This is a genomic window from Corynebacterium kalidii, from assembly GCF_022869005.1.
GTDB lineage: Bacteria > Actinomycetota > Actinomycetes > Mycobacteriales > Mycobacteriaceae > Corynebacterium > Corynebacterium kalidii.
Genome location: NZ_JALIEA010000017.1, coordinates 107769 through 165439, shown reverse-complemented (window position 1 = coordinate 165439; position 57671 = coordinate 107769). Strand labels below are relative to the sequence as shown.

Annotated in this window: 47 protein-coding genes and 1 tRNA gene (2 of these 48 cut by a window edge); 15 read left to right on the top strand and 33 right to left on the bottom strand. The window is 68.6% G+C overall.

The annotated features are described in order from the left end of the window. The 12 genes from MUN33_RS11570 to rho form a co-directional block, all read right to left on the bottom strand. Window positions 1–858, bottom strand: the 5' portion of a protein-coding gene (locus tag MUN33_RS11570) for a F0F1 ATP synthase subunit gamma (RefSeq protein ID WP_244805065.1). 123 nt of this gene lie to the left of the window's left edge; only the first 858 of its 981 coding nucleotides appear in the window; its start codon is at window positions 856–858; its stop codon lies off the left edge, out of view. A gap of 62 nt (window positions 859–920) precedes the next feature. After that, window positions 921–2555, bottom strand: coding sequence for a F0F1 ATP synthase subunit alpha (gene atpA, locus MUN33_RS11565; RefSeq protein ID WP_244805514.1), 1635 nt, complete (start codon window positions 2553–2555; stop codon window positions 921–923). A 74-nt stretch (window positions 2556–2629) separates the two neighbouring features. Beyond that, window positions 2630–3448, bottom strand: a complete 819-nt coding sequence (locus MUN33_RS11560) for a F0F1 ATP synthase subunit delta (RefSeq protein ID WP_244805064.1) — start codon at window positions 3446–3448, stop codon at window positions 2630–2632. A gap of 5 nt (window positions 3449–3453) precedes the next feature. Further along, window positions 3454–4011 (bottom strand): F0F1 ATP synthase subunit B, encoded by a 558-nt coding sequence (locus MUN33_RS11555; protein WP_244805063.1) that lies wholly within the window; start codon window positions 4009–4011, stop codon window positions 3454–3456. 67 nt (window positions 4012–4078) lie between these two features. Next, entirely contained in the window at window positions 4079–4321 is a 243-nt protein-coding gene (locus MUN33_RS11550) for an ATP synthase F0 subunit C (protein ID WP_038547733.1), read from the bottom strand. Window positions 4322–4413: 92 nt separating this feature from the next. Beyond that, window positions 4414–5214 (bottom strand): F0F1 ATP synthase subunit A, encoded by an 801-nt coding sequence (gene atpB / locus MUN33_RS11545; RefSeq protein ID WP_244805062.1) that lies wholly within the window; start codon window positions 5212–5214, stop codon window positions 4414–4416. A 296-nt stretch (window positions 5215–5510) separates the two neighbouring features. Then, window positions 5511–5969, bottom strand: a complete 459-nt coding sequence (locus MUN33_RS11540) for a Cg1360 family ATP-synthase-associated protein (protein WP_244805061.1) — start codon at window positions 5967–5969, stop codon at window positions 5511–5513. Between the two features lie 34 nt (window positions 5970–6003). Beyond that, complete coding sequence (locus MUN33_RS11535; protein WP_244805060.1) at window positions 6004–7203, bottom strand: MraY family glycosyltransferase; 1200 nt, start codon at window positions 7201–7203, stop codon at window positions 6004–6006. 2 nt (window positions 7204–7205) lie between these two features. Then, entirely contained in the window at window positions 7206–7880 is a 675-nt protein-coding gene (locus MUN33_RS11530; protein ID WP_244805059.1) for an L-threonylcarbamoyladenylate synthase, read from the bottom strand. Between the two features lie 57 nt (window positions 7881–7937). After that, window positions 7938–8963 carry a N5-glutamine methyltransferase family protein gene (locus tag MUN33_RS11525; RefSeq protein ID WP_244805058.1) on the bottom strand — a complete coding sequence of 342 codons (1026 nt, stop codon included), beginning with the start codon at window positions 8961–8963 and terminating at the stop codon, window positions 7938–7940. An 8-nt stretch (window positions 8964–8971) separates the two neighbouring features. Beyond that, window positions 8972–10057 (bottom strand): peptide chain release factor 1, encoded by a 1086-nt coding sequence (gene prfA, locus MUN33_RS11520; protein ID WP_244805057.1) that lies wholly within the window; start codon window positions 10055–10057, stop codon window positions 8972–8974. Continuing rightward, window positions 10050–11891: a transcription termination factor Rho gene (rho, locus tag MUN33_RS11515; RefSeq protein WP_244805056.1), complete on the bottom strand. Its 1842-nt coding sequence runs from the start codon at window positions 11889–11891 to the stop codon at window positions 10050–10052. The genes prfA and rho overlap by 8 nt, the downstream gene beginning before the upstream one ends. 443 nt (window positions 11892–12334) lie before the next feature. Between rho and MUN33_RS11510 the strand changes: the two genes are divergently transcribed. Then, window positions 12335–14152, top strand: coding sequence for a long-chain fatty-acid--CoA ligase (locus tag MUN33_RS11510; RefSeq protein WP_255806784.1), 1818 nt, complete (start codon window positions 12335–12337; stop codon window positions 14150–14152). A 96-nt stretch (window positions 14153–14248) separates the two neighbouring features. On the opposite strand, the gene thrB is transcribed toward MUN33_RS11510, so the two are convergent. From thrB to argS, 5 genes are all read right to left on the bottom strand, one after another. Beyond that, window positions 14249–15190, bottom strand: a complete 942-nt coding sequence (gene thrB / locus MUN33_RS11505; RefSeq protein WP_244805512.1) for a homoserine kinase — start codon at window positions 15188–15190, stop codon at window positions 14249–14251. Continuing rightward, window positions 15190–16272 carry a threonine synthase gene (gene thrC / locus MUN33_RS11500; protein WP_244805055.1) on the bottom strand — a complete coding sequence of 361 codons (1083 nt, stop codon included), beginning with the start codon at window positions 16270–16272 and terminating at the stop codon, window positions 15190–15192. Before thrC ends, thrB begins: the two co-directional genes overlap by 1 nt. Next, complete coding sequence (locus tag MUN33_RS11495) at window positions 16272–17597, bottom strand: homoserine dehydrogenase (protein ID WP_244805054.1); 1326 nt, start codon at window positions 17595–17597, stop codon at window positions 16272–16274. The genes thrC and MUN33_RS11495 overlap by 1 nt, the downstream gene beginning before the upstream one ends. 65 nt (window positions 17598–17662) lie before the next feature. Further along, a complete protein-coding gene (gene lysA, locus MUN33_RS11490) occupies window positions 17663–19072 on the bottom strand; it encodes a diaminopimelate decarboxylase (RefSeq protein WP_244805053.1) in 1410 nt (469 codons plus the stop codon). A 9-nt stretch (window positions 19073–19081) separates the two neighbouring features. After that, window positions 19082–20758 carry an arginine--tRNA ligase gene (gene argS / locus MUN33_RS11485; protein ID WP_244805052.1) on the bottom strand — a complete coding sequence of 559 codons (1677 nt, stop codon included), beginning with the start codon at window positions 20756–20758 and terminating at the stop codon, window positions 19082–19084. A gap of 100 nt (window positions 20759–20858) precedes the next feature. Between argS and MUN33_RS11480 the strand changes: the two genes are divergently transcribed. Continuing rightward, window positions 20859–20931 (top strand) — tRNA-Arg (locus MUN33_RS11480). Between the two features lie 75 nt (window positions 20932–21006). Here MUN33_RS11480 and MUN33_RS11475 read toward each other — a convergent pair. The 4 genes from MUN33_RS11475 to MUN33_RS11460 are packed head-to-tail and all read right to left on the bottom strand — an operon-like array spanning window position 21007 to window position 29298. After that, window positions 21007–23769, bottom strand: a complete 2763-nt coding sequence (locus tag MUN33_RS11475) for an AAA family ATPase (RefSeq protein ID WP_244805051.1) — start codon at window positions 23767–23769, stop codon at window positions 21007–21009. Between the two features lie 7 nt (window positions 23770–23776). Beyond that, window positions 23777–25048 (bottom strand): metallophosphoesterase family protein, encoded by a 1272-nt coding sequence (locus MUN33_RS11470; protein ID WP_244805050.1) that lies wholly within the window; start codon window positions 25046–25048, stop codon window positions 23777–23779. Then, complete coding sequence (locus MUN33_RS11465) at window positions 25041–26081, bottom strand: SWIM zinc finger family protein (protein WP_244805049.1); 1041 nt, start codon at window positions 26079–26081, stop codon at window positions 25041–25043. The genes MUN33_RS11470 and MUN33_RS11465 overlap by 8 nt, the downstream gene beginning before the upstream one ends. Beyond that, on the bottom strand, window positions 26071–29298 hold the full coding sequence (locus MUN33_RS11460; protein WP_244805048.1) for an SNF2-related protein: 3228 nt from the start codon (window positions 29296–29298) through the stop codon (window positions 26071–26073). Before MUN33_RS11460 ends, MUN33_RS11465 begins: the two co-directional genes overlap by 11 nt. A gap of 250 nt (window positions 29299–29548) precedes the next feature. On the opposite strand from MUN33_RS11460, the gene putP reads away from it, so the two are divergent. Further along, a complete protein-coding gene (putP, locus tag MUN33_RS11455; RefSeq protein WP_244805047.1) occupies window positions 29549–31174 on the top strand; it encodes a sodium/proline symporter PutP in 1626 nt (541 codons plus the stop codon). Window positions 31175–31260: 86 nt separating this feature from the next. Continuing rightward, window positions 31261–31956: an HNH endonuclease family protein gene (locus MUN33_RS11450; protein WP_244805046.1), complete on the top strand. Its 696-nt coding sequence runs from the start codon at window positions 31261–31263 to the stop codon at window positions 31954–31956. Window positions 31957–31995: 39 nt separating this feature from the next. On the opposite strand, the gene MUN33_RS11445 is transcribed toward MUN33_RS11450, so the two are convergent. Continuing rightward, window positions 31996–34176 carry a DEAD/DEAH box helicase gene (locus MUN33_RS11445; RefSeq protein ID WP_244805045.1) on the bottom strand — a complete coding sequence of 727 codons (2181 nt, stop codon included), beginning with the start codon at window positions 34174–34176 and terminating at the stop codon, window positions 31996–31998. Window positions 34177–34266: 90 nt separating this feature from the next. Between MUN33_RS11445 and MUN33_RS11440 the strand changes: the two genes are divergently transcribed. From MUN33_RS11440 to MUN33_RS11430, 3 genes are all read left to right on the top strand, one after another. Continuing rightward, on the top strand, window positions 34267–35703 hold the full coding sequence (locus MUN33_RS11440) for an amino acid permease (RefSeq protein WP_244805044.1): 1437 nt from the start codon (window positions 34267–34269) through the stop codon (window positions 35701–35703). Window positions 35704–35807: 104 nt separating this feature from the next. Then, entirely contained in the window at window positions 35808–37289 is a 1482-nt protein-coding gene (locus tag MUN33_RS11435; protein ID WP_244805043.1) for a glyceraldehyde-3-phosphate dehydrogenase, read from the top strand. A gap of 86 nt (window positions 37290–37375) precedes the next feature. Next, window positions 37376–37984 carry a hypothetical protein gene (locus MUN33_RS11430; protein ID WP_244805042.1) on the top strand — a complete coding sequence of 203 codons (609 nt, stop codon included), beginning with the start codon at window positions 37376–37378 and terminating at the stop codon, window positions 37982–37984. 7 nt (window positions 37985–37991) lie between these two features. On the opposite strand, the gene MUN33_RS11425 is transcribed toward MUN33_RS11430, so the two are convergent. Beyond that, window positions 37992–38810 carry a hypothetical protein gene (locus MUN33_RS11425; protein WP_244805041.1) on the bottom strand — a complete coding sequence of 273 codons (819 nt, stop codon included), beginning with the start codon at window positions 38808–38810 and terminating at the stop codon, window positions 37992–37994. Window positions 38811–39104: 294 nt separating this feature from the next. Here MUN33_RS11425 and MUN33_RS11420 point away from each other — a divergent pair, with 294 nt between their 5' ends. Then, entirely contained in the window at window positions 39105–42842 is a 3738-nt protein-coding gene (locus MUN33_RS11420) for a multifunctional oxoglutarate decarboxylase/oxoglutarate dehydrogenase thiamine pyrophosphate-binding subunit/dihydrolipoyllysine-residue succinyltransferase subunit (protein ID WP_244805040.1), read from the top strand. A 150-nt stretch (window positions 42843–42992) separates the two neighbouring features. On the opposite strand, the gene MUN33_RS11415 is transcribed toward MUN33_RS11420, so the two are convergent. After that, a complete protein-coding gene (locus MUN33_RS11415) occupies window positions 42993–43673 on the bottom strand; it encodes a hypothetical protein (RefSeq protein ID WP_244805039.1) in 681 nt (226 codons plus the stop codon). Between the two features lie 39 nt (window positions 43674–43712). Continuing rightward, entirely contained in the window at window positions 43713–43907 is a 195-nt protein-coding gene (locus MUN33_RS11410; protein WP_244805038.1) for a hypothetical protein, read from the bottom strand. A 140-nt stretch (window positions 43908–44047) separates the two neighbouring features. Between MUN33_RS11410 and MUN33_RS11405 the strand changes: the two genes are divergently transcribed. From MUN33_RS11405 to MUN33_RS11395, 3 genes are read left to right on the top strand one after another with little or no spacing between them, the layout of a single operon-like run. Further along, complete coding sequence (locus MUN33_RS11405; protein ID WP_244805037.1) at window positions 44048–45352, top strand: magnesium transporter MgtE N-terminal domain-containing protein; 1305 nt, start codon at window positions 44048–44050, stop codon at window positions 45350–45352. 7 nt (window positions 45353–45359) lie between these two features. Next, complete coding sequence (locus MUN33_RS11400; protein WP_244805036.1) at window positions 45360–45917, top strand: DUF1003 domain-containing protein; 558 nt, start codon at window positions 45360–45362, stop codon at window positions 45915–45917. Window positions 45918–45966: 49 nt separating this feature from the next. After that, the gene (locus MUN33_RS11395; RefSeq protein ID WP_244805035.1) at window positions 45967–47097 is read left to right on the top strand and encodes an Mrp/NBP35 family ATP-binding protein; all 1131 of its coding nucleotides are present in this window, start codon (window positions 45967–45969) and stop codon (window positions 47095–47097) included. Between the two features lie 112 nt (window positions 47098–47209). Here the strand turns inward: MUN33_RS11395 and MUN33_RS14255 are convergent, their stop codons facing one another. The 3 genes from MUN33_RS14255 to sigE all read right to left on the bottom strand — a co-directional run bounded on the left by MUN33_RS14255 (window position 47210) and on the right by sigE (window position 48903). After that, complete coding sequence (locus tag MUN33_RS14255) at window positions 47210–47776, bottom strand: twin-arginine translocase TatA/TatE family subunit (RefSeq protein ID WP_369414963.1); 567 nt, start codon at window positions 47774–47776, stop codon at window positions 47210–47212. 39 nt (window positions 47777–47815) lie between these two features. Next, complete coding sequence (locus MUN33_RS11385; protein ID WP_244805034.1) at window positions 47816–48247, bottom strand: anti-sigma factor family protein; 432 nt, start codon at window positions 48245–48247, stop codon at window positions 47816–47818. 68 nt (window positions 48248–48315) lie between these two features. Next, a complete protein-coding gene (gene sigE, locus MUN33_RS11380) occupies window positions 48316–48903 on the bottom strand; it encodes an RNA polymerase sigma factor SigE (RefSeq protein ID WP_244805033.1) in 588 nt (195 codons plus the stop codon). A gap of 255 nt (window positions 48904–49158) precedes the next feature. On the opposite strand from sigE, the gene MUN33_RS11375 reads away from it, so the two are divergent. Together MUN33_RS11375 and MUN33_RS11370 are read left to right on the top strand one after the other, a co-directional pair. Continuing rightward, window positions 49159–49815, top strand: coding sequence for an O-methyltransferase (locus MUN33_RS11375; RefSeq protein ID WP_244805032.1), 657 nt, complete (start codon window positions 49159–49161; stop codon window positions 49813–49815). Between the two features lie 63 nt (window positions 49816–49878). Further along, window positions 49879–51384 (top strand): glycoside hydrolase family 32 protein, encoded by a 1506-nt coding sequence (locus MUN33_RS11370; protein WP_244805031.1) that lies wholly within the window; start codon window positions 49879–49881, stop codon window positions 51382–51384. Between the two features lie 29 nt (window positions 51385–51413). On the opposite strand, the gene MUN33_RS11365 is transcribed toward MUN33_RS11370, so the two are convergent. The 5 genes from MUN33_RS11365 to dapE are packed head-to-tail and all read right to left on the bottom strand — an operon-like array spanning window position 51414 to window position 56083. After that, the gene (locus tag MUN33_RS11365; protein ID WP_244805030.1) at window positions 51414–52295 is read right to left on the bottom strand and encodes a methyltransferase domain-containing protein; all 882 of its coding nucleotides are present in this window, start codon (window positions 52293–52295) and stop codon (window positions 51414–51416) included. A 49-nt stretch (window positions 52296–52344) separates the two neighbouring features. Next, on the bottom strand, window positions 52345–53781 hold the full coding sequence (locus MUN33_RS11360; RefSeq protein WP_244805029.1) for an aminopeptidase: 1437 nt from the start codon (window positions 53779–53781) through the stop codon (window positions 52345–52347). Window positions 53782–53834: 53 nt separating this feature from the next. Then, window positions 53835–54014: a hypothetical protein gene (locus tag MUN33_RS11355; RefSeq protein ID WP_244805028.1), complete on the bottom strand. Its 180-nt coding sequence runs from the start codon at window positions 54012–54014 to the stop codon at window positions 53835–53837. A 20-nt stretch (window positions 54015–54034) separates the two neighbouring features. Further along, window positions 54035–54901 carry an LOG family protein gene (locus MUN33_RS11350; RefSeq protein ID WP_439647857.1) on the bottom strand — a complete coding sequence of 289 codons (867 nt, stop codon included), beginning with the start codon at window positions 54899–54901 and terminating at the stop codon, window positions 54035–54037. A 6-nt stretch (window positions 54902–54907) separates the two neighbouring features. Then, complete coding sequence (gene dapE / locus MUN33_RS11345; RefSeq protein ID WP_244805027.1) at window positions 54908–56083, bottom strand: succinyl-diaminopimelate desuccinylase; 1176 nt, start codon at window positions 56081–56083, stop codon at window positions 54908–54910. Between the two features lie 64 nt (window positions 56084–56147). On the opposite strand from dapE, the gene MUN33_RS11340 reads away from it, so the two are divergent. Both MUN33_RS11340 and dapD read left to right on the top strand, forming a co-directional pair. Next, a complete protein-coding gene (locus tag MUN33_RS11340; RefSeq protein WP_305037388.1) occupies window positions 56148–57611 on the top strand; it encodes an amino acid permease in 1464 nt (487 codons plus the stop codon). Window positions 57612–57660: 49 nt separating this feature from the next. Next, window positions 57661–57671 carry the start of a 2,3,4,5-tetrahydropyridine-2,6-dicarboxylate N-succinyltransferase gene (gene dapD / locus MUN33_RS11335; protein ID WP_244805026.1) on the top strand. It continues 934 nt past the right edge of the window, so only the first 11 of its 945 coding nucleotides appear in the window; it begins with the start codon at window positions 57661–57663; the stop codon falls past the right edge of the window.

The window sequence follows — 57671 nt, the reverse complement described above, 5'->3', positions numbered from 1 at the left end:
GGCATTGTCCGTCGCCGCGGACATCGCAGTACGACGCGCAGCGGACTCACTGGCGGCGGCTTCCAGCATCAGGGCGAAGATGCTCCGGGAGACGTACTGCGGCAGCAGCGCCTCCAGGAGGGTGTCCGGGTCCGGTTCGAAGTCGACCTCGGCCGACACGCTCTCCGAGCCGTCGGACAGCATGTCCTCACCGACGCGCAGCGGCTCGTCGTCGAGCTGGGTCGCGATCGGCAGCATGCGGATGGCACGCGGCGTCTGCGTCAGCATCGACTCGAACTTCGTGTACACGACGTGCAGTTCGCTGAAGCCGGGCACCTCGGTGTTCTCCGGGGCGGTCAGCCCGTCGCGCCACTTGGCGGTGCCCTCGTCGCCGGCGGTGAAGCCGTCGATGAGGTGGCGGCGGAGGTCGTGTGTCGACGCGTAGACGGGGTCCTGCGAGAACCCGGTCCACGAACCGGCGACGTCCTCCCCACGGAAGCTGTAGAAGGTGACGCCCTTGGAGCCGGCGACGTACAGGACGACGTCCTTGCCCTCGTCCTCGAGCCGCTTGCGCAGCTCGGCGGTCTTCTTCAGCACGTTGTGGTTGTAGCCACCGCACATGCCGCGGTCACTCGTGATGACGAGGATAGCCGCACGCTTGGCGTCCGCCTCCATGTCGAGCATCGGGTGGTCCAGTGAGGACGCCGAGGCCAGACGCTGGATGACCCGAGTGATCTCGTCGGCGTAGGGCTGGGACGCGTCCACGCGAGCCTGCGCCTTGGTGATCTTGGAGGTCGCGATGAGCTCCTGGGCCTTCGTGATCTTCTTCGTCGAGTTGACGGACTTGATCCGACCCCTCAGTTCGCGAAGTGTTGCCATCGCTGCTACCTCCCTTCTTCTGTGTACTCGGTCTGTGCAGTCATCGTCTCAGTTACCCGCGCCTACTTCTTGCGGGAGACGGTGATCTGGGACTGATCGAGATCTTCGTCGGCCAGTGCCCGGGCCTCCGGCTCGTTGATGACCGGGGTGCCGTCGGTGGTCTGGAAGCTGCGCTTGAACTCACCGGTGGCGGACACGAGGGTCTTCTTCGAGTCGTCGGACAGCGGGGTGCCACCCTTGATCTGCTCGTAGACGCCGGCGTAGTTGGCGTGCAGGTACTCCCACAGCTCAGCCTCGAAGCGGCGGACGTCCTCGACCGGGACCGAGTCGAACTCGCCCTCGCCGGCCAGGTAGATGGAGACCATCTGGTCTTCCACGGCCTGCGGCTCGGTCTCGCGCTGCTTCAGCAGCTCGACGAGACGCTCACCACGCTCCAGCTGGGCCTTGGAGAACTCGTCCAGGTCGGACGCGAAGGCTGCGAAAGCCTCCAGGTCACGGTATGCGGCGAGGTCCAGTCGCAGGTTACCGGCGACCTTCTTCATGCCCTTGGTCTGTGCGTCGCCACCCACACGGGAGACGGAGACACCGACGTTGATGGCCGGACGGACACCCTGGTTGAACAGGTCGGACTCCAGGAAGACCTGGCCGTCGGTGATCGAGATGACGTTGGTGGGGATGAACGCTCCGACGTCGTTGGCCTTGGTCTCGATGATCGGCAGTGCGGTCATCGAGCCGGCGCCCTCTTCGTCGGACAGCTTCGCCGCACGCTCCAGCAGACGGGAGTGCAGGTAGAAGACGTCACCCGGGTACGCTTCACGTCCCGGCGGACGGCGCAGCAGCAGGGAGATGGCACGGTAGGCCTCGGCCTGCTTGGTCAGGTCGTCGAAGATGATGAGGACGTGCTTGCCCTCGTACATCCACTGCTGACCCAGGGCTGCGCCGGCGAACGGTGCGAGCCACTTGAACCCGGCGGAGTCGGATGCCGGAGCTGCCACGATGGTCGTGTAGTCCAGGGCACCCTGCTCTTCCAGGGTCTGACGCAGCGCGGCGATGGTGGAACCCTTCTGGCCGATCGCGACGTAGATGCAACGCACCTGCTTCGTCGGGTCGCCGGACTCCCAGTTCGCACGCTGGTTCAGGATGGTGTCGACGCAGACGGAGGTCTTGCCCGTCTTGCGGTCGCCGATGATCAGCTGACGCTGACCGCGGCCGATCGGGGTCATGGCATCGATGGCCTTGATGCCGGTCTGCATCGGCTCGTGCACCGGCTGGCGCTGCAGCACCGACGGTGCCTGCAGTTCCAGGGCGCGGGTCTCGGTGGACTCGATGTCCCCGCGACCGTCGATGGGCTGCCCCAGGGGGTTGATGACCCGGCCGAGGAAGTTCTCGCCGACCGGCACGGACAGGACGTCGCCGGTCCGCTTGACTTCGTCGCCTTCCCTCAGCGCCTCGTAGTTACCCAGGACCACGACGCCGATCGAATCGGTCTCGAGGTTCTGTGCGACTCCGATGATGCCGCCGGGGAACTCAAGCAGCTCATTGGTCATCACGGAGGGCATACCCGAAACCTGGGCAATGCCGTCCGCTGCCATGGTGACCACGCCGACCTCCTCACGGGAGGCCTCCGCGGAAGTGCTTGAGGTGTAGTTCGCAATCGCGCTACGGATCTCATCGGAGGAGATCGTAAGCTCCGCCATGTTCTTCCTGCTCTCGGTATCGTCTTCCAGCATTACGTGAATTATCTTGTCGATCGAGGTTCTATCCGGGACGACTAGACGAGGGCCCGACGCAGGCGCTCCAGCTTTCCGGCTGTGCTCCCGTCGATCACTTCGTCGCCGACCCGGATGACCGCTCCACCGAGGAGGCTGGTGTCAACCTCGGAATGGACGGACATCGCGGAACCGTAGATCTTCTCCAACTTCTGACCCAGTGCCTGCTCCTGTGCACCCGACAGCGCGGCTGCGGAGCGGACACGGGCGACCCGACGTCCGTCCAGCTCAGCTGCGAAGTCGCACAGTGCGTCAAGGTCCTCGACCGGACGCGCGACGGGACGGCCGACCACCTGGAGCGCGAGCGCCTCGGTGATCGCGCTGACGTGTCCGTAGAGGACCTTCGCCAGCAGTTCCCGACGCTTCTCGCCCGAGGCGAGACGGTCCGCCAGCAGCATCTCCAGCTCCGGCTCCTTCTCGAGGAGACGGGCGAGCTCGAAGAGCTCGGCGGCGACCTTCTCGCGCTGACCCTGCTCATGGGCTGCACGCAGCAGGGCACGGCGGCCCAGCTCGACCAGCCCGTGGCGCAGGTCCCGGGTGTTGGACCAGGTGCCCTTGACGACCTGCGAGACAGTCTCGCGGGTCGTGTCGGAGACCTTGTCCGCCAGCAGCCCGTCGGCCAGTGCGGCACGACGGTCGGCCGGAACAGTCTGGTCCACCAGTGCCATGCGCAGCGACCGGTCGCTGTCCAAGAGGTCGGCGACCTCGAACAGCTCGGAACCGGTGGTTGCGCCGGCGGCGGCGGTGTCGGTGGCACCGGACAGTGCACCGTCCAGCGACTCAGTCAGCTGGTCCAGGGTTGTTCTGCTCGCTGCGTGCACGGGCCTCACTTCCCCGATCCGACGCTGTCGAGATCAGCGAGGAAGGAGTCGATCGTACCGGAACGCTTGACGTCGTCCGACAGCTGGTCGCCCAGCAGTCGTTCGGCGAGGTTGATGGAGTTCTCCCCCATCTCCTTGCGCAGATCGGAGACGACGGCCTCGCGCTGCGCGAGCAGCTGCTTGTTACCGGCCTCGATGATGCGGTTGGACTCGTCGGTCGCCTGGGTCTTCATGTCGGCGATGATCTTCTGACCCTGCGAGCGGGCGTCGTCGCGGATCTGGGAAGCCTCGGTACGGGCCTCGGCCAGCTGCGCGTTGTACTTCTCCAGCGCGGCCTTGGCCTCGTCCTGTGCCTGCTCGGCACGTGCGATGCCACCCTCGATCTGGTCGGTGCGGTCAGCCATGACCTGCTTGACCTTGGGAAGCACGAACTTCCAGAAGATCACGAAGATGATGATGAAGCTGACAAGGGACCAGACGATGTCATACGTCGCCGGGAGCAGCGGGTTGATCTGCCCCTCGAAAGGCAGCTCTTCGGCTGCCAGAATGAGGTAGTTCGTCATAGTCTCCAGCTTTCGCTCTTGAGTGTGAAGGTCTTGTCACAGCACCCCGGTGACGGGGCGCCGCACACTAGAACAGGAAGCCGGCGACCAGGCCGATGAGGGCGAGCGCCTCGGTGAAGGCGATACCCAGGAACATGGTGGTGCGCAGCTGGCCGGCCATCTCGGGCTGGCGAGCCATGGCCTCTGCGGTCTTGCCGACCAGGATACCGATACCGACACCGGGGCCGATGGCTGCGAGGCCGTAGCCGATGGTGCCGAGGCCCTCGAACTTGGTGGTGGTGTCCTGGGCGAGGAGCAGCAGGTCGTTCATTAGGATTCCATTCCCTTTCGTGGTGCCCCATCCGCTCCCACGATTGCGGGTCCGGAAGGCGGGGCGAGAATATTATGTGTGGATGTCGGGGGTCAGTGCTCGTCCGCGTGCAGCGACTGCTCGATGTAGACCGCCGCCAGCAGGCTGAAGATGTAGGCCTGCAGGAAGATGATCAGCATCTCGAACAGAGTGAAGGCGATTGCGGCGACGAGGGTTCCTCCGGCCAACAGCGTCCAGCCGTTGAGCTGCCAGAAGAAGAAGTTCGTGGCGCCGAACAGCAGCACGAGAACAATGTGGCCGGCCAGCATATTCGCCATGAGACGGATGGTCAGGGTGACCGGCCTCAGGACGAAGGTCGAGAAGAACTCGATCGGGACGACCAGCAGGTGCAGCGCCGGGGGCAGGTTCGGGATGACCACGGAGGACTTCACGAACTTGCCGAAGCCGTAGCGCTTGGCGCCTGCGTAGATCATGGCGATGTAGGCCACCGCCGCCAGGACGATCGGCATGCCGACCCTCGCGTTGGCGGAGACGTTCAGCGCCGGAATGATCGCAGGCAGGTTGCCGATGAGGACAACGAAGAAGATGGTGGCGATGATCGGCAGGAACCGCCGGCCCTCCTTCTTCCCCAGGATCTCCTCGGCGATGTGCACGCGGACGAAGTCGACCGCGTACTCTGCAACGTTCTGTGCACCCCTCGGGATCAGCTTCGGCTTACGGAAGGCATACAGAAAAAAAGCCGCCAGAATGACGATCATCAGGATACGGATGACCATCAGGCGGTCGACTGCGAAGATGCCGTTCGCGAAATCGCTGAACCAGAGCTGGCTGGGATCCACTTCCCCCGGGAAGAATTCATGCTCCATAGAAGGCGCGTGGAATTCGCCCTTCATGGCCAAGGTTGTAACGCTCAGCGTTCTCTCCCGTGGTTTGGGCCGCGTGATTGTGGTCAAGCGGTGCGATGGAGGATGTCAGGAATTCCCGGAACCGTGGACTCCGTCGCACATCCGCACGGTACCGGGGGTGATATACCAGGCATTCTCGCGGGCACGCGTATCTACACGGATCCGCCTACCTGATTACCCGCAGGACAGCATACCAGCCGTCCGCGCAGGTACGCGAACCAACTCCCCCCGGACCCCCGTCCCGGGCATTCCCCGTGATCCGGGTGCGCGGGCCCACCCCCGGGTCACACGTTCGTGACGCTCGTCCGGATGATACCGACGGTCTCTGCCCCCAACGCGACCACGAGTGCGGCGATCACGGTGACCCCCATTGCCGTGTGGTCGAAGAAGTCCATGTCGCGCAGCAGCAGGAGGATACAGAGCACCACCACGATCTTGATCAGCCAGGAGCCGAGGGTGACCACCATGGTGGTCTGCGGGGAGGTGTTCGAGGTCAGCAGGACCACCGCCACGGTGGCCAGCACGAAACCGCCCCCGATCGCCGCGCCGATGAGCACGCCCCACAACCCCTCGAGTCCACGGAAGTTGCCCCAGAGTGCGAGGGAGATCACGGTGATCACCAGCAGGCCCACGGCCCCGGACCGGGCCGCGTTCAGCAGGGGACGCCGGTGATCGGACATGTCCCCGTCCGACTCGTTGATGTCGGGGAGGTCGTTCGTCTGCTCGCTGTTCTGCTCAGTCACGGGCTACAGCCTAGCGCCCTCCCCCGCCGGTGACCTACCCGGACGCCGCCGCATGGTGCCCGCCACGCGCACCGGCCCCGTCACGTCCCTCGCGTCCGCGCCACAACGGAACGGCGGTGAACGCCGTCGCCAGGAGGATGACCGTACCGAACACGATCGCCGCCACGGGGAGCGGGAGCACCGTGGACCCCACCGCTCCGGTGGCCACCACTCCGACCCAGCTGTAGAGGACCAGCACGACCTGCTTCTGCGAGTGCCCCAGGCGCAGGAGACGGTGGTGGAGGTGCTGCTTGTCCGGCGCGAACGGGCTCTTGCCCGCCTTCAGCCGCCGGACGACGGCCATCAGCAGGTCGAGCATCGGGATGAACAGGGCGGCGACCACCACCAGCACCGGGGTCATCAGCGCCAGGAAGTCCGCCGGCCCGTACAACGCCATGTTGATCCGCCCCGACGCCGAGACACTGGCCGCAGCCAGGAGAAGACCGATCAGCATCGAACCGGAGTCGCCCATGAATATCCGGGCCGGGGAGAAGTTGTGTGGGAGGAACCCCAGGCACACACCCAGCAGCCCGGCGGAGATCATCGCCGGCGGGTAGGCGCTGACGGTGCCACCCTGGTCATGGAGGATCGTCAGCGAGTAGACCAGCAGCGTGGTCGCCGCGATCGCGCCCAGCCCGGCGGCCAGGCCGTCCAGTCCGTCGACGAAGTTCATCGCGTTGATGATCGCCACCGTCAACAGGGAGGTCAAGATCGTGGACTGGACCTGGTCGAGGACCACCGTGGTCCCGCTGCCGAACGGCGAGTAGATCAGGTACCACGACAGACCCGCCAGGCTCATCACCACGGCACCCGCCACCTGGCCACCGAGCTTGAGCACCCAGGAAATGTCGAAGAGGTCGTCGACGACACCCACGATCACGATGACGAACGCGGCCGCGACGATGGCCACCATGTCCGGTGTCACCGGCGGGAACCCGCGGTTCAGGGCGGGCAGCTGGTTGGCCACCAGGACGGCGACGACAAATCCGGTGAACATCGCCACCCCGCCGAGCCTCGGGGTGGGGACGGTGTGGACGTCCCGGGAACGCGGCGCCGCCAACCGCCCGAACCTGAGCATCAGCATCCGGATGATGCCGGTCGTCAGGTACGTGGTGACCAGCCCGACCAGGAGGATGAGCGCCAGTTCACGAAACGGCACCCCCACCCCCGACCAGGACGCCGCGGACAGCCCCATGCTCAGTGCCCCTGCGCCGATTCCGCGTCGAGGAGGGTCTCCGCGGACATTCCGAGGACTTCACCGACCCGCTCGGCACTGATGGCACCGTCGCGGAGGATCCGCGGACGGTAGCCGGACAGGTCGACGATGGTCGAGGCCGTGCCGATGGAGGCCTCCCCCGCATCGAGGTAGACCGCCACCGAGTCGCCGAGCTGGTCACGGGCGTCCTGCGCCGTGAGGGCGGCCGGGCGGCCCGAGATGTTCGCGCTGGAGACCGCCATCGGGCCGGTCTGCTGCAGCAGTTCGATCGCCAACGGGTGCAGCGGCATCCGCAGGGCCACGGTGCCCCGCGTGTCGCCGAGGTTCCACGGCAGGCTGGGGGCCTGGTGGGTCACGATGGTGAGCCCGCCCGGCCAGAAGGCCTCGGTGAGCAGGCGCAACGGCTCGTTGTAGTCGCGCACCAGTCCCGCGACGGTGTCCCAGGAGCCGATGAGCACCGGCACCGGCATGTCGGGGCCACGGTGCTTCGCGCGGAGCAGGGCGGCCACCGCGTCATTGTCGAATGCGTCGGCACCGATGCCGTAGACGGTGTCGGTCGGTGTGACGACCAGGCGTCCGGCCTTCACCGCGCCGAGCGCCGCCGCGACGCCGTTCTCCCTGCCGTCGTCCTCAGAACAGTCGTAGGTCTGTGCCATCGTCCGCGCAGCCCGTCCCTTCGTGTCGTCGTCTCAAACTACCTTGACCCGTCCACTCTAGTCCCGCGCCGGACGATGTCCGGGATCGCGGTGCACCTGGCCGGTCACGAAGCGGTCCCGCCCGGTCAGGTCCCTGTGCTGGACCAGGTCGGTGATACCGGCGTCAGCCAGCAGACGCCGCACCGCCGGCCCCGTCGAGTCGTCGTGCTCCACGGCGACGCCGGCACTCGTCGCCGTAACCAGGTCGATCACCCCGGCCAGCGGCCGCATCAGGGTGAGCCCGTCGTCGCCCGAGAACACCGCGTCGTGGGGGTCCTTAGCCACTTCCGGCGACACCTCGGTGCTCTCGGGGACGTACGGGGGGTTGGAGGCGACGATGTCGGCGGAGTTCACCAGCCCGAGGGCGATGACGTCCTCCCGCCGCGACACATCCGCCTGGTGGAACTCGACCCGGATCCGGGGATCGACATGGCCCTCGGCGACCCAGCGACGGGCGTTGCCGCGGGCGCGGTCGACCCCGTCCGCGGTGATCTCCAGCCCGATCACGCGCACGGAGACCGTGTCCGGGATCCGACGTACCGTGAGTTCATGGGCGACGCCGAGGGCGATGGTGCCCGGACCGCTGCACAGGTCGACGACGGTGAGCGTCGGTTCGAGTAACCGTGAGAACAACCCGTGTTCCCGACGTGCCACGCGACGTTCCGCCTCGCCGGCGACCCAGTCGATCAGCAGGTCCGTCTCCGGGCGTGGGATGAACACCCCGGGCCCGACCTCGATGTCGATGCCCATGACGGGCGCACGGCCGAGGATCCACTGCAGCGGCTCGCGGGAGACGCGTCGCTCCAGCAGACCGGCGAAACCCGTCGGGACGGGGTCCCCGCCGCGCATCACGATGTCCAGCGGAGTCACCGTGGTGCCGCTCTCCTGCTCCAGGGCGGCGGCCATGAGCACGCGTGCGTCATGGCCCGCGGACTCCACCCCGGCCCGTACCAGGGCCGGGACGGCCTCCCGGAGCGCCGCGGACACCGTCGGGCCGACACAACTGTCCCGGCCACCGGCCGTGGACGTCCCGGACGCAGTCACCGCGGGACCTACTCCCCTGCTTCGAGCCGGGTCTGGCGCTCGGCGTCGCTGAGTGCACCGAACAGGGCGTCGAGTTCGCCGTCCAGGACCGCGTCGAGGTTGTTGGCCTTGTAGCCGATCCGGTGGTCCGAGACGCGCGACTCCGGGAAGTTGTAGGTCCGGATGCGCTCGGAGCGGTCCATCGTGCGGATCTGTGCGGCGCGACCCTCCGCGGCGGCGGCGTCGGCCTCCTCCTCCTTCATCTGCTGGAGGCGGGCGGCGAGCACCTGCATGGCGCGCGCACGGTTCTGGATCTGCGAACGCTCCTTCTGGCAGGTCACGACGATGCCCGTCGGGAGGTGGGTGATGCGCACCGCGGAGTCCGTGGTGTTCACGCCCTGACCACCCTTGCCCGAGGACCGGTAGACGTCGACACGGATGTCCTTGTCGTCGATCTCGACGTCCTCGACCTCGTCGGGTTCCGGGTAGACCAGCACGCCGGCAGCGGAGGTCTGGATGCGTCCCTGCGACTCGGTCACGGGGATGCGCTGGACGCGGTGGACGCCGCCCTCGTACTTGAAGACGCTCCACGCGCCGTCCCTGCTCGGTTGCTTGGAACGGACCGACATCGTCATGTCCTTGACACCGCCGAGGTCGGTCTCGTTGACGTCGAGGATCTCGAAGATGAATCCGTGCCGCTCGCCGTAGCGCTGGTACATGCGGGCGAGTTCGCCGGCGAACAGGGCCGCCTCTTCTCCGCCTGCACCCGACTTGATCTCCATGACGACGTCGTCGGCGTCGTGGGGGTCGCGCGGTGCGAGCAGGTCGGTGAGCTTCTCCTCCAGGGCGGGCAGCTCCGCGGCGAGACGGTCCGCCTCCTCGGCGAAGTCGGCGTCTTCCGCCGCCATCTCCTTGGCCGCCTCGTAGTCGTCGCGGGTCTCGACGAGCTTGTTGTAGGTCTGGATGACCGGCTGCAGCTCGCTGAACCGCTTGGCGACGCGACGGGCCGCGGCCGCGTCATTGTGCAGCTCGGGGTCGGCGAGCTGCATCTCGAGGCCCTGGTACTCGGAAAGGATGTCGTCGACCTTCGACGGGGATCCTGCGAAGTCACTCATCGTCGTCTTCTCCCGCCAACGGTGCCGACGAGGCGATCTGCAGCATGAAGTCGCGGTTCGTCTTGGACTTGCGCAGCTGCTTGATCAGCAGGTCGATGGCTGCCTGGGGGTCCAGCGCGGACAGGATGCGCCGCAGCTTGTGCAGCAGGCGGGCCTCCTCCGGACCGAGCAGGAGCTCGTCCTTGCGCGTACCGGACGGGTTGACGTCCACGGCCGGGAACATCCGCCGCTCGGCAATCTTGCGGTCAAGCTTCAGCTCCGCGTTACCGGTGCCCTTGAACTCCTCGAAGATCACGGTGTCGCCGGCCGAACCGGTCTCCACCATGGCGGTGGCGATGATGGTCAGCGAGCCGCCGTCCTCGATGTTCCGGGCCGCACCCAGAAAGCGCTTCGGCGGGTACAGGGCGTTGGAGTCCACACCACCGGAGAGGATGCGTCCGGACGCGGGCGAGGAGTTGTTGTACGCCCGTCCCAGGCGGGTGATCGAGTCGAGCAGCACGACGACGTCCTTGCCCTGCTCGACCAGACGCTTGGCCCGCTCGATGGCCAGCTCGGCCACGGCGGTGTGCTCGTTCGGCGGACGGTCGAAGGTCGAGGAGATGACCTCGCCACGCACCGAACGCTGCATGTCGGTGACTTCCTCCGGCCGCTCGTCGACGAGGACGACCATCAGGTAGCACTCCGGGTTGTTGACCGAGATGGCGTTGGCGATGTCCTGCAGGATCGTCGTCTTACCGGCCTTCGGCGGGGAGACGATCAGGGCACGCTGCCCCTTGCCGATCGGCATGATCAGGTCGATGATGCGGGTGGTCAGGACCTTCGGCTCGGTTTCGAGACGCAGTCGCTGGTTCGGGTACAGCGGGGTGAGGCTGTTGAACTTCGGGCGCTGTGCAGCCTGGTCGGGGGACAGCCCGTTGACGGTCTCCACGGAGTGCAGCGGCGTGTACTTCTGCCGGCTACGACCGCGTCCTCCGCCGCCCGCCTGCTGTGCCTTGGCACCGGGGCGGATGGTCCCGGTGACGGCGTCGCCGTGACGCATCCCGTACTTCCGGACCATCTGGATCGGCACGTAGACGTCGGTGGAGCCGGCGTGGTAGCCGGTGGTCCGGACGAAGGCGGTGTTGGCGTCGGCGAAGTCGAGGATGCCGGCCACCGGTGCGGCCGGCTCGTTGTTCTGGTTGCCCTGGTTGCCCTGGTCGCCGCGGTTGTTCTGGTTCCCCTGGTTCCCGCCACGGTCGCCGCGGTCGCCGCGGTTGTTCCGGTTGCCACGGTCACCGCGGTTGTTCCGGTCGTTCCGGTCGTTCCGGTTACGCCCGCCGCGCTCCTCGGAGTTCTGCTGGTTACCCCCCTGGTTCCCAGCTTGATTTCCCTGGTTACCCTGGTTGCCGCCCTGGTCGCCCTTGCCGCGGTTCCGACGGTTCCTGCGGTTGCGCCGGCCCCGGCGACCACCCTCCTCGTCGCCGTTGTCCTGGCGGTCGTTACGCTCGCCGCCGCCCCGGTTCTCCTGACGGTCCCCACCGTCCTCCTGGCGCTGTGCGGCGGCCTTGTCCTCCGACGACGCCGGCGTGTCCGTCCGGTCCGACCGGTCAGGGCGCTCGGCCGGCTGCTCCTGCGGTGCAGGTGCCGGTGCCGCGTCTGCAGGCGCGGACGTCGGAGCTGCCTGGGGACGTCCACCGCCGATCCCCGCGCTCGCGATGGCGGAGACGAGCTCTCCCTTTCTCATTCCGGAAATCCCCCGCAGGCCCTGTGAAGTGGCAATCTGCTTGAGTTCCGCCAGTTTCAGGGAGGCAAGCCCGTCGTTCTGTGCCCGGGAGACGATGTCCGGCAAAGTCACAGGTGTCCTTTCGGTTCACCCTCCGCTGACCGTCGTCCTCCGGTCATGGCCGGGGGACTGTCCGCACCGGGTCGGGTGTGGACGCCCGGTGGGCGTTCACGGTCCCTCGCCGCGGCGGAACAACGGAAGGTGACGTGCTCTCGTGAGTCGTCGATATGTGGAACGGATCACACGGTGTGCGCAGGGGGCGGAGCCGACGCCCGGTGTGACGACGACGCTCGTGGAGCCCCGGTACCGGAACAGGCTTTTAGGACCGGCGAATGATGCTGTCGGGGCGATGCTCCCGCGTGGATTCCCGTGGATCCGGATGACCGTCCACCGTCTCGGACCGGTACTCGGCCCTGGCTCTCCAGGGTCGTCGGGATGGCGGTGGTCGGTTCTCGTCGACGATGTTACCACCCCGTCGCCCGCGAAGCCCTAATTCGTCCCCTATCCTTGATGTCATGGACGGCTCCCAGCGCACAGGGCACGGTCACGTCACCGCCCCTTCCCCCAGCACCGCACCCCTGACGTCGTCGACGACCGGGTACTACCCGCTGACGATGTCCTCCGTCCTCGAGTACGGCCGCGTCGTCCACGGGTCCACGACCGTGCGCACGTACTACGGCGACACCCCCGAGGACACCACGTTCAGTGAGATCGGGGGCCGCAGCGCCGCGCTCGCCCACGCCCTGTCCGACATCGCCGGGGTCTCGCCCGGTGACCGGGTGGCCACCTTCATGCCGAACATCACCGAGCACATGGAGGCACTGTTCGCCGTGACCTCGATGGGCGCGGTCGTCCAGCCGCTGAACTCCAATCTCGTCGTGGACCAGCTGGTGCACATCATCAACCACGCCGGCGACCGGGTGATCATCGGGTCCCCGCGGCTGTCACGCCGGCTGGCCCCCGTCATGCCCGACTGCCCGGACGTCCACACGGTCATCGTCACCGGGACCGGCGGTGCCGACGCCCGGGACGAACTCCACACCCTGCTGACCGAGGCCGGGCGCGGGGACGTCACCGTGCTCAGTTACGAGGAGATCCTCGACGGCCGGCCCACGTCCTACCCGTGGCCCGACATCGAGGAGACGGCCCCGGCGGCGCTGCTGTACTCCACCGGCACCACCGGCGCGCCCAAGGGCGTGGTGTACTCGCACCGCGCGCTGTGGCTGCACGCGATGAACCTGCGGACAGGTGACTCCTTCGGTCTCCGCAACGGCCACAGTTTCCTCTGTGCCGTCCCGATCTTCCACGTGCTCAGCTGGGGTGTCCCCGTCGCCGCGTTCATGGCGGGCACCCCGCTGGTGTTCCCCGGCGGGGTCGCCGGGCCGGCCCACCTGGCCCACGTCATCGCCGACTCCATGCCGCGGATGGCGCACGGCGCCCCCAGTGTCTGGATGCAGCTGGTCGTCCACTACCAGCACACCCCGCCGGAGAAGATGAGCCTGCAGGAGATCATCTCCGGTGGCGCCCCCGTCCCGCCGGCACTGATCGACGCCTGGGAGGAGCGGTACGGCGTCGACATGATCCACTCCTGGGGGATGACCGAGACCGGTCCGGTGGGCACCGTCGCCCGCACACCGGTGGGCGTCGGTGGTGCGGCACGACGCCGGTACCGCGACAGCCAGGGACGGTTCCCCGTCGGTATGGAGTTCCGCGTCGTCGCCGACGACGGCACCCCGCTACAGGCCAACGACCGCTCGAGCGGTGAGATCCAGGTGCGCGGCAACTGGGTGACCACCGGGTACCACCACTCCGCGGCGGCCGACGAAGGGGGTGCGGCGCACACTTTCCGCGGCGCCGACGTCGACGATTCCGGTGACGCCGCCGAACGGTTCACCGCGGACGGTTGGCTGCGCACCGGTGACATCGGGACGATCACCCGCGACGGGTTCCTCACCGTGCACGACAGGCAGGCCGACACGATCCGGTCGGGTGGCGAGTGGATCTACTCGGCGATCCTCGAGAACATCGTCATGGAGTCCGACGTGGTCGCCGAGGCCGCGGTCATCGGGGTGCCCGACGAACGGTGGGGCCAGCGTCCACTGGCGGTGGTGGTGACCATCGACGGCGTCGAGCGCGACCGCGGGACCGCGGAGCGACTCTCGGAGACGGTCGCCGCGAAGGTGCCGCGGTGGATGGCGCCGGAGTACTGGACGTTCGTCGACCGGATCGACAAGACCTCGGTGGGCAAGTTCGACAAGAAGGACCTGCGCGCACACCTCGCGGCCGGGGAGTTCGACGTGATCAAGCTGCGCAGCCCCGGTGAGCCCCGGTGAGCTCCCGGTGAGTCCCCGCTAGGCGCCGGCAGGGCCCGACAGGACCCTGCCGCCGGGCGCCTCCGGGGCCCGGCCACAGGGTGACTGGTGCTGCGGTCAGCCGACCTCGACCGATGCGCGTCGGCCCACGCCGGTCTCCAGGACGGCGATGCCGCGGCTGCGGGCCTCGTCCAGCAGGGCGGCGTCCACGCTCGAGGTCGACAGGACCATCACGGTGGGCCCGGCACCGGACAGGAACGCCGGGAAACCCAGGTTGCGCAACCGGTTGACCCACTCGGTGGTCACCGGCAGGACCTCGGCACGGTAGGGCTGGTGCAGGCGGTCACGTGTCGCCTCCCACAGCAGCTCCGGGTACGAGCTCAACGCCAGGGGCAGCAACGCCGCACGGGAGACGTTGAACCGGGCGTCCTGGTGGGAGACGTCGCTGGGCAGCACCCTGCGCACCGCTTCGGTCGAGGCGTGGAAGTCCGGGATCAGCGCGGTCGCCGACACCTCGGGGTGCACCGGTACCGCGACAGCGTGGTACTCGGGTGCGCTACGTCCGTCCACCGGGATATTGGTCCAGGAGACCACTCCCCCGCCGAGCACGCAGGCCGCGGCGTTGTCCGGGTGTCCCTCGAACGCGGAGGACAACTGGATCAGGGTGTCGTCGTCGAGCGCACCGGTCGGGTGCTCACCGCCGGCGAGTCCGCTCGCCGCCGCCACACCGGCGACCGCGGCCGCCGCGGAGGACCCCAGACCCCGCGAGTGCGGGATGCTGTTGTGGCACACGATACGCAGCCCGCCGACGCTGACGCCGGCCTCGTGGAGCCCCGCACGCAGCGCACGGACCACCAGGTGGCGCTCGTCGAGGGGGACCTCGCCCTCGCCTTCACCGTGCACCGAGATGTCCAGGCCCGCGTCGGTCGCCTCGACCTCCACGGTGTCGTACAGGCCGACGGCCAGGCCCAGGGTGTCGAAGCCGGGGCCGAGGTTCGCGGTGGACGCCGGTACCGTGACAGTGACGCGACGGCCGGGGGCGATCGTCGAACCGGACATCATGCGAGGTCCAGGGCCTCGGCGACCGCGTTGGTGTCGACGTCGATCGGGGTCGGCTCCGGCATCTCGCTCAGGGCGGTCGTCGGGTCCTTCAGACCGTGACCGGTGACCGTGCAGACCACCCGCTGGCCCGGGGCGACGGACCCTTCGGCGTGTGCGGCGAGCAGGCCCGCCACCGACGACGCGGACGCCGGCTCGACGAAGACGCCTTCGCGCGCGGCGATGAGACGGTAGGCCTCGAGGATCTTCTCGTCCGTCGCGGCGCGGAAGGATCCACCGGACTCCTCCTTGGCGGCCACGGCCTGGTGCCAGGACGCCGGGTTACCGATCCGGATCGCCGTGGCGACGGTCTCGGGCTCGAGCACCGGCTCGCCGTTCACCAGCGGTGCTGCCCCGGCAGCCTGGACGCCCAGCATCAACGGGCGCTTCGTGGCGAGCCCGGCCTCGGCGTACTCCGAGTAGCCCTTCCAGTAGGCGGTGATGTTCCCGGCGTTACCGACCGGCAGGGCGTGGATGTCGGGGGCGTCGCCGAGCGCGTCGACGACCTCGAAGGCCGCGGTCTTCTGTCCCTCGATACGCATCGGGTTGACCGAGTTGACCAGTGCGATCTCCGGGAAGTCCGTCGTCGTCTTGCGCACCAGCTCCAGGCAGTCGTCGAAGTTCCCGCGCACCTGGATGATCTTCGCACCGTGCATCACCGCCTGCGAGAGCTTGCCCTGGGCGATCTTGCCCTCCGGGATCAGCACGGCCGAGGCGATCCCGGCACGGGCGGCGTAGGCCGCGGCGGAGGCGGAGGTGTTGCCGGTGGAGGCGCACATCAGCACCTTCTTCCCGGCGTGGACGGCGTCCGTGACGGCCACGGTCATCCCGCGGTCCTTGAAGGACCCGGTGGGGTTGGCGCCCTCGACCTTCAGCCAGACATCGCACCCGGTGAGCTCGGAAATGTAGTTCGCCCTGATCAGCGGGGTACCACCCTCGTTGAGGGTCACCGGCTCCCAGTCCGCGGCGAACGGCATCCACGCACGGTACTCGTTGATCAGGCCGGTCCAGTGGTGGAGCACCGGGGTGCGGTTTTCGGTCATCAGTTGCCTTCCATTCGGATCACGCTGTTGACGGCCTTCACGGCGTCATTGTTCTTGAGGTTGTCCACCGTCGACTCCAGGTCGCTCTCGGCGGCGTGGTGGGTGATGACGACCAGGCGTGCCCCGGCGTCACCGGCGTCCTCCTGCCGGACGGTCTTGAGCGACACGCCCTGCCCGGAGAACGTCGAGGCGACCTCCGCCAGGACGCCGGGACGGTCGTCGACGACCATGTCGACGTGGTAGCGGGTGCGCACCGAACCGAAGTCCCCGACGGGGAGGTCGGCGTAGGTGGACATCCCCGGGGCACGTCCCCCGTGCACGATATTGCGTGCGGCGGCGACCACGTCGCCGAGCACGGCGGAGGCCGTCGGGTTTCCCCCGGCGCCGTTGCCGTAGAACATCAGCCGGCCGGCGTACTCGGCGACCACGAAGATGGCGTTGAAGGACTCGCTGACACTGGACAGCGGGTGGTCCAGCGGGATCAGGGCCGGGTACACCCGTGCCGAGACCGACTCGGCGCCGTTGTCGTCCACCATGCGCTCACAGATCGCCAGCAGCTTGATGGTGCAGCCCGCGGCCTTCGCCGCCTCGATGTCGGCCTTGGTGATCGACCGGATGCCCTCGACGTGGACGTCCGAGCTGCCGACCTGGGAGTGGAAGGCCAGCGACGCCAGGATGGCGGCCTTCGAGGCGGCGTCGTAACCGTCGACGTCCGCCGAGGGGTCCGCCTCGGCGTAGCCCAGGGCGGTGGCCTCGGCGAGCATCTCGTCGTAGGAGGCGCCACGCTTGTACATCGCGTCGAGGATGAAGTTCGTGGTGCCGTTCACGATGCCCATGACCTGGTTGACCCGGTCGCCGGCCAGGGAACGCCGCAGGGGACCCACCACCGGGATCGCGGCGGCGACCGCGGCCTCGAAGAAGAGGTCGGCCCCGGAGGAGTCCGCCGCCTCCGACAGTTCCGCGGAGTGCGCGGCGACCAGTGCCTTGTTCGCGGTGACGACCGACTTCCCGGCCCGCAGCGCGGACAGCACCACGGTGCGCGGGTAGTCGATGCCACCGATCACCTCGATGACCAGGTCGATGTCGTCGCGCTTGACCAGGCCCACCGCGTCGTCGGTGAGCAGTTCGGCGGGCACGCCCGGGCGGGGCTTCGTCAGGTCGGACACGGCGATACCGCGGACCTCGATGGGTCCACCGGTACGGGCGGTGAAGTCCTGTGCGTCCTCCTGGAGGATCCGCAGAACCTCGGTACCGACGGTTCCCATACCCAGCAGCGCTACGCCTACGGTGGGCGCGGCGGCATTATTGTCAGCCTGATCAGCCATTACTCTCCCGAAGTGGTCTCGTGTTGGGTTTACGTGTGAATGTTCGTTTTCCTGATGATAAACCATCAGAAATTCTCCAGCGCCAGGACGTCCTCTACCGTCTCCCGGCGGATCATCACCCGCGACGTCCCGTCCGCGGCGACGACCACCGGCGGGCGGAGCATCATGTTGTACCTGGAGGACATCATGTAGCAGTAGGCGCCGGTCGCCGGGATCACGAGCAGGTCGCCGGGGACGATGTCGTCCGGCATCAACGCGTCGTTGACCAGGATGTCTCCGGACTCGCAGTGACTGCCGACCACGCGGGTGGGGACCAGATCACCGGTGGACAGCCGGTTGGCCAGCCGGCAGTCGTACTCCGCCTGGTAGAGCGCCGGGCGGATGTTGTCGCTCATCCCGCCGTCGACGGAGATGTACCGGCGCACGGTGTCGTCGGAGGTGTGGACGTCCTTGACCGTGCCGACCCGGTAGACCGTCACCGCCGAGGGACCGACGACGGCGCGGCCCGGCTCGACGTTGACCACCGGGGCGTCGACACCGTAGGACTCTGCCTTCGCCGCCACCCGGGACAGGAGGTCACCGGCGACCTCCTCGACGTCGAGGGCCTCCTGGTCGGGCGTGTAGGCGATGCCGTACCCGCCACCCAGGTCGAGGATGTCGAGTGCGGCCCGGTCGGCGTCGGAACCGTCACCGTCGCCGCCGCTGACCAACCGGGCCCACAGGCCCAGCAGCCGGTCGGCCGCCAGGGCGAAACCGTCGGCCTCGAAGACCTGCGAACCGACATGGCAGTGTAGCCCGCGCAGCCGCAGCCCCTCGGTGGACAGACAGGTCAGGCAGGCGTTCTCCGCGGAACCGGAGGCCAGGGAGAACCCGAACTTCTGGTCCTCGTGGCTGGTGGCGATGAACTCGTGGGTGTCGGCGTGGACCCCCGGCTTCACCCGCACCAGGACGTCCTGGACCCGTCCCTGGCTGCGTGCGGCCTCGGCGACCCGGCCGATCTCCTCGAGCGAGTCGATCACGATGAGTTCGACGCCCGCCTCCACCGCCGCGGCGATGAACTCCGGGCTCTTGTTGTTGCCGTGCACGGTGATGCGTTCCGCCGGGAAGCCCGCGGCCAGGGCCACGGACAGCTCACCGTGGCTTGCCACGTCGAGGGCGAGGCCCTCCTCCGCCGCCCACCGGCACACGGTGCGCGACAGGAATGCCTTCGAGGCGTAGTGCACCCGCTCCCCGCCCCCGAAGGCGGCGGCCAGGCGTCGGCACCGGGCACGGAAGTCGGCTTCGTCCATGACAAAGACGGCGGTGCCGTGGCGCTCGGCCAACTCGGTGACGCGGTTACCCGCGATCACCAGTTCACCGTCCTCCGCGCGGCCGGCGGAGGCGGGGAAGACGTGGGCCGGGATCTTGTTGAAGTCCTCCAGTGTCTCGGTGCGCTTACGCAGCGGGACCTGGGGCAGGTGGACGTTGGGGTCCATGGTCGACCGTCACATCCTCTCTGGTGCGGAGACGCCGAGGAGCCCCAGGGCGTTGGCGAGGACACGGCGGGTGGCGTCGGCCAGTGCCAGGCGCACCACGAACACCGGGGCGGCCTCCTCGCCGGTGGGCTCGCCGGACTTCGGCAGGACCTGGCAGGAGTCGTAGAAGCGGTGGAAGGTCCCGGCCAGCTGTTCGGCGTAGCGGGCGATGCGGTGCGGTTCGCGCAGCTCCGCCGCCGTGGCGACGACCCCGGGGAACTCACCGAGGGTACGGATGAGGTCGCCCTCGCGGTCGTGGTCGAGCAGGGAGAAGTCCAGGGTGGACAGGTCGTCGGGGAGCCCGACACCGGTCTCGGCGGCCTTGCGCTGCAACGAGCACAGGCGGGCGTGGCCGTACTGGACGTAGTAGACGGGGTTGTCGCTGGTCTCGCTGGCCCACAGGCCCATGTCGATGTCGAGCGAGGAGTCGACCGACGTCCGGATCAGTGCGTAGCGGGCGGCGTCGACGCCGATCGCCTCGACGAGGTCGTCGAGGGTGATCACGGTGCCGGCGCGCTTCGACATGCGCACCGCCTGGCCGTCGCGCACCAGGTTGACCATCTGGCCGATGAGCACCTCCACCTGGTCAGCGTCGTAGCCGAGGGCGGAGGCGGCGGCCTTGAGCCGGGCGATGTAGCCGTGGTGGTCGGCGCCGAGCATGTAGATGCACAGGTTGTGCCCGCGGTCGATCTTGTCGGCGATGTAGGCGATGTCGCCCGCGATGTAGGCGGCGTTGCCGTCCGACTTGATGACGACCCGGTCCTTGTCGTCGCCGAACTCCGAGGAGCGCAGCCACCACGCGCCGTCGGCCTCGTAGAGGTTGCCGTTCTCCTTCAAGGTGGCGATGGCCTTGTCCACGGCGCCGGAGTCGAACAAGGCGTTCTCGTGGAAGTAGACGTCGAACTCCGTGCCGAACTCCGCCAGGGTCCGCTTGATGTGGGCGAACATCAGCTCCACGCCGTGGGAGCGGAAGATCTCCTGGACCGTGGCGTCGTCGTTGTCGGCCCAGTCCGGCACAGCCTCGATGACCTGGTCGGCGATGTCGGAGATGTACTCGCCGCCGTACCCGTCCTCCGGGGCGGGCTCGTTCTTCGCCGCGGCGACCAGGGAGCGCGCGAAACGGTCGATCTGGGTCCCGTGGTCGTTGAAGTAGTACTCGCGGGTCACCGCCGCACCGCGGGCGGTCAGGATCCTGCCGAGGGAGTCGCCGACGGCCGCCCAACGCGTGCCCCCGAGGTGGATGGGGCCGGTGGGGTTGGCGGAGACGAACTCCAGGTTGATGCGCTGGGCGGCGTAGTCGTCGCCGGTGCCGTAGGAGTCGCCGGCCTCGATGATCTCGGCGACGAGCTTGCCCTGGGCGTCGGCGGCCAGCCGGATGTTGATGAACCCGGGCCCTGCCACGGACGCCTCGTCGATGCCGTCGACACGACCGAGGTCCTCGGCCAGCCACGTGGCGAGGTCGCGCGGGTTGGTGCCCGCCTTCTTCGCGGTCTGCAGCGCGATGTTGGTGGCGTAGTCGCCGTGTTCCGGATTGCGGGGACGTTCCACGGTGGCGAGGTCCGGCACGACGGCGGGGTCGAGATCATGCGCGGTCAGGACGCTGCGGGTGGTCTCGGTGATGATGGAGGCGAGTTCAGCTGGAGTCACAACCCCCGAGAGTAACAAGGAGGGGTGAACGGACCACGAATCGCGTCCCGTGCGGGGGTTTTGCGGTACGACCGACCCTCGGTGCTATAGTAACCGCATTGCCTCCGTAGCTCAGGGGATAGAGCACTGGTTTCCGGTACCAGCGGTCGGACGTTCGAATCGTCTCGGGGGCACTCCAACGCGGCCCTACCACCATCATCGATGGTGGTAGGGCCGCTTTTTGGCGCTGCCCCCGGCCGGCTGCGGACCTACTGCCGCAGCTCCGCCATGGAGGTCACCGTCGCGCCGGGGACGCTGTCGAACCGGGCCGGGTCACAGGTGAGCACGATGACCTGGTTCGTCTTCGCCAACTGGGACAGCACGACATTCATCCGGTGGATCCGGGACGTGTCGGAGAAGCCGAGTGCGTCGTCGATGACGACGGGCACGCCTTCGCCCCGCCCGACGATGTCGGCCACGGCGAGCCGGGACAGGATGGCGAGTTGCTCCCGCGCGCCGCCGGACAGCTGGGCCGCATCCAGTGCGGTCGCGTCGAGGACCCGCCGGGAGATGGTGAGGTCGTCGTCGAACTCGATGCTGACGGCCCGTCCGTAGAGGGTCCTGGCAAGACTCTCCACCGAGGCACGGTAGGGGGCCTCGAAACGGCGGCGTGCATCGTCCCTGGCCTGCTGCACCGTCCGGTACAGGGTATCGGCGGCCTGCGCCTGCCGGGTGACGCGCTCTTCGACCCGCCGTGCCCGGTGGAGCCGTGCGGTGGCTGTCTCGAGTCGTTCAGCCACCCCGCTGTGTTCACCGAGGGCGCCGTTCGCCCGGGAGATCTCGTGGCCGATCCCGTCGGCGCGTTCACGCAGGCGCTGCACCCGTGCCTCCGCTCCTGCGAGCAGCCCCTCCAGGGTGGCGAGGTCCCCGACGGCGGGGTCGAGCTCGGCGGTCAGCTTCTCCAGCTCGGCGCTCGCCTCGTCGACCTCACGGTGTGCCTCGTCGACCGCGGCCTGCAGGGCATCGTCACAGGTCTCGTTCCTCATCGCCGCCACGGCGGTGTCGAGGTCGGACACGCGGGCCGCCGCCCGCTTCTGTTCCTCTAGCCTGCTGTCGAGCACGGCGGCCGCACCTGTCCGTGCCAGGGTGTCGAGCTCCTCCCGGATGGAGTCCGCCCGGATCTCGCACTCCTCGACCCGCTGGAGCAGTCCGTTCCGGTCGACCGGGGTCGTCGCCTGCGCGTCGGTCGGTTGTTCGCCGTCAGAGTCGTCGAGGTCCGGCAGGTCGACGTCCCCGTCCGGGTCCTCGGCCACGAACAGGTCCTTTGCAGTGGCGGCCGCCTGTTCTGCCCGGTGGACCTCCCGGGTGCGCTCCGTGATGGAGCGGTCCAGTTCCTCCAGGCTGAGCCCACCGGTCGCCTGGCTCAGTGTGATCCGCAGTTCGGCGAGCTGTTCCTCCGACAGGCGTCGCTGCCCGGCTTTCTGCGTCACGTCCCCGACATCCTCGACCCCCGCGTCGGCGAGAGCGGCCTGCAGTTGCTTCTCCGCACGGTCGACGTCCTGGGTGAGGTCGTCCCCCTGCTCCCCTGACCCGGTGCCCTGGGCAGGGGTGATCGTCAGCGAGAAGTCCCCGAGCTGCAGAGTCCGACGCGAGGTGACCCGGAGGTGGTGTGCGGCCTCGTCGAGCTCGTGTTCCTCACCGTCGAGGGTGAACCGTCCACCGGCCCGGCCGCTCAGTTCGACGAGTGTCGCCGAGGCGTCCCTGATCCCCTGTGCCCTGGTCAGTTCCGCGCTGGCCCGGTCCACGGCCGCGGCGACCTCCGCCGTGACCGGATTCTCGTCGATGCGTTCACGGACCTCCGAGATCTCCCGGGCGACACGTACAGCCTCCACCTGCTGTTCCTGCGTCGTGCGCAGTGTCGCCGACAGCTCGTCCCGGCGCTGGACGGCGTCGAGGTAGCGGATGAAGGCGGTGGTGGCCCGGGCCTGCCGCCGCACCCGCGCCAGGTCGGCCCGCAGCCGGCTCTCCTCCTGCCTGGCCCCCTCGGCCGCCTCCGCGGCTGCCGAGGCCTCGGCTGCGGCACGCTCGCTCGCCTCCACGGCGTCGGCGAGCTCCGAGACCCGGTCCTTCCGGACCTGCAGGCGCTGTTCGGCGAGCTCCAGCGTCTGCCGGGCCCCCGTCAGCGCGGCGGTGCGTTCGTCGATCCTCCGCTGGCGTTCCCTCCCCTTCTCCACCTCGACGGCGGCGGCCTTCGCCTCCTCACGTGCCTGCGGTTCCTGCTGGCTGACGGCCTCCTTCTCCGCGCGGAGACGTTCCAGCTCGATGATCAACGACTGCGCCTGGTCGTACGCCCGCTCCGCCTCCGCGTGCTCGTCCCGCGCGGCAGAGTGCTCGTCGACAGCCGCCTTGAGCTCCTTCGACGGCTTGCCGCCCGGGGTGAAGTACCGGGCGCGCTCCGCGGTGATCCTGTCCACCAGCGCCGCCGCTCCCCCGGTGTCCCGGTGGTCGGCCACGGAGCCGTCGCCCGTGCCATTGCCCTCTCCCGGACTCCCGCTGAGGGCACGTTCCAACGGGCCCAGGCCTGCGGCCGCGAGCTGGTCGAGACTCGCACCCTGCTCCACGGTCAAGGCGTCGAGCAGGTCGGTGTCGACCTCTCCACGCATGATCTCGGCGAACCGGTCCGATGCCTCCCTGCCGGTCAGGCTCTCGGCACGGGGTGCCGTCACCCGGAGCTCACACCGGCCGGACCCCTTGTTGAAGGCTTTGGTCAGGTGGAGTTCGACGTCCCCCACCGCCAGGTCGGCGGAGATCGTCGTCGGTTCGTCCGCACCCACGTCCTTGAGTGCCTTGACTTCCCGTTTCCGGGAACTGGTGGGCGTGTCGTCCAGGAGAAGACGTATCGCGCGGAGCAGGGTCGACTTCCCTACCTCATTGGGTCCGTGCACGACCAGCACCCCGCTGGCGGGGAACTCCAGGTGGGCGTGGGTGACCCCCGCGACATGGGACAGTGTGAGAGACCTGAAGGTCAGCATGGTCGTCCTAGTTCCCCTTCTGTGCGCTCAGTCGGTACAGCAGCCGGAGGGCATCGCGTGCGTCGGCATCCTCGTGCACCGCCCGGTCGGCCAGTTCCCGGGCCGCGACCCCCACCACACCGGGCCAGTCGGCGTCGGCCAGCTCCTCGTCACCGGGCACTACGTGCAGGTCCATCAGCCGTTGGCGTGGGTAGAGCCCCGCGAACGCCGGTGCGATGCGGTCGAGTTCCTCGTCGAGTACGGCCGCGGTGGCCAGGTCGACCGACCCGGTCACGGCGTACTTGACGACGGTGGTGCGCTTGTCGTCGATCTCCTCGAGCCTGTTGATCCACTCGTCGACGTCCTCACGGCCGTTGATGTGCGCGGACAGCGCCAGAAAACGCCACTGCCCCGTCCTGACCTCCTCCACGGACACCTGTCCCTGGCGACCGGTGTCGTCCACGGCCCCCGGATGGACGTCGACGAGGAGGGCGTAACCCGACCGGCTTTCGCCGCCGCCGTCCTCCTCCCGGAAGTCGGTCACCTCGGGGCTGCCGGAGTACCAGACGGTCCCGTCCGGGTGCAGCGACGTCACCGAGTGGGTGTCACCCAACGCCACCATGTCGACGACGCCGTCCCGGCAGGCGGTTGCTGCGGCGTCCACGTCGATGACGGCGGGGTCGTCACCTGAGGTGCGCGAGTCGGTAGCGCCGTGTCCGACGAGGATCCGGACGGGTCGATTCCCCGTCCCGTCCCCCTCCCTGTCCCTGTCCCTGGCGACCGTCTCGGCGAGTGCGGCGGCGACCGGGTCGGCGCTCATGTACTTCGACAGTAACGGGGCTCCGATGATCTCCGCCTGCGGGGAGTCCTGCGCAGGCTCCTGCGCGGGGCCCTGGACTGCTCTGGGCCGGCTGTCGCTGAGCACCACGACCCCGGGGGCGAGGTCGTCGAACTCCTTCGAGCGGTAGACGCTCGCTGCGTCATAGGGGTCGTGGTTCCCGGGGAGGAGGAACACCGGTACCGGGCTCCGGCGCAGGATGTCGACGGTACGGCGCCAGGTGACCGCGTCGACCAGGTTGTCGTCGAAGACGTCGCCGGCGACGACCACCGCAGCGCAGTGTCGGGACCGGGCCACCTCCAGCAGCCGTTCCACCGCCGCCAGGCGTGCCTCGCGGTAGCGGGGGCCCGCCTCGTCGCCGAGGAACCAGCGGTCCATCCCCAACTGCCAGTCCGAGGTATGGAGGAACCGGAAGACACCGGTGTCGGGGGTGTCCGGGAGTCGCGGGTGGGAGTCACTCATGGTGACTACTACTATCATCCGGTCCGGACAGCCACGGTTCGCGTTCGAACACCGGCGGTGGTCCCGACTCTGCCGCCGTGTGGTCGTCGAGCACCGTCAACGCCTCGAAACACCTCGTCAAGGTGTCCGTGACACGCAACTGGTCGGCGTTGTTCCAGCTGAACTTCCGGACCGCGGCATCCCTGGCCACGGTGTCACCGAGTTCGATCCCGTACTCGACCTCCATCGCGTCCCACGTCGGCAACGTCCCGGGGTCGCCCCAGAACTCGGCCGGGGTGTAGGTGGTATCGCCGTCGCCGGGGCTGTCCGTCGGCAGCGCGGTGACCGGCCGGGAGGACGGCACGTCCGGTCCGGTCCCCTCCAGGAGCCGGTCGATGTCGATACCACGCCAGGCCAGGAAGGCGGCCGGGTCACCGGTGAACTCGGCGGCGAGTGCGTAGGCCACACACACCCTGTGTTTGCAGAACACCCCGTGGTCAGGGCACGAGCACGACGAGTCCAGGTAGTGCTCCACGCTGAAGAGCACCGAGGCGATCGAGGACTGCGGCCGCCGGCCCGCCAGTAGGTTACGGAGGCTGTCGGGGTGGTCACCGCATTCGTCGACGACGAAGTCGATCTGGCGTCGCGTCAGCGGCCGCCACCGGATCTGGACGTCGAAAGGCTCGAGCTGGGTACCGCTGACCAAGGCGTTGACCGTGCCCAGCTCATGGTCGAGCCGCAGGATGTTCCCACCCCGGAAATAGGTACGTCCCCGGGACAGCCGTCCCGCGTCCGCCAGCGCGGTCGCGGTGCGCATGATCTGACCGGCCGCCCAACTCTCCGGGGCGGCGCCCCGTTGTCCCTGCGTCCGGGTGGACGACGGTTTCTCCGGGGGGTGCTCCACCTTCCGGGGCGCCGGCGGCGTCCTGCCCGGCGCGTCCCTGTCGCGCCCGCGGGTGAAGTCGGCCGACACCACGTTGTCGCCCCATGCCGGCTGTGGGGTTCCCAGGCGTCGACGGTCGTTCCCCCGTCCCTGCCGACTGTTACCGGCCATTGCCGTCCCCCTTCTGCCCTGTACCCTGCGCCACGGGTGTGGCCCGGTCCTGTCCGGCGGTCTCCCTGGCCACGGACGACCGGTTGAGCTGCCACAGCTCGGACAGGTCCTGGTCGTTGAGGCCGGCGATCCACCCTTCACCACTGGTGACGATGCCGCCGGCCAGTTCCCGCTTGGAGCTGAGGATGTCGTTGATCCGCTCGTCCAGCGTACCGGTGGTGACCAGTTTGTGGACGGTCACGTCCCGGCCCTGGCCGATCCGGTAGGCGCGGTCGGTGGCCTGGTCTTCGACGGCGGGGTTCCACCAGCGGTCGATGTGCACGACCACACTGGCGCGGGTGAGCGTGATGCCGGTGCCTCCCGCCCTCGTCGACAGGACCATGACCTTGGGTCCGGTGTCGGACTGGAAGTCGTCGACCATCGTCGAGCGGGCGGTCCTGCTGAGTCCGCCGTGCAGGACGGGGACCCCGTCGGCCAGGTCACCGAACTGCCGGCTCAGCTCCGGGGCGAGCATCTCGCCGAAGGAGGGGAACTGGGTGAACACCAGGACCTTGCGGTCGGTCGCCAGCGCCTCGTCGATGATCTCGAACAGCCGCTCGACCTTCTTCGACCGGTGGCGGCCGTTCTTCAGCAGGCCGGAGCCGTCCCCGGAGAAGTGCGCAGGATGGTTGCAGATCTGCTTGATGCGCACCAGGGCGCCGAGGATGATGCCGCTGCGTCCCCGGCCCTCGGCCTCGGCGATCCGTTCCTCCAGACTCCGGGTGTACGCCTCGTAGAGTGCCGCCTGTTCCTCGGTCAACGGGACGCTGTCGATGATCTCCTGCTTCTCCGGGAGCCCCAGTCCCATGGACTCGTCGTCCTTGAGACGGCGGAGGATGAAGGGTTCCACGAGCCGCCGGAGCCGGTCCATGATCTCGGTGTCGTCGTAGCGCTCGATGGGGATGGCCAGACGGTTCTGGAAGGCCTGGGCGCTGCCGAGTACGCCGGGGTTACAGAAGTCGAGGATCGAGTGCAGCTCGGCGAGCCGGTTCTCCACGGGGGTGCCGGTCAACGCCAGGTGGTGACCGGCCCTGATGGCCCGCACGGCCCTGCTCTGGGCGGTACCGGGGTTCTTGATGTTCTGTGCCTCGTCGACCACGACGCGCCCCCAGGCGAGTGAGGAGTAACGCTGCGGGTTGCGTCCGACCGTGCCGTAGGTCGTCAGCACGATGTCGGAGGCCCGCGCCTTCTCCTCGAACTCGTCCCCGGCGACTTTCCTCGCCCCGTGGTCGACGAGCACCTTCAGGGACGGGACGTGGCGTGCCACTTCGCTACGCCAGGTGTCCAGCACCGAGGTCGGGGCGACCACCAGCGTGGGGCCGTCACAGTCGTCGGCCTCGCGCTCCCAGGCGAGCAGGCTCAGGACCTGGAGGGTCTTGCCGAGGCCCATGTCGTCGGCGAGGATCGCCCCGATCCGGTGACGGTACATCCACACCAGCCAGTTCAGCCCCCGGCGCTGGTGGTGGCGCAGGGTCGTCTCGACGGCGGCCGGCACCTCGACGATCTCGGGCGGGGCGATCGCCGGACGGTCCTCGTCCCCCGGCGCGGGGAAGAACGAGCGGACCATCCGGCCCAGCCACCCCTCGGCCTCCAGGGTGATGTCGCCCGGTTCAACGCCGGGTGTGCCGTCGGCGACCGACGCCAGTTCGGCGTCGATGAGGTCGGCGACGGTGACTCCCGTGCCGTCCGTCCCGTCGTCGGCAGCCCCACCGGTGGTCGCGTCACGGAGTTTCGCGAAGTAGCTGCGCGCGACACTGAGCGAGTGCGGGTCGAGGCGGACGTAGCGGCCCTGGATCTCGACGACCGACGAGGCGGAGGTCATCAACGTCGACATCGCCGCGGCGCTGAGTGGTTCGCCGTCGACGGACACCGACCAGTCGAAGGACAGGATCTGCTCCAGGCCCATCCGTCCCGATCCGGGACCCTGTCCGACCGGGGTGACCTTCAGCCGCACCTCTGGTCGCACGACAGACCACGCGCGGGGCACCAGGACCTCGGTGCCGCCGGCGGCCAGCGCCTTGACCCCGTCGGTCAGCAACGACTCGACCTGGTCGGTGGTCAGGGCCAGGTAGACGACCCGGTCCTTGTCCGGCCGACCGGTCAGGGTACTGGCCGGAGGGAACCACACGTTCGTGCGGAGCCAGGCTTCCACCGCCGAGGAGAACGTCCTGAGCTGCGGCCATGCCCGGTACGCCCGGTCAAGCCCCTCGCGGAGGGACCGTTTCTGGGACTGCGTGGCCTCGGCCGCCGCGACCGGTTCGGCAGCCCCGTCGTCGGCGGACATCCGGATCTCGAGCCGCCACCGGGGTTCGTCACCGTCGGCGTCCGCCCCACGGCGCTGACCGGACACCGTCCCCGCCAGCGAGTCTGGTTCCTCCAGGGAGAACACCAGCCGGGTGGATGCCTCCCGTGCCGAGGCGCGCCACGTGTTGAGCAGCTCGGCGACGGCCGGATTGGCGCGGGTGTCGGCGTCCCCGGTGAACAGCGAGGAGACGAAGTGGTTCTCCGGCACGCCTCCGACCAGCTGGACCCGGTCCTGCAGAAGGCGGACACACATCCAGTGCACCAGCTCGTCTGCCGCCCGTACCAGGACGTCCGGCCCCCCGTTGAGGGTGAGTACCGCCGGCGCGGTCGCCTGCAGGTCGCGGACCACCCGGTTGTGTGCCCCGCTGCTGGCCAGACACCAGCTGGGGTACCACTGACCGTCCATGAACTGCATCTTCATCATCACCCGGCCGGTATGGACCGCTTCCAGCAGGAGGTCGTAGAGCCGGACGAGCCACAGCGCCTCGGGGCTCAGCCCGGGGACACCTGGCGTGGGTTCGTCCGTGGGTTCGTCCGTGGGTTCGTCCGTGGGTTCGTCCGTGGCCCCGGCGTCGACGCCCCGGCGCGACCTCCGGAAATGCGACAGCGCCCCCAGGACCGACAGCGCCTGGTCGGGTGTGTACGCCTGCGTCGGCAGGTCCAGGGACAGCACCCTCCCCTTCGGGGTCGCGACCCGGATACCGTCCCGACGGCGCAGCGGGCGCGAACGCATGACCGACGCCAGGGGTGCCGGCAGATCGCCGTCCGGGATATCGGCGGCGTCGACGACGGCGGTGTGCCCGTCGGTCCGTTCGGCCCAGACGTGGAGGCCGCTGCCCGTCAGCCACAGCAGATGTACCTGGTGCTCAGTCACTCCCCTTGTGTACCACGGCGGGCGGACATGGAACGACACCCGCGACGCAGGCCCGCCTGTCCTGCCCGGCGGGCCGGAGGTCTCCGCGAAACATTGGAGAAAGCTGGCAGGAAAGTGGATGTATATGGCCATTCGGCTGGTAATCGGGCAGACGACATGAAACCCTTGCAGTGACACCGTCTCCCTACCGGGGACGGCTCTAACTGATTGTTGACCAAGCGACCACTACGACCCCACAAGGAGGCCCACGGTGAGTGACCAAACATGGTTCATAATCGCCATGGTGATCTATCTGGCTGTGATGCTCGGCATCGGCGTCTGGAGTTTCACCAAGACCGACAAGTACGAGGATTACATGGTCGGAGGCCGCGGCCTCCACCCGTTCGTCGCAGCGCTGTCCGCCGGCGCGTCGGACATGTCCGGCTGGTTGCTCATGGGTCTGCCCGGAGCACTGTTCATGTCCGGGTTCTCCGAGATCTGGATGGCCGTCGGCCTGCTGGTCGGCTGCTGGCTGAACTGGAAGTTCACCGCACCCCGGCTGCGCAGCTACTCCGAGGTGTCCAACAACTCCATCACGGTCCCGTCGTTCTTCGAGAACCGGCTGCGCGACCACAGCCACACGCTGCGCATCGTGGCCGGCATCATCATCCTCGTCTTCTTCACCTTCTACGTCTCCTCGGGCATGGTGTCCGGTGGCCGGTACTTCGAGTCCACCTTCAACGGCGACTACCTCACCGGCCTGCTCATCATCGGCGCGGTGACCGTGGTCTACACCTTCGTCGGCGGCTTCCTCGCCGTGTCCTACACCGACGTGGTGCAGGGTTCGATGATGTTCCTGGCGCTGATCCTGGTGCCGGTCTTCGCGATCCTGTCCCTCGACAACCCCTCGGACATCTTCACCTTCCAGGTCGACAACGCCTACGGACTGGACGAGGCGCTGGGTCCGAACTCGAACTTCTACAATCTGTTCCAGTTCGCCGACACCACCACCTGGGCGGCGTTCATCCTGATCATCTCGAACCTGGCCTGGGGCCTCGGTTACTTCGGGCAGCCGCACATCATCGTGCGCTTCATGGCGATGCGGAAGCCCTCCGACGCGGTCGCCGGCCGCCGCTGGGGTGTGGGCTGGATGTTCCTGTGCCTCGTCGGCACGGTCTTCGTCGCGATCACCGCCCCGGTCTTCTTCGCGCAGACCGATGCAGCGACCTTCGCGGACACCACGAACTACGAGACCATCTTCCTGGACATGGGCAAGGTCGTCTTCCACCCGCTGGTCGCCGGCCTGGTGCTCACCGCCGTGTTGGCCGCGATCATGTCCACCATCTCCTCGCAGCTGCTGGTGGTCTCCTCCGCCCTGGTCGAGGACATCTACGCCGGGCTGATCAACAAGAACGCCTCCGACACGCTGCTGAAGAACCTGTCGCGCGTGATGGTCATCATCGTGGCCGCGGTGGCCGCACTCGTCGCCCTGGACCCGAACTCCGCGATCCTCGGGCTCGTCGAGTTCGCCTGGGCCGGCTTCGGCGCCTCCTTCGGCCCCGTGGTCGTCGCCGCGCTCTACTGGCGCCGGCTCAACGCCCCGGGTGCTGCCGCGGGCATGGCCGGTGGCGCCATCGTCGCCTTCCTCTGGGGCGGCCTGCCGCAGTTCGGCGTGATGGACAAGCCCTTCGACCTCTACGAGATGATCCCGGGTGTGGCCGTCAACATCATCCTCATGGTCGTCGTCTCGCTCGCGACCAAGGCCCCGAGCAAGGAGATCACGACGGAGTTCGACGAAGCCGTCCGTATCGCCAAGCTCACCGCCGGGGACGACACCGCCGACCTCAACGCCGTCCGCGCCAAGGTCAAGGAAGAGTCCGCGCAGGGCAAACTCTAGGTTCCCCGTAACTCCGGGAACCTCCGGACCGGCCGGCGGAGTCTCTCTACCCTATGAGACTCCCCCGGCCGGTTTCGTCTGTCACGGTGCCCCTCGCAGCCCTGCTGTCGCTCGCCCTGCTTGCCCTGTGGCTGGTCGCCGGGGTGCACGGCCGCGACAGCGCACGCACCGCCCCGCGGGCCGACGACCGTGCGACGGTCGTTCAAGCGCTCGACGAATTGACCACCGTGGCGCGGCGGACCCATGTCCTCGGGTACTCCCGCGACCACTTCGGCGGATGGGCACAGCAGTGGTGGACCGGCCCCGCCGACTCCGCCGACTCCGGCCCTGCGCCGGCAGGTTCACGGTGCAGTACCCGGCAGGTGGTCATGCTGGCTGCCTTCCCCGACCGCTCCCCCACCGCCGACGGCTCATGCCCTGCCAGCCGGGGTGACACCGTCGACGTCTACACCGGCGACACCATCACCCCCGCGGACGTGGAGATCGACCATGTCGTCCCACTGTCGGCGGCGTGGGACCACGGGGCGTGGTCCTGGCCCCGGGCCGAACGGGTGCGCTTCGCCAACGACACCGAACTGAACCTCGTCGCCGTGGCAGGCCGGGTCAACCAGGACAAGAGCGACGGCAGCCTGGGCGAATGGCTTCCCCCCACGGCAAAAGCCGGCTCCCCGTCGGAAGCCGGCTGTGCCTATGCCGCGAGATATCTCGCGGTGTGTCTGCGCTACGGTCTCACCGTCAGTGACGGGGACGCGTCGGCAGCCCGTCAGGTGTGTGCGGTGTGACCGTCCCAGGGTCCCACCACGCACCTGCGGGGAGGTGGATCAGTCCCGTCGGGACCCGCGGTTACCGCGGTAGCTGCCACGGCCACCACGGTCGCCGCGGTCGCGGTCGCTACGGTCACGGTCGAAGCGCCCGCCCCGGTCGCCCCGGTCACCACGGTCGTGACGGCCACGTCCGCCGCGGTCGTTACGGTCGCCCCGGTCATTGCGGGGACGTCCGCCACCGCGGTGGCCGCCACGGTCGCCGTCCTGGCGGTGCCGGGCCGGGCGTCCTGCGGGTGCGCCGGGGTCCGGCTCGATGTTGATCAGCTTGCCGGAGATACGGGTCTGGTCGAGGGACTCGAAGACCTCCTTCGGCAGGTCCGAGGGCAGCTCCACGAGGGAGTGCTCGGAGAAGATGCTGATCCGGCCGAAGTCGCGGGAGTTCATGTTCCCCTCGTTGGCCAGGGCACCGACGATCGCGCCCGGGCGCACGCGCTGACGGTGACCGACGCCGATGCGGTACACCGACAGGGACTTGCCGTTACGGTCGGTGACCGTCGGGGCCTCCTTGTTGAACCGCTCCTTGAAGGGACGGTGCACACCGGACTGGCTGTCGGAGTTGTCTCCACGGTCGTGACGGTCGCGTCGCTCACGCCGCGGGGGCTCCTGGATCTCCTCCATGAAGAAGGGCTCCTTGCCCTGGAGCTTCGCCGCGAGTGCCGCGGCGATCTCCGTGGGGTCGACCCCGTTCTCCTCCGCGTAGGCGGAGATGAGGTCGCGGAACGTGTCGACCTGCTTGCCCTTGCGGGCCTCGGTGATCGACGCGTGGAACTTGGCCTTCCGTGCCTCGTTGACCTTGTCGACGCCCGGCAGCTCGATCTCGTTGAGCTTCGACTTCGTGGCGCGCTCGATGTTCTTGAGCAGCCGACCCTCGCGCGGGGTGACGAAGAGGATCGCGCGCCCGTGACGACCGGCGCGGCCCGTACGGCCGATACGGTGGACGTAGGACTCCGTGTCGCGCGGGATGTCGTAGTTGAAGACGTGGGTGATGCGTTCCACGTCGAGGCCACGGGCCGCCACGTCGGTGGCGACCAGGATGTCGAGCCGCCCGTCCTTGAGCTGGTCAACGGTGCGCTCACGCTGGTTCTGCGGGATGTCGCCGTTGATGGCGGCCGCGTCGAACCCGCGTTCCCGCAGCTTCTCGGCGATCTCCTCGGTGTCGTTCTTGGTACGGACGAAGAGGATCATCGCGTCGAAGTCGGTGACCTCGAGGATGCGGGTCAGCGCGTTGAGCTTGTTGCGGTAGGTGACGTACAGGTAGTCCTGCTCGATGTTCTCCGCGGTACGCTGCGTGGACTTCACCGTGATCTCGGCGGCGTCGTTGAGGTACTGCTTCGACAGGCGACGGATCGCCGACGGCATCGTCGCCGAGAACAGGGCGACCTGGCGGTTGTCCGGGGTGTCGGAGAGGATCCGCTCGACGTCCTCCTGGAAGCCCATGTTGAGCATCTCGTCGGCCTCGTCGAGGACGAGGAAACGCAGGCCGGACAGGTCCAGGCTGCCCTTCTCCAGGTGGTCGATCACGCGGCCGGGGGTACCGACCACGACATGCGCACCACGGCGCAGACCGGACAGCTGCGCGCCGTACGGGGCACCGCCGTAGATCGGCAGCACGCTGATGCCGCCGAGCTTGTCGGCGAACGACTCGAAGGAATCGGCGACCTGCAGAGCCAGCTCCCGCGTGGGTGCGAGAACCAGGACCTGCGGTGTGCGCTGGTCGGGATCGAGCCGCGACAGGGCAGGCAGCGCGAAGGCAGCGGTCTTACCGGTACCCGTCTGCGCCAGGCCGACGACGTCGCGCCCCTCCATGAGGGTGGGGATGGTCGAGGCCTGGATGGGCGACGGCGTAGTGAACCCGACGCGTGCAACGGCCTCGAGGATCTTCGGCGGCAGGCCGAGCGAACCGAAGCCGTTGGTGTCGGCCCCGTCTTCGCCCTCGGACCCGACGGCGTCGGCGATGCCGGCAGCCTTCTCGGTCTTCTCGTTTTCTGTGTGGATGTTCTTCTCGGTGACGTCCCCGTCCACAGTGCTCTCGGGAATCTCTGCGCCCACTACGTCACCGAGGTCCGACGACCCCGTGACCGGGGAGGTGGCATCCTCGTGCAGATTCTCCTGAGGTACTGACGACTGGGAGGTTTCCGGCATTTTCTCGTCGCCGGTCACGTTCTCAGTTTCAGACATTGACCTCACCGTACGTTGTCCGCACGCCAAAAGCCATTCGACCGCCCTACGCTGTGATATAGGACTCCTCGATGGTTAGTATGTGAGTCCGTGACTGACACACGCACCGCCGCCCGGCAACCGGGACAGCTCCGCCGCACCCTCACCCACCGGCACATCCATTTCATCGCGCTGGGGTCCGCCATCGGCACGGGCCTGTTCTACGGCTCGTCGGGTGCCATCGGCGCCGCCGGGCCGGGCGTCGTCTTCGTGTACCTGCTCGGTGGCGCGGTCGTGTACTTCATGCTCCGCGCCCTCGGCGAGATGGCCGTCGCCGACCCTGCTCCCGGCTCCTTCGCGGAGTACTGCCGTCGCTACCTCGGCGGGTGGGCCGGGTACATCACCGGGTGGATGTACGCCTTCGAGATGATCATCGTCTGCCTCGCCGACCTCACCGCCATCACGGTCTACATGACGTTCTGGTTCCCGGAGACGCCGGGCTGGGTGTGGGTGGCCGTGGCACTGCTCGTCGTCGGCGCCGCGAACCTCGCCAGCGCGCGGTGGTACGGCGAGCTGGAGTTCTGGTTCACCTCGATCAAGGTCACGGCGGTAGTCGCCATGATTCTCGGCGGTGCCGCGATCCTGGTGTTCAACGTGGACACCGGCGGCTCCGCAGGTTTCGACAACCTGTGGAACGACGGCGGGCTGTTCCCCAACGGCGTCGCCGGTGTCTTCAGTGCACTGATCCTCGTCCTCTTCGCTTTCGGCGGGACCGAGATCATCGGCGTGACCGCGGGTGAGGCGGCTGACCACGAGAAGACCATCCCCAAGGCCGTCAACACGGTGCCGATGCGCATCCTGTTGTTCTACGTGCTGGCGATCACGGTGATCGTCGCGGTCATCCCGTGGCGCGAGATCACCGGCGACGAGTCCCCGTTCGTCCAGATCTTCAGTGACCTCGGGATCGGCTGGGCCGCGGCCGCCCTGAACGTCGTCGTCGTCTCCGCCGCGCTCTCCGCGATCAACTCCGATCTCTACGGTGCAGGCCGTGTGGTCTTCGGCATGGCACGCCAGGGGCTGTCCCCCAGGATCTTCGCCCGCCTGAACCACCGTGGTGTGCCGGTGACGACGATCGGGGTGATGCTCGTGGTCCTGCTCGTCGGGGTCGCGCTGCAGCTGGCCAGCGACACCGCCGCCGACATGTTCCAGAACATCGCGGCACTGGCGACCTTCGCCACGGTCTTCGTGTGGCTGATGATCCTGCTGGCACACCTCGGCAGCCGTCGCCGGTCCCGTCACGGCGGCGCCACCCCCGCCACACCCCTGGCCTTCCCCGTCCCGTTCTGGCCCGTCGGCCAGTACTTCGCCGTCGCCGTCATCCTCGTCACGTTCGGCACCATGGTGTGGATGGACCAGTACCACTCGGCCCTCTGGGCTGGGGTGATCTTCCTGGTGATCATGTCAGCGCTCTACCCCCTGGCCCGTCGCCGCGCCACCGCAATCGCCGCCGGTACCTCAGACCGGGGGGATGAAACGGCGGACGACTAGGTGTCGGACGCCCTGTTCGCCTACCGTTGTACTGTTCGATTCACCCCCTTACCGGGGATGCACACCCCCGTTACAGCCCATCACCCCAAGGAGCTCCCCTGCCCATGAGTGCACCGGCCCGCGATTCGCAGAACGACTGGAACTCCCGCATTCTGCTCGCCGAACAGATCCTCCCCCTGTTGTCTCGTCTGCACCGCGAGCACAACGTCGTGACGTCGATCTTCGGGCGCCTGCTCATCAACGTCACCAGTGTCGACGTCATCAAGTCGCACCGCTACGCCCGCCTGGTCACCGACCGGGAACTGCCGTTGAGCGCGACCCTGCCGATCCTCCAGGAACTGGTCGAGATGAACCTGGGCACCGCCTCGATCGACCTGGGCCGTCTCGCGACCGGATACGCGGCCGAGGTGGAGGCCGCCGGTGAGTCGGCGGGGAGCCTCCGCGCCTACCTGGAGCGCGAGCTGGCCGACGTCGTCGGCGCCCACTCCGAGAAGGAGCCCACCGACGTCGTGCTCTACGGCTTCGGACGGATCGGCCGTCTGCTCGCCCGCATCCTCATCGCCCGCGAAGCCGCCTACGGTGGCGTCCGCCTGCGCGCGATCGTGGTCCGGCGCAACGGCGACGAGGACCTGGAGAAGCGGGCCAGCCTCCTGCGGCGGGACTCCGTCCACGGGGCGTTCGACGGCACCATCACCGTCGACAACGAGAACGAGATCATCTGGGCCAACGGCACGCCGATCCAGGTGATCTACTCCAACGACCCGGCGCAGGTCGACTACACCGCCTACGGCATCGACAACGCGGTGCTCGTCGACAACACCGGCCGGTGGCGTGACCGCGAAGGGCTCTCCCAGCACCTCGCGGCCACCGGTATCCGCAAGGTCCTGCTCACCGCCCCGGGCAAGGGCGACGTCCGCAACCTCGTCTACGGCATCAACCACGGGGACATCACCGACGACGGGTCCGACGACATCCTCTCGGCCGCGTCCTGCACCACCAACGCGATCACCCCGGTCCTCAAGGTGCTCAACGACCGGTACGGCATCAACCACGGCCATGTCGAGACGGTCCACTCGTTCACCAACGACCAGAACCTCATCGACAACTTCCACAAGGGTGACCGTCGCGGCCGGGCCGCCGGGCTGAACATGGTGCTCACCGAGACCGGTGCAGCCAAGGCCGTCGCCAAGGCACTCCCCGAGCTCGAGGGACGGCTCACCGGAAACGCCATCCGCGTCCCCACCCCGGACGTGTCCATGGCCGTCCTCAACCTCACGCTGGACACCCCCACCACCCGCGACGAGGTCAACGACTACCTCCACAAGGTCGCACTGCACTCCGACCTGCGCCAGCAGATCGACTACATCAAGTCGCCGGAGGTCGTCTCGACCGACTTCGTCGGGTCGACCCATGCCGGCATCGTGGACGGTCTCGCCACCATCGCCGACGGCAACAACCTGGTCGTCTACGTCTGGTACGACAACGAGTACGGTTACTCCAACCAGGTCATCCGTATCGTCGAGGACATCGCCGGCGCCCGGCCGCAGGTCTTCCCGCGCCGCGTGTCCCCCTCGGAACTGTTCTGAGCCACAGGTAGGTAACTAGAACAGGTGTTCGATAGCTGACCCGCCGGGCGGAGGCGTGTCCGGGACCGGCGGTAGCGTGCTGCCCCATGGGCACCGACACCACCGCCACCACAACGACGTCCCTCCGCTCCCTCATCCGCCGGCCCTTCAGCGCGCTCAGACCGGCCCCCTCCGCCACCCAGGCCGCCGAACGGTGTGCAGGGGTGCTCCGCCACCCGCGTAGCCGGATCCAGGGGACCCCGGGGTGGCGGGCACCCTCCCTCCTCATCCCGTTGCCGTCCGGGCCGGTCGAGGTCCTCCTCGCCCGGCACCGGGTGTCACCGCGGATCTGGCGCACACTCACCGGTGCCGACGCCGACAGCGCACCACCTGCCGACGAACTCCACCTGGTCACCACCACCGCCCTGGCCCCCGCGACCGTGCGCGCCGCCCACGTGCCGGCTATGACGGCGGAGGTGCACTTCCTGTTCCGTCGGATCCTCCTGCCCCGCGACGACGCGCCGTGCCCCGATGAGTCGACCGTGGCCCACGGATCCCACGGACCCCTCGGCCCGTTGGTGCCCTGGCACTCGCGGGACGCCTGCGCCGAACCGACGCCGGACGGCAGACACCTGGAATGGACGTGGCACGCCCTGTGGGTCGGTCACCCCCGCCGACCGGCGTCCACGGGCCCCACGCACGGGCGTGCCGCCTGAACCGGGGTCAGACGGACTGTCCGGGCAGCTCCCCGTCGACATCGACGATGTCGTCGTCTTCCTCGTCGTACTCGTCGCCCTCATCGTCCCCGTCATCCCCGTCGTCGTCCCACAGGGTCTCGAGCGGGACGAGGAGCGACTCCCAGTGCAGTGCCTGCGCCTGTGCCAACGCGAGCACGTCGAAGAGCCGGTCGAAGTCGGTGTACTCACCCAGGTCGAGGACCTCCTCCGACATGTCGGCGACATTCGCGACGAGTCCGCGGAACATCGCCTGGCGCTCCATCTCGGAGTACTCCTCCCCCAGGCCCCCGTCGTCCCAGACCTCGGAGATGGCCTGGTCCATCAGCTCCTCGAAACCCTCGCCCAGTGAGATGAACTCGACATGTGCCGTCGGCTCCGTCGACTCACCGTCGAGGGTGACCACCAGCTCCGAACTCTCGCCGATCTCCGCGGAGACACGGAGTGCGTCACTGGCGTCCTGCTCGAACTGCAGGTCCACGATCCGGGAGTCCGTCCCATCGATAAGGTCCCGGATGACGCCGACCACCAGGTCGGTGGCGACATGACGGGCGACCGTCGCCACCGCCTCCTCGACAGAGAACACCACCCCGACGAGCGCGGCCTCGAACTCCTCGTCGTCCTCCGCGACATCGGCCATCGCGAGGAAGACGTTCGCGGCGGACATCCCCCCGGGCACACCGTCCTCGATCTCCACGAACTGGATCTCCAGGTCGCTGGAGACCGGGACGAAAAGGGTAGCGTCGTTCACCCTGGACTCGATCCCCTCCGAATCCAGGGACTCTGCAACTTCCTCATAGAACCCCATGGCGGCTGCCTCCTAGGTACCTCGTCCATACGCTGTGCAGCACACGCGGCGTCAACCCCACGCGGCTACCGGAACTCCACCATGCTAGCCCAGTTCCGTCTCCGTGTCGGACCACCGCACCACTCGTTTTGCTCACTGAACAGGCCGGCCGTCACACTGGACCGCGGAAGTTACTGAAAACATACGCTCAACTGCCTGTTTCTCGCCCGGCCCCGGCGGATTCACCGACGCCGGTGTTGTAGTAGTGTGGAGCGTCGAGATTGACCACATCATGAAATGAGGCGAGGACCTGCTGTGAACAGCACCAATTTCGGCCAAAATGAATGGCTGGTCGACCAGATGTACCAGCAGTTCAAGGAAGACCCCCAGTCCGTCGATCCGGAGTGGCGGGAACTCTTCAACAAGCGGCCGGACACGGTTGACCACACCTCGGGGACACCTTCCCCGAGCTCCACGACCTCCGGGAACGGCGGTAAAGCCGCCGAGAAGACCACCCAGACAGCTCCGGTCGCCAAGAGCGCCGCTGCCGCCGGAGGAACGAAGGAGACGGCGGCTCCGAAGGCCGCCCGACCCGCACCGAAGAAGCCGGCGGCGACCTCGGTCAACCCGATTCCGGAGCGTGTCGCCCCGCCGGCACCGAAGGGCCCCGCCGAGGCCCCCGCCGCCGGCGAGCACCCGCTGAAGGGGGCCCAGAAGTCCATCGCGAAGAACATGGACATCTCGCTGGAGATCCCCACCGCCACCACGGTGCGCGACATGCCCGCCAAGCTCATGTTCGAGAACCGGGCGATGGTCAACGACCACCTCCTCTCCCGCGGTAAGGGCAAGATCAGCTTCACCCACATCATCGGTTGGGCCATGGTCAAGGCGGTCCAGGCGCACCCCTCGATGAACAACAGCTACAAGGTCGTCGACGGTAAGCCCGTCGTGGTCACCCCCGAGCACATCAACCTCGGCCTGGCCATCGACATGGTCAGCAAGAACGGTGCCCGGAACCTCGTCGTCGCCGCGATCCGCGAGTGCGAGACCCTCACCTTCGACGGCTTCGTCGACGCCTACGAGGACATCGTCAAGCGGGCCCGCGTCGGCAAGCTCACGATGGACGACTTCAGCGGTGTGACCATCCAGCTCACCAACCCCGGCGGCATCGGTACCCGGCACTCCGTGCCCCGCCTCACCCGCGGCCAGGGCACCATCGTCGGCGTCGGCGCCATGGACTACCCCGCCGAGTTCGCCGGCGCCTCCGAGGACCGCCTCGCCGACATGGGTGTCGGCAAGCTGGTCACCATGACCTCGACCTACGACCACCGCATCATCCAGGGTGCCGAGTCGGGCGAGTTCCTCCGTGACATCAGCCGTCTGCTGATCAACGACGAGTTCTGGGACGACCTGTTCGCCGCGATGTCGGTGCCGTACGCCCCGGTCCGCTGGAGCCAGGACCTGCCGAACATCGGTGTCGACAAGTCGACCCGCGTCATGCAGCTCATCGAGGCCTACCGCAGCCGCGGCCACCTGATCGCCGACATCGACCCGCTGCAGTGGACCCAGCCGGGCCTGCCGGTCCCCGACCACTCCGACCTGGAGATCGAGACCCACGGGCTGACCCTGTGGGACTACGACCGCAGCTTCAACGTCGGCGGATTCGCTGGCCGGGAGAAGATGACGCTGCGCGAGGTCCTCGCGACCCTGCGTCGCGCCTACACCCTCAAGGTCGGTTCCGAGTACACCCACATCCTCGACCACGACGAGCGCCTGTGGCTGGAGCAGCAGATCGAGGCCGGCCAGCCGAAGCTGTCCAACCCGGAGCAGAAGTACCTGCTGCAGACGCTGAACTCGGCCGAGGCCTTCGAGAACTTCCTGCAGACCAAGTACATCGGCCAGAAGCGCTTCTCCCTGGAGGGTGCCGAGTCGCTGATCCCGCTGCTCGACGCCGCGGTGGACACCGCCGCCGAGCAGGGGCTCGAGGAAGTCGTCATCGGCATGCCCCACCGTGGCCGCCTGAACGTGCTGGCCAATATCGTCGGCAAGCCCTACTCGAAGGTCTTCACCGAGTTCGAGGGCAACATCGAGCCGACCGTCGCCGGCGGCTCCGGTGACGTGAAGTACCACCTGGGCCAGACCGGCCAGTACACCCAGATGTTCGGTGACAACGACATCGACATCACGCTGACCGCCAACCCGTCCCACCTCGAGGCCGTCAACCCGGTCATGGAGGGTATCTCCCGGGCCCACCAGGACCTCTCCCCCAACGGCGACGACCACCCGGTCATGCCGATCCTGATGCACGGTGACGCGGCCTTCAGCGGCCTGGGCGTGGTCCAGGAGACCATCAACCTGGCCAAGCTGGACGGCTACACCGTCGGCGGCACCGTCCACGTCGTGGTGAACAACCAGATCGGTTTCACCACCACCCCCGACGCCGGCCGGTCCACCCACTACGTCACCGACCTCGCCAAGGGCTTCGACGCCCCGATCTTCCACGTCAACGGCGACGACCCCGAGGCCGTCGTGTGGGTCGCCCGCCTCGCCGTCGAGTACCGCCGCCGCTTCGGCAAGGACGTCTTCATCGACCTGGTCTGCTACCGTCGCCGCGGCCACAACGAGTCCGACGACCCGTCGATGACCCAGCCCGAGATGTACGACCGCATCCACGACCGCGCCACCGTGCGTGCCCTCTACCACGACACCCTCGTGGGTCGTGGCGAGCTGTCGGAGGAGGACGCGCAGCGCGCCTCCGACGACTTCCAGGGCCAGCTGGAGACCGTGTTCAACCAGGTCCGTCAGGCCGAGAAGGACGCCGTCCCCGCCGAGCAGACCGGTATCGCCGGCTCCCAGGCACTGACCCGGGGTCTGGACACCTCCATCTCCCGTGAGGTCATCGAGGCCGTCGGTGACGCGTTCGCCAACGTGCCCGAGGGCTTCACCGTCCACCAGCGGGTGAAGCCGGTGGTCAAGCGTCGCCAGGAGATGACCCGCAAGGGTGACGTCGACTGGGCGTTCGGTGAACTCCTCGCGTTCTCCACGCTGGCCCAGGACGGCCGGCTCGTGCGCCTGGCCGGTGAGGACTCCCTGCGTGGTACCTTCACCCAGCGCCACGCGGTCCTCTTCGACTCCGAGACGACCGAACCCTACAGCCCGCTGGAGAAGCTCGCCGAGGAGTCCGGCAACGGCGGCTCCTTCCGCGCCTACAACTCCCCGCTCACCGAGTTCGCCGGCCTCGGCTTCGAGTACGGCTACTCCGTGGGCAACATCGACGCAGTCGTGGCGTGGGAGGCGCAGTTCGGTGACTTCGCCAACGGTGCCCAGACCATCATCGACCAGTACGTCGCCTCCGGTGAGGCGAAGTGGGGCCAGCTCTCCAGCGTGATCCTGCTGCTGCCCCACGGTTACGAGGGCCAGGGCCCGGACCACTCCAGCGCCCGCATCGAGCGGTTCCTGCAGATGGCGGCCGAGGGGTCGATGACGATCGCCCAGCCGTCCACCCCCGCGAACCACTTCCACCTGCTGCGCCGCCACGCCATGGGCACCATGCGTCGCCCGCTGGTCGTCTTCACCCCGAAGTCGATGCTGCGCAACAAGGCCGCCACCTCGCCGGTCGAGGACTTCACCGAGGTCACGAGCTTCCGCTCCGTCCTCGACGATCCCCGCCTGCAGGACGGCGAAGGTACGCACGACGAGATCACGACCGTCCTGCTCTGCTCGGGCAAGATCTACTACGACCTCGAGAAGAAGCGCCAGGAGGACGGCCGCGACGATGTCGCCATCGCCCGTGTGGAGATGCTGCACCCGCTGCCGCACAACCGCATCCGCGACGTCCTCGACCGCTACCCGAACGCCGAGTTCCGGTGGGTCCAGGACGAGCCCGCCAACCAGGGCCCGTGGCCGTTCATCGCCCTCAACCTGCCGGAGCGCATCGAGGGTCTGAAGCTCAAGCGGATTTCCCGTCGGGCCCAGTCCTCCACCGCGACCGGCCTGGCCAAGGTCCACAAGCTTGAGCAGGAGCAGCTGCTCAACGAGGCCTTCGCGAAGTAGCACCGCACCGGTGCACGCTCACCGGCCCAAACCCCGTGGGGACGGCCGGTACGGGCAGGACCCGGTGGGAGGGACACACACCATGTCCCCTCCCACCGGGTCCTTTTGCTGTGCCGCACCCGTGCCGCTCCCCCGTCGCGGCGACAGACGTCAGTCCCGGCCCTCGGACTCCTCCGCCAGGTCACTGCTGTCGACCCCGCCCGCCACATTGTTCAACGCCCGACGGTCCGAACGCTCGAGCGCGGTCTTGCGGTACACCGCGACGGTGTTCTGCGGCAACGAGTCGTCCGTGCACCCCACAGCCTCTCCGGGGTCACTGGCCTGCAGGTCCGTCGGCAGTGCGGAGAACATCGTCGTGTGGGTGATGTCGCGCCACTGGGCGGGGTCCGCCCCCTCCTCGACCGCCTCGGCGTAGAGCCCACGGAGTTCATCGCCCTTGTCCGGGTCGAGGACGTCGAGCAGCTCCCCGACACAACCGAGGACCACGTTGACCTCCCCTGCCTGCAGCATGTCCAGGCGGTCGGCACTGTCGACGTCCCGGAACTCCACCGGGCGGCCCGTGGCGGCGAAGGCGTCCTCGTAACTCCCGGCCAGCCGCAGTTGGACGGGGTCGTCGGTCAGCCCGAGGTAGATCGGGCCGGACAGCTCCTCGTCCATCCGCACCTGCGCCGGGCCGGTGACCCCTCCCGACGCGCAGCCGACGAGCCCGACGGATACCGTCACACCGACGACCGTCGCCAGGACGGCCCGTCCGTGCCGTCCCGCGCCGCGTCCCCGACGTCCCCGGCGTCCCTGCCGCCCTGACGACGCCGTCCTCCAGAATCGACTCACGCCCGTCTCCCGTCCGTCCTGCCGCACCCGACCATCATCTCACCACCATGCCACGGCATAGACACCCACCAGCGCAAGCCACGGCACCACACCCCAGGCCCGGGCCCGGTCGGAGAGCAGGGCGCCCGCGGTGGCCACCACCCCTCCCACCGCATGCGGGATCCACAACGGGCTGCCCAGCACCGCCAGGATCACGGCGATCCCGCACAGACCGCCGGCGATCAGTCGCGACATTGTTTCCTCCCGTAGGTCCACCGGTACCTCGACATCCGCCTAAGAATACCTGCACCCACCACCGCCGCAGAAGCGACGTCCGGCCCGTGGCGCAGGTTCACAGCGCGCGCACGGGATACTGTGCCGTAATCTCTAGATCCATGGACACCACACGGGTTTTCGCCGGACGTCTCGCCGGCATGCTTCTCCTCGGCGCGGACGGCGAATCACTGGGCCGGGTCCGCGACGTCGTCCTGACGATCCGGTCGACCAGGGCGGTCGCGCTCGGACTTGTCGCCGAAGTCGCCGGGAAACGCAGGATCTTCCTGCCCATGGGGCGCATCACCTCCATCGACCCCAAGGAGGTGACGTTGAACACCAGCTCGGTGAATATGCGCCCGTTCCGTTCGCGCGCCGGTGAGCTCACGGTGATGGACGACCTCATCGGCGCGAAGGTGCACACCGACGACCCCGAGTTCAGCCATCTCTCCGGGCGCGCCGTGGAGATCTCCGATGTCGAGCTCGAGCGCACCCGGAGCCGAGAATGGGAGCTGAGCCGCGTCGCGGTGATCACCCGCGGCCGGCTGGGACGACGCTCCGCACCGGCGGTCATACCCTTCACCCACGTCCACGGACTGTCCGCGTCCGGGACGGGGCCGCGTGACGTCGACGCCGAACTCATCGCCGAGTTCACCACGATGCGCAACGCCGACATCGCCCATGCGCTGCGTGACATGACCGCCGAGCGCAGGCTGCGGATCGCCTCGGAGCTCGACGACGAACGGCTCGCCGACGTGATCGCCGAGCTGCCCGACGACGAGCAGACCGAGATCGTCGAGGAACTCAACATCGAACGCGCCGCGACGATCCTGGAGGAGATGGACCCGGACGACGCCGCGGACCTGCTGGGGGAACTCCCCGGTGACAAGGCCGACGTCCTGCTGGAGCTCATGGACCCCGAGGAATCCGAGCCGGTGCGCCGCCTGATGAGCTTCTCCCCGGACACCGTCGGTGCGCTGATGACCTCCGAGGCGATCATCCTGACCCCGCAGGCGACCGTCGCCGAGGCCCTGGCGCACGCCCGGAATCCGGAGGTCCCGCTCTCGCTGAGTTCGCTGATCTTCGTGGTGCGTCCTCCCCAGGCCACGCCGACCGGCCGGTACCTGGGTTGTGTCCATCTGCAGAAACTGCTGCGTGAGCCACCGTCATCCCTGGTCGGCGGAATCCTGGATCTCGAGCTCCCCGCCCTGCACCCCGACGACACCGAGGAGACCGCCGCCCGCTACTTCGCGACGTACAACCTGGTCTCCGCCCCGGTGCTCGACGAGGACAGCCACCTCCTCGGGGTGGTCGGTGTCGACGACCTGCTCGACCACCTGCTGCCGGAGAACTGGCGCGACGAGGACTGGCGCAGCAACCGGACGGCCGTTTCGGCGTCCTCCCCCGTAACCACCGGACGAGAGTGAGTGCACCGTGCCCGACAACTTCTCGAGAACTGACCTCGACACTCCCTCCGCGGGTCCGCGACGCAGGCTCATCGCCTACAACGACGACGCTGTCGGCGTCGGCGCCGAGAAGGTAGCGCGGTTCCTGGGGACGGGACGCTACCTGATGTGGCAGACCATCATCGTGGTCATCTGGATCTGCCTCAACGTGGGTGCCTTCTGGTGGAACTGGGACCCCTACCCCTTCATCCTGCTGAACCTCGCCTTCTCCACGCAGGCGGCCTACGCCGCCCCGTTGATCCTGCTGGCGCAGAACCGGCAGGACGACCGCGACCGTGTCGCACTCAACGAGGACCGTCGACGCGCCGAGGAGACCAAGGCCGACACCGAGTTCCTCGCACGCGAACTCGCCGGGCTACGCATCGCGGTCGGCGAGAACGTGACGCGTGACTACCTCCGCCACGAACTCGACGATCTCGGGGACCTCCTCCGCCGGATCGAGGACAAACTGGAGGATCAGCGCAACGACGACCGCGTCGACAGGGCCGACAGGGCCGACGGCGCCACGCCCGACACCGGGCGGTGAACGGCCCTGACATTGGCCCTGAACTGGGGTGGGCGTATCATCATGGGCAATGTCTACTGTCACTGAATCAGCGGTTCGCAGTGCCCTGGCCACTGTGGAGGACCCGGAGCTCAACAAGCCCATCACCGACCTGGGGATGGTCAAGTCGATCGACGTCGACGGTGACCATGTCGCCGTGGAGATCTACCTCACCATCGCCGCCTGCCCCATGAAGTCCACCCTGACGACCCGCACGCGCGAGGCCGCCGAGGGTGTGGAAGGCGTCGCCCGCGTCACGGTGACCACCGACGTGATGAGCGACGAGCAGCGCCGCGAACTGCGCACCCGGCTGCGTGGTAGCGGCGCGGAGCCGGTCATCCCCTTCGCCCAGCCCGAGTCGACGACGCGGGTCTTCGCCGTGGCATCCGGCAAGGGTGGTGTCGGTAAATCGTCGGTGACCGTCAACCTCGCCACGGCGCTGGCCAAGCGTGGCCTCCAGGTCGGCGTCGTCGACGCCGACATCTACGGGCACTCGGTGCCCCACATGATGGGTTCCGACCACCGCCCCCACCAGGTCGACGACATGATCATCCCGCCGCAGGCCCACGGTGTGAAGATCATGTCGATCGGGCACTTCCTCGAGGGGAACTCCCCTGTCGTGTGGCGTGGGCCGATGCTGCACCGGGCGATCCAGCAGTTCCTCGCGGACGTCTTCTGGGGCGACCTGGACATCCTGCTGCTCGACCTGCCGCCGGGAACCGGTGACGTGGCGATCTCGGTGGCCCAGCTGGTCCCGAACGCCGAACTGCTCATCGTGACCACGCCGCAGGCGGCGGCCGCCGAGGTCGCGGAGCGCGCCGGGAGCATCTCCCAGCAGACGCGCCAGCGCATCGGCGGTGTCATCGAGAACATGAGCTGGATGGACATGCCGGACGGTAGCCGCATGGAGATCTTCGGTTCCGGTGGCGGGCAGGTCGTCGCCGATCGTCTCAGTGAGATCACCGGCGGCGAGGTCCCGCTGATGGGGCAGATCCCGCTGGACCCGAACCTGCGTATCGGTGGCGACCTCGGCAACCCGATCAGCATGTCGGAGCCAGACTCCCCGGCGGGGAAGGCACTGGGGGCGGTGGCCGACAAGCTGGCCACCCGCCGGCAGTCGCTGGCCGGCCGTCAGCTGAACCTCGGCGTCGCCGGGCAGTAGGCCTGCCCCCCTCCACACAGGGGCTCCGGGGCTGGCGTGCCACCGGTGTTGCCCGGGTGTGCCACCGGTGTTGCCCGGGTGTGCCACCGGTGTGCCCGGCTGTGCCCCCGGTCTACAAGGTGTCGTCGAGATTCCCCGGGTCCCGCCAGTCCCGCGTCTGTCCGGCCGGACGATCTGCCGGCGCACCGACCTCGTCCTGCTGCGGCAGCTCCACACGCGACTCGCCGGTGCCCCGGGCATCCCCGGCGGCAGGAGCCCCGGCACCACCCGTGCCACCGTCGGCGGGCGTGGCGGGGACCTCGCTCGGCCGTGGCGGGTTCTTCGGCGACGTCCCGGCGATCGTGGCGCCGGTCCCCCGCACGGCACCCGTCACGTCTTTGGCCGTCGACTCCAGGTCGGTGAGGAAACTGTCGTCGTCGTCCAGCAGGGTCTTGGTGATGAACCCCCGGGCACCCATCTGACGGACGCTGTTGAGCTGTGACAGCGGCTTGCGGAACTCCTCGAATTCCTCGCCGAAATCCTTGTCGAGTTCTTCCCTCGCATTGGCGATCGCTGTCCGCGCCGCGAGGAGCAGAGCTTTGAGGTCGGTGATCAACCTGGGCAGTCGTTCAGGGCCGACGACGATAATGCCCACGACAATCAGGATGAGGACCTCGCCCCATCCGACGCTGGAGAACACCAGACACGCCTTTCTCTTGACACTGGCAACGCTCTGATTCTAACCCCCGCTGCCCGGATCCGCCGACGGCGCCCGTCCCCTCCCCGACTTCGCACTTCTCGACGTCCGTCGCTGGACCTTCCGCGCCACCGCCGCCATCCGGCCGGTGATGCTGTCCGGCCGACGGCACCCGTCGATCCCGACCGCGTCATGGCCCGGTTCGGCGACGTCCCCCGCCGCACAGTGGTCGGGGATCTGGACCAGGCGGCTCAGCAGACTCCCGGAGACACGAACCTGGTCCAGCGGGATACTGCCACGGAGCAGCTCGGAGGCCTGCCGTTGCTCCCGGACCTCGTCCCGGCACTCCACACAGTGCACCAGGTGGATCCTCGCCCGGTGTTCGGCCCCACGGGTCAACTCCCCGTCGACCAGCGCAGCGACGACCTCCGGCGTCAGATGCCCTACATCCGACAGCTTATCGACTTCCGACATGACTGGGACCTCCTAGACGACTCGCACGCCGCGTGCCTCATCTCCCGTCGATGATAGCGCGACATCCGCTACGTCTGCGGGACATAACTGAGCTCGCCGGCCGACCGGGCGAGACCGGCGCGGAGCTGGGTACGGGCACGGTGGATACGCGAGCGAACCGTCCCCATCTTCAACCCCAGCGTGTCCGCGATCTCCTCGTAGGTCATGTCCAGCCCGTCACACAGGATGACCGCGACACGGAATTCAGGGCTCAGGTCGTCGAGCGCGCGTTCCAGCGCGGGGTCGAGGTTGTTCATCTCGAAGGCCCGCTCCGGGCCGACGCGGGTGCCCTCGACACGGTCGTAGTCCTCGGGCAGCGCCTCCATACGGATCGTTCCCCGGTGGCGCACCATGTCGAGGAAGAGGTTGGTCGTGATCCGGTGCAGCCAGCCGGAGAACGTGCCCGGCCGGTAGGACTTCAGCGACCGGAAGGCCCGCATGAAGGTGTCCTGGGTGAGGTCCTCGGCATCCTGCCGGTCACCACTGAGGCGGTACGCCAGACGGTAGACGCTGTCCGCATGTTCTTCGACGAGTTCGGTCCATGACGGGATCGCGCCTTCGCCACGGTCGAAGGCACCTGTCGCCCCGCCAGCGCCGGGGTCTGCTGCGGTGTTCATGGTTACCATCCTGACGCACGTCCATTACCTTTGTGTGCCCGGGCGCTTCGGATTCGCTGTGAGCACCTGGGCCCCCGATGGCTTTCACCCTCAAATGTATCTTGTGGGACAGCTGAATGTAAAGATGTAACTCACGCCCCACCAAGCACAGTTTTCCCACGTGGGGCGGTGACTGACCAGGGACAGGGCAGTGTCGTGCCGACGCGCCGGGGGCGGTCACCACATCGGCAGCTCAGCACACCTACAGTTACACCCGTGAACGCAGAATCCCGCTCCGCCCTCGACGCCGTCCGCGACTACGTCAACGGCACCGCCGCCACCGACGAGTCCCTCGACGCTGCCCGTGATTCCGCTGCCGAGTACGGGTTGCTCACCCCCGACGCCATGACCGGTGAGTTCCTCACGTTCCTGGCGGCGCAGATCACCACTCCGTCCCCCACCGCGGTGGTGATGTCCCCGGCGTACGGGGTGATCGGCCTGCACCTCTTCGCCGGCTTCGCCGACAACGGGCACGTCACCTGCATCGACCCGGAGGTGCAGCACCAGTCTCTGGCACGCAGTGCCTTCTCGTTGGCCGGCATCAGGCCGAACGCCTACCGGTTCCTGCCGTCGGCACCGCTGGTCGGCGTGTCCCGGCTGGCCACCGACGCCTACGACATCATCGTCTCCCAGTCGATGATCGAGCACCTCTCGGCGACAGTCGACGCCGCGCTGCCCGTCCTGCGCCCCGGCGGGGTGCTGGTGCTGCTGGATTCGTTGCTCGACGGCACCCTGGCCGACCCCGACCACACCGACCGCCAGACCCGGGCCGCCGCCGAGGCCGAGGCACACCTGCGGTCCCTCGACGGCATCACGGTGGCACGCCTGCCGTTGGGCGCGGGCTGCACCGTCATCACCAAGCACGGCGCCTGACGGCCGGGGGGTGGCCGGTGAGCGGCAGCACCGAGGTCCCTGACGGTGGTATACAGGGATGACGTGAACCGCTACAGACCTGAACTACACGTCACCGCGGAAGTCGGAGTCCTCGAGGCGCCCGCCGGGGCCCTGAGCCGGGGTGACTCGCTCCACGTCTTCCACCAGTTCCGGCCCCGTCCTGACAGTGGCGCCCGCTGGGCCCACCAGATCGCCTCGAACATCCCCTACGGCTGGGACGTGTGCGACGACGTCCTCGTCCCGCACGACGACGAGATCGACTGCCTGGCGGGGTCCGCCGTCCCCGTCGGCGACGGCGTCGAGCTGTTCTTCGTCACCACCGCCCCGGCCGGCGACGCCACCGCCTCCGGCCTGCGTTCCAACGCCCTCCCCCACGGCCACCGGGGCGACCGGACCTTCACCCTCCAGCGCGCCCGGATCGCCGATCTCGGGGCCGCGACCGCCGAGGTCTCCGACGACCCCAGCGTGGTGTCCCCCTTCGTCGAGCGCCTCGGCCCGGTGGACATCGACGACTCCGCCTGCCCCGTCCACGACCTGGCCACCCCGTCCGTGCTCCGGCACGGCGACGGGTGGACCATGGTCGCCCTCGATCTCATCGACGACGTCGACGCCCGCATCGTGGTGCTGGAGTCCGCCGACCGCCAGGCGTGGACGGTCCGCGGGGACCTCCGGATCACCGGTGACACCGTCCCGCACGGCCGGCCCTACGCCCCGCGTCTGACCCGGATGACCGACCTCGGCACCGGGGAGGAGCGCGACGTCCTGTTCATCACCTTCCCCGACGACGGCTCCGCCGGGACGGGGGACGGCGGCCGCGAGGTCACCGGCTACATCGTGGGCCGGCTCGACGGGACCACCTTCCACACCTCCACGACCTTCCAGCTCCTCGACCACGGCCACGACTTCACCCGCCCACGCCTGGTCCACGGGACCCGCCCGGTGCTCTCCGGGCTGGTGGGGGCGTACCCCCACAGCGGCCCGGGCGACGAACCAGCCACCTGGGCGAACTGCCTGTCGGTGCCGCGGTTCCTCACCCTGCGCGACGGTCACCTCTACCAGGACGTCATCGGTCTCCCCACGGCCGTACGGTCCTACACCGACCGAGCCGCGGTCTACACCGCCCAGCTCGACGTCGAGGCCGGTACCGCCACCGTGGACCTGCTGGACAAGGACGGCGGCGTCATCCTCAGCGTCGCCCATTCCGGCGGGCAGGTCTCGGTGACCAGGGACGGTGACACCCGTGTCGCCCCCCTCAGCGACGGGGACAGCGACACCCTGACCATCTTGGTCGACGGCCCGGTCTGCGAGGTCTTCGCCGACGGCGGCCTGGTGTCCCTGACGACGGCGCTGACCGGGCCACGGGCCTTCGACCGGTTCGCGGTCCGGGCCACCGGCGGCGCCCGGGTGCTGTCGGCCATGGAGTCCCTGGGCCGCCAGCTCCAGCGTCAGCTGGCGCACCTGGACGACCCCGCGGAGCAGGAGAAGCTCATCCGCGAGGCCGTCCTGGCCGACCGGGACCTCGCCGCCGGGATCGACCCCGGGGAATAACCCTGGGGAATAACCCTGGCTGCGGGGGCTCAGCCCAGGCCGGGGTCCCGCCGCAGGCGGGTGATCGCCGCCCGGGCCGTGACGGTCATGGTCTCCGGCAGCGCGGCGATGCGCTCGGCCAGCACCGTCGGGTGGATGTGACGGGCCGAGGGGCTCATCCCGATCTGTGCGGCGATCGACGCCTGGTCCAGGGTCATCTCGAACTCCACGCTCTCCGGCTCCCCCACCGGCACGAGGTGGCCCGAGGCCTGGGCGATCATCCGCTCCACCTTCCCCTCCTCGACGTCGATGATGCCGAGGGGCTCGCGCAGCTCCGCCAGGTGGCCGGCGTCGGCGGTGAGCACGATGACCTGCCCCTCCGGCGACAGGACCCGGGCGAACTCGGCGGCGTTACGGGGTGCGAAGATCACCGTCACCGCGTCGACGACCCCGTCGCGCAGCGGCAGGCGCGACCAGGCGTCCGCCACGACCGCGCCGATGTTACGGTGGCACGCCGCCAGCCGCTTCGCCGCGGGCACGGACACGTCGATGCCGACACCCCGGGAGTTCTCGATCGAATCCAGGGTGTGCGACAGGTAGTAGCCCGTGCCGGCCCCGATCTCCACGATCGCCGGGTGCGCGTCGTCGGCGACGGCGGCGTCGTCGAGCGCCTGGCCCACGTGCTCGGTGATCGACTCGACGAAGGGGGCGAAATGCCCGCCGGAGAGGAACGTCTCCCGTGCCTGGATCATTTCGGCGTCGTCGCCGGTGTAGCGCAGTCCGGCGCCACCGGCGAGGGTGACGTAGCCCTGGCGGGCCACGTCGTAGTTGTGACCGGATTCGGACACCAGTGTTTTCCACGCGTCGTCACCGGCGCGCAACGGGGTGCCGTCCACCGGGTCGGCGAGAAGGTCGATGACATCAGAGAGCACGGGTGCGGGGTCTCCCCTCGGTAGTGGAACGGGAAAAGCGCCGGATCGGCTACTTCCGGAACCACTCTACAAGAGTACGGGCCGCAAAACCCGTGCTACCCCGGCCGATGTCACCGCGCACGGAATCCGACCACGACGGCCCCGTCGTGTCGAGGACCGTGGAGGGCACGCCGTCGGCGAAGCGACGCAGGAACATCGCCGCCGTCAGTGCACCGGGGCCTTCGGGGGCGACGGTGACATCGGCCTCGCGGGCGGTGACGTTGGCCTCCAGGTAGGACGGGGTGGGCAGCGGCCACCACCGCTCCCCGACCCGTGCACCACGCAGCGTCACCCGACGGACCGCCTGCTCGTCACCGGTCACGGCGCCGGTCAGTTCACCGAACGCCGTCTTCGACGCCGTCGACACCGGCCCGACCACCACGACCCGTCGCGGCCGGTAGCGCCGGACACCCCAGGCCACGGCGTCCGCGAGTGCCAGGCGTCGGCAGATCTCCGCCGTTTCCGCGGCACTGCCCGCACCGGGGACCTGCGTCGTGGTCCCGTCGACGTGTTCGACCACCGTCCGGGCCCGCCCCGGGACGGAGACCGGCGGAGTGTAGCCGTGCACGGGCACCAGGCCGACGACCTTCCGCGGCCCCTTCAGCTCGGCCAGGGCACGGATCACCGCCGGCACCGTCGCCCCGCCGACCAGCAGGACGTCCGGCCGCTCGTCGGTGAGGTCGCCCTCGGCCGCGTCCGGGTCCCAGACCATCTCGACGAAACCGGTCTCGTCGTCCACTCCGGGGTCGTTCTGCCCGGGCCCTGCAGCGGCGGTGGCCAGGATGCCGCCGAACCCCTTGCGCTGCAACCAGCCGCGCCCGTGGGTCTTCACCCGGACCCCCGGCACATCGCCGAGGAACGCCTTGGCCTTGCGCCGCCACCATGCCGACGTCGCCGCCGGAGCCGGCACCGCGTCGATGTCCCTGGCCAGTGCCGTGGCCGCCCCGAGCACCAGCCCCCGGTGCACGGCGTCCTCGGCGCGCTCGGCCACCGGGTCACCGGCGAGCGCGGTCAGGTCGAGATGGACCGACCGGACATCGGCGGCCGGGTCCTTCCTGCTGGTCACCAGCTGTCGTCCGCCCAGCACGATGCCCTGGCTCAGATTGCGCAGGTTGTGCACGGTGGTGCCCTCCGGCACGCGGATCTGCACGGTATGCCGTTTCGCACGCACGGGGTGGCCGTCGACGAGTACCCCGAGCCGACGGACCAGTGCCGCTGCCACGGCCCGCCACCCGTCCTCGGCGAGGCGGGGTTCGTCGGAGAGCTCGGCCAGGTCGGTCAGGGCGGACGGCACCGCCGGCACCCGGACCTCCCACACGCCGTCGTCGGCCAGCTCCACGCCGGGACCGGTGTGACGTGCGTGCCCTGGGCGCGCTGCGTGTCCTGGGCCCCCTGTCTCCTCCGGCATCCGGAGGATCCGGCAGTCGATGACGTCGCTGCCGGTCACGGTGTCCCCCACCGTGATCTCCGGTACCGGCCGAGGTAGATTCGGGATCTTCTTCACTGTGCCCTCTCGTGCTGTTCGCCGTGCTCACCGATGACCGCGTCCTGCGCCCGTACCCGCCGGGTCCTACGGGTACGCCCCGGTGCCGGTGGCTCGCGGTCGAACACCGTCAGCACCAGGTAGACGAGGATCAGGCCCACCAGCAGTGACGCGATGACGGTGACGAGCAGATACATGGGAGTCGAGGATACCCCAACTACCGGTCGTCCGGACCGGCGCCGCCCGACATCCGTCCGGCCTGCTTCTCCAGGTTCTCCAGCTCCCGGAGAAGCTCTCTCCGCCGCTCCTCGAGTTCCTCGACCTGCCCCTGGTGGGCCTCCACACAGTAGGCGACGGCCTCCTCGGGCGAGTCGGTGAGCAGGAACAGGTCGGGGTCGCCCTCGGAGATCATCCCCTCGTCGACGAGCCGGCTGGTGATCCACTCGACCAACCCGCCCCAGAATTCGCAGCCCAGCAGCACGATCGGGAACTGTCGGACCTTCCCGGTCTGCACCATCACCAGGGCCTCGAAGAGCTCGTCGAGGGTCCCGAAGCCACCGGGCAGGCAGATGAAGGCCTGGGCGTACTTCAGGAACATCGTCTTACGGACGAAAAAGTAGCGGAAGTTCAGCCCCAGGTTCACCCAGGAGTTCAGTCCCTGCTCGTGCGGCAGCTCGATCCCCAGGCCCACCGACAGCCCGCCGTTCTCGGCCGCGCCACGGTTCGGGGCCTCCATCAGCCCGGGACCGCCACCGGTGATCACCGCGTAGCCGGCCTCCTTGAGCCGTTTACCGAGTTCACGACCCATCTCGTAGTACTCGTGGTCCGGCGACACCCGCGCAGACCCCCACACGGTGACGGCCTTGGGCAACTCGGCCAGCGCGCCGAAGCCCTCGACGAACTCGGACTGGATGCGCATCACCCGCCACGGGTCCGCGTGCAGCCAGTCGGTGTTGGGCTGTTCGTCCAGCAACCGCTGGTCGGTGGTGGAACCCGGGTACCGGGTGCCCGGGTAGACACCGTCGATGCCGCGGCGCATCACCGGCCCCTGGAAGGTGAAGGGTTGTGGTTCATGGTCGGCCATCGCACGTCACCGCGCCTTCCGGGTCAGGTAGTCGGTCAACTGGTCACTCACGGTCACGATCATCTCCACCGGGCAGTTCTCCTGCGGGGTGTGGCACAACCCCGGGTCGCCGGGGCCGAAGTTCACCGCCGGGATGCCCAGCGCGGAGAAGCGCGACACGTCAGTCCAGCCGAACTTCGCGCGGACGTTACCTCCGGTGGCCTCGACGAGCGTGGCCGCCGCAGGCTGGCTGAGGCCCGGTAGCGCGCCGGGGGCGAGGTCGTCGACCTCCACACTGAATCCCTCGGCCGGGGCCTCCGGGGTCCCGACGCCGAGGACGTCCAGCGTGTGGGCGAGCGCCTCCTCACCCGTACGGTCGGGCGCGAAGCGGAAGTTCACGAACATCCACGCCTCGTCGGGGACGGTGTTGGTCGCCACACCGGCCTCGAGGTGGACCACGTTGAGCCCCTCCCGGTAGTGGCAGCCGTCGATCTCGACGTCGCGGGGGCGGTAGTCGCTCACCCGCGCGATCACCGGCGACAGGCGGTGGACGGCGTTGTCGCCGAGCCAGGACCTCGCGGAGTGCGCCCGGGTGCCGTGCGCGGTCACCCGCACCCGCAGCGTCCCCTGGCACCCGGCCTCGATCACCGCACCGGAGGGCTCCCCCAGCAGCGCGACGTCGCCGGCCAGCCACTCCGGGTGGTGCCGTGCCAGGTGGCCGAGACCGTTGTAACGGGTCGCGACCTCCTCGCCCTCGTAGAGCACGAGGGTGAGGTCATGGGCCAGCCGGGGGTCCCCGGCCAGGGTCGCGAAGGCGTGGATGTACACCGCGTCGCCGGACTTCATGTCCACGGACCCGAGACCGTGGATGCTGTCCTGTCCGGCGTCGTCCGGACGCCGGACCGAGGGCAGGTTGTCCGCCGGCGGCACGGTGTCGATGTGGCCGGCGAGGATCACCCTGGTAGGCAGTCCGCGGTGCGTCCGGGCCACCACCGTGTTGCCGTGGCGGTCGACGGTGACATGCGGGTGCTCGGCGCGCAGCCCCTGGAGCGCGGCGTGCAGGGCGTCGGCGATGGCCTCCTCCTCGTGGGAGGTGCTCGGGATGTCGACGAGCCGGCGGGTCAGCTCCACCGGGTCGGCCGAGAGGTCGGCGGCGGTCAGTGGTGCGGAGGTAGGTGCGGAGGTAGACGGGGAATTCATCATCGTGCCACACACTCTAGTGGCCTCTGGCCTCGCCCGCCTGACGAGTGTGCGAGAATCCGGAAGTATGAGCACTCAGCACACCGACACCTCCACCGATTCCCGGGGTGCCTCACAGACCGAGGCCGGCAACCGGGACCTCGGACACAGCCTCAAGGTCCGGCACCTGACGATGATGGGCCTGGGGTCCGCGATCGGCGCGGGCCTCTTCCTCGGCACCGGTGTGGGCATCAGGGCGGCGGGGCCGGCGGTGCTGTTCTCGTACATCGTCGCCGGGGTCATCGTCGTCTTCGTCATGCGCATGCTCGGCGAGCTCGCCGCGGCCCGCCCGGCGTCGGGCACGTTCGCGACCTACGCGAAGATGGCGATGGGCCCGTGGGCGGGCTTCGCCACCGGTTGGTTGTACTGGTTCATGCTGATCATGGTCATGGGTGCCGAGATCACCGGCGCCGGCGCCATCATGGGCACCTGGTTCGGCGTGGAGGGGTGGATCCCGGGCCTGCTGTGCGTGATCCTGTTCACCGTGGTCAACCTGTTCTCGGTGCGTGGGTTCGGCGAGTTCGAGTACTGGTTCTCCTTCGTGAAGGTCGCCGTCATCGTCTTCTTCCTCGTCGTCGGCGTGCTGCTGATCTTCGGGTTCCTGCCGGGTCACGAGCCGGTGGGGGCCGACAACTTCACCCCGTTCGTCCCGAACGGGATCTCCGGTATCGCCGCCGGTCTGCTGGCCGTGGCGTTCGCCTTCGGCGGCATCGAGATCGTGACCATCGCGGCCGCCGAGTCGGAGAAGCCCAGCGAGGCGATCACCGCGGCCGTGCGCGCCGTGGTGTGGCGCATCTCGCTGTTCTACCTGGGCTCGGTGCTGGTGATCACCGCCCTGCTGAACTTCACCACCCTCGACGACGCCCAGGGCGCCGCCGACTCCCCCTTCACCCGGGTGCTGGCGATGGCCGACATCCCCGGCGTCGTCGGGTTCATGGAGGTGATCATCGTGCTGGCGTTGCTCTCGGCGTTCAACGCACAGATCTACGGGACCTCCCGGCTGACCTTCTCCTTCGCCCACCAGGGCAACGCCCCCCGGGTCTTCCGGAAGGTCTCGGCGCAGAAGGTCCCGACCGCCGCGGTGATCTGCTCGCTGGTCTTCGCCTTCATCTCCGTCGGTCTGCAGGTCTGGGGTCCGGACAACCTGATCAACATCCTCTTCAACGCCGTCGGCGGCTGCCTGCTGGTGATCTGGTTCATCATCGTGCTCAGCGAGCTGAAGCTGCGACCGCAGCTCGAGGCCGAGGGCAGCCTGAAGGTACGGATGTGGGCATGGCCGACGTTGCCGGTCATCACGTTGGTGGCGTTGGTGGGGCTCGCGGTCCTGATGCTCTTCGACGAGACCGCCCGCGACCAGGTGGCCACCGTGGCCGTGGCGTTCACCGCGTTGAGCCTGCTGGGGCTGTTCGTCACCCGCCGGCACGCCCGCAAGGTCGCGCAGAACGGGGATGAACCGGCGGACGCAGCGGCGGACGCAGCGTCCGCGCAGTAGCGGACGGCACCCCGCGGCACCCCGGGCGCGGCAGGTAGACTGGCTCACCATGACTGCCGC

Coding starts and splice junctions, on each gene's coding strand:
- atpA (WP_244805514.1), bottom strand. CDS start 2,555: ATGGCGGAGCTTACGATCTCCTCCGATGAGATCCGTAGCGCGATTGCG.
- MUN33_RS11555 (WP_244805063.1), bottom strand. CDS start 4,011: ATGACGAACTACCTCATTCTGGCAGCCGAAGAGCTGCCTTTCGAGGGG.
- MUN33_RS11550 (WP_038547733.1), bottom strand. CDS start 4,321: ATGAACGACCTGCTGCTCCTCGCCCAGGACACCACCACCAAGTTCGAG.
- atpB (WP_244805062.1), bottom strand. CDS start 5,214: ATGAAGGGCGAATTCCACGCGCCTTCTATGGAGCATGAATTCTTCCCG.
- MUN33_RS11535 (WP_244805060.1), bottom strand. CDS start 7,203: ATGGGGCTGTCCGCGGCGTCCTGGTCGGGGGTGGGGGTGCCGTTTCGT.
- MUN33_RS11530 (WP_244805059.1), bottom strand. CDS start 7,880: ATGGCACAGACCTACGACTGTTCTGAGGACGACGGCAGGGAGAACGGC.
- prfA (WP_244805057.1), bottom strand. CDS start 10,057: ATGAGTGACTTCGCAGGATCCCCGTCGAAGGTCGACGACATCCTTTCC.
- MUN33_RS11510 (WP_255806784.1), top strand. CDS start 12,335: ATGGACGGCTCCCAGCGCACAGGGCACGGTCACGTCACCGCCCCTTCC.
- thrB (WP_244805512.1), bottom strand. CDS start 15,190: ATGTCCGGTTCGACGATCGCCCCCGGCCGTCGCGTCACTGTCACGGTA.
- thrC (WP_244805055.1), bottom strand. CDS start 16,272: ATGACCGAAAACCGCACCCCGGTGCTCCACCACTGGACCGGCCTGATC.
- MUN33_RS11495 (WP_244805054.1), bottom strand. CDS start 17,597: ATGGCTGATCAGGCTGACAATAATGCCGCCGCGCCCACCGTAGGCGTA.
- lysA (WP_244805053.1), bottom strand. CDS start 19,072: ATGGACCCCAACGTCCACCTGCCCCAGGTCCCGCTGCGTAAGCGCACC.
- MUN33_RS11475 (WP_244805051.1), bottom strand. CDS start 23,769: ATGCTGACCTTCAGGTCTCTCACACTGTCCCATGTCGCGGGGGTCACC.
- MUN33_RS11470 (WP_244805050.1), bottom strand. CDS start 25,048: ATGAGTGACTCCCACCCGCGACTCCCGGACACCCCCGACACCGGTGTC.
- MUN33_RS11465 (WP_244805049.1), bottom strand. CDS start 26,081: ATGGCCGGTAACAGTCGGCAGGGACGGGGGAACGACCGTCGACGCCTG.
- MUN33_RS11445 (WP_244805045.1), bottom strand. CDS start 34,176: ATGTCTGAAACTGAGAACGTGACCGGCGACGAGAAAATGCCGGAAACC.
- MUN33_RS11435 (WP_244805043.1), top strand. CDS start 35,808: ATGAGTGCACCGGCCCGCGATTCGCAGAACGACTGGAACTCCCGCATT.
- MUN33_RS11430 (WP_244805042.1), top strand. CDS start 37,376: ATGGGCACCGACACCACCGCCACCACAACGACGTCCCTCCGCTCCCTC.
- MUN33_RS11425 (WP_244805041.1), bottom strand. CDS start 38,810: ATGGGGTTCTATGAGGAAGTTGCAGAGTCCCTGGATTCGGAGGGGATC.
- MUN33_RS11410 (WP_244805038.1), bottom strand. CDS start 43,907: ATGTCGCGACTGATCGCCGGCGGTCTGTGCGGGATCGCCGTGATCCTG.
- MUN33_RS11405 (WP_244805037.1), top strand. CDS start 44,048: ATGGACACCACACGGGTTTTCGCCGGACGTCTCGCCGGCATGCTTCTC.
- MUN33_RS11395 (WP_244805035.1), top strand. CDS start 45,967: ATGTCTACTGTCACTGAATCAGCGGTTCGCAGTGCCCTGGCCACTGTG.
- MUN33_RS11385 (WP_244805034.1), bottom strand. CDS start 48,247: ATGTCGGAAGTCGATAAGCTGTCGGATGTAGGGCATCTGACGCCGGAG.
- sigE (WP_244805033.1), bottom strand. CDS start 48,903: ATGAACACCGCAGCAGACCCCGGCGCTGGCGGGGCGACAGGTGCCTTC.
- MUN33_RS11355 (WP_244805028.1), bottom strand. CDS start 54,014: ATGTATCTGCTCGTCACCGTCATCGCGTCACTGCTGGTGGGCCTGATC.
- MUN33_RS11350 (WP_439647857.1), bottom strand. CDS start 54,901: ATGGCCGACCATGAACCACAACCCTTCACCTTCCAGGGGCCGGTGATG.
- dapE (WP_244805027.1), bottom strand. CDS start 56,083: ATGATGAATTCCCCGTCTACCTCCGCACCTACCTCCGCACCACTGACC.
- MUN33_RS11340 (WP_305037388.1), top strand. CDS start 56,148: ATGAGCACTCAGCACACCGACACCTCCACCGATTCCCGGGGTGCCTCA.